At 43.1% G+C, this 57,671-nt stretch carries 42 protein-coding genes (2 of these 42 running past the window's edge); 22 read left to right on the top strand and 20 right to left on the bottom strand.

Translation table 11 applies throughout. The features are described from left to right. Positions 1-542: the final stretch of an RNA repair transcriptional activator RtcR gene (rtcR, locus tag J8Z28_RS17525; RefSeq protein WP_244269409.1), read on the top strand. Its footprint begins 1,051 nt before the window's first position; the window shows 542 of its 1,593 coding nt (coding positions 1,052-1,593); its start codon lies off the left edge, out of view; its stop codon occupies positions 540-542. A 96-nt stretch (positions 543-638) separates the two neighbouring features. Here rtcR and J8Z28_RS17520 read toward each other — a convergent pair whose 3' ends face one another. From J8Z28_RS17520 to J8Z28_RS17510, 3 genes are all read right to left on the bottom strand, one after another. Further along, complete coding sequence (locus tag J8Z28_RS17520; protein ID WP_082710965.1) at positions 639-3,854, bottom strand: S41 family peptidase; 3,216 nt, start codon at positions 3,852-3,854, stop codon at positions 639-641. A 157-nt stretch (positions 3,855-4,011) separates the two neighbouring features. Continuing rightward, positions 4,012-5,397, bottom strand: coding sequence for a hypothetical protein (locus tag J8Z28_RS17515; protein WP_062566367.1), 1,386 nt, complete (start codon positions 5,395-5,397; stop codon positions 4,012-4,014). A 28-nt stretch (positions 5,398-5,425) separates the two neighbouring features. Then, complete coding sequence (locus J8Z28_RS17510) at positions 5,426-7,840, bottom strand: TonB-dependent receptor (RefSeq protein ID WP_062566366.1); 2,415 nt, start codon at positions 7,838-7,840, stop codon at positions 5,426-5,428. Between the two features lie 138 nt (positions 7,841-7,978). Here J8Z28_RS17510 and J8Z28_RS17505 point away from each other — a divergent pair, with 138 nt between their 5' ends. From J8Z28_RS17505 to J8Z28_RS17495, 3 genes are read left to right on the top strand one after another with little or no spacing between them, the layout of a single operon-like run. Continuing rightward, a complete protein-coding gene (locus tag J8Z28_RS17505; RefSeq protein WP_062566365.1) occupies positions 7,979-8,482 on the top strand; it encodes a ZrgA family zinc uptake protein in 504 nt (167 codons plus the stop codon). Next, on the top strand, positions 8,479-8,946 hold the full coding sequence (locus tag J8Z28_RS17500; protein WP_055198507.1) for a Fur family transcriptional regulator: 468 nt from the start codon (positions 8,479-8,481) through the stop codon (positions 8,944-8,946). The genes J8Z28_RS17505 and J8Z28_RS17500 overlap by 4 nt, the downstream gene beginning before the upstream one ends. Positions 8,947-8,991: 45 nt before the next feature. Further along, complete coding sequence (locus J8Z28_RS17495; protein ID WP_054563008.1) at positions 8,992-9,393, top strand: MerC domain-containing protein; 402 nt, start codon at positions 8,992-8,994, stop codon at positions 9,391-9,393. Between the two features lie 60 nt (positions 9,394-9,453). On the opposite strand, the gene J8Z28_RS17490 is transcribed toward J8Z28_RS17495, so the two are convergent. Then, complete coding sequence (locus tag J8Z28_RS17490; RefSeq protein WP_171037140.1) at positions 9,454-9,699, bottom strand: DUF3297 family protein; 246 nt, start codon at positions 9,697-9,699, stop codon at positions 9,454-9,456. 85 nt (positions 9,700-9,784) lie between these two features. Beyond that, the gene (locus J8Z28_RS17485; RefSeq protein WP_054563006.1) at positions 9,785-10,249 is read right to left on the bottom strand and encodes an energy transducer TonB family protein; all 465 of its coding nucleotides are present in this window, start codon (positions 10,247-10,249) and stop codon (positions 9,785-9,787) included. A gap of 178 nt (positions 10,250-10,427) precedes the next feature. Between J8Z28_RS17485 and J8Z28_RS17480 the strand changes: the two genes are divergently transcribed. After that, on the top strand, positions 10,428-12,512 hold the full coding sequence (locus J8Z28_RS17480) for a TonB-dependent siderophore receptor (RefSeq protein ID WP_062566364.1): 2,085 nt from the start codon (positions 10,428-10,430) through the stop codon (positions 12,510-12,512). Continuing rightward, complete coding sequence (locus J8Z28_RS17475) at positions 12,502-13,647, top strand: acetyltransferase domain-containing protein (protein WP_062566363.1); 1,146 nt, start codon at positions 12,502-12,504, stop codon at positions 13,645-13,647. The genes J8Z28_RS17480 and J8Z28_RS17475 overlap by 11 nt, the downstream gene beginning before the upstream one ends. 63 nt (positions 13,648-13,710) lie before the next feature. On the opposite strand, the gene J8Z28_RS21875 is transcribed toward J8Z28_RS17475, so the two are convergent. From J8Z28_RS21875 to J8Z28_RS17440, 5 genes are all read right to left on the bottom strand, one after another. Next, entirely contained in the window at positions 13,711-18,657 is a 4,947-nt protein-coding gene (locus J8Z28_RS21875) for a S8 family serine peptidase (protein ID WP_062566362.1), read from the bottom strand. Positions 18,658-18,817: 160 nt separating this feature from the next. Next, positions 18,818-20,002 carry an ATP-binding protein gene (locus J8Z28_RS17455; protein ID WP_167542021.1) on the bottom strand — a complete coding sequence of 395 codons (1,185 nt, stop codon included), beginning with the start codon at positions 20,000-20,002 and terminating at the stop codon, positions 18,818-18,820. A 6-nt stretch (positions 20,003-20,008) separates the two neighbouring features. After that, positions 20,009-20,719, bottom strand: coding sequence for a response regulator transcription factor (locus J8Z28_RS17450; protein WP_062566360.1), 711 nt, complete (start codon positions 20,717-20,719; stop codon positions 20,009-20,011). Continuing rightward, positions 20,719-21,102, bottom strand: a complete 384-nt coding sequence (locus J8Z28_RS17445; RefSeq protein WP_062566359.1) for a DUF3019 domain-containing protein — start codon at positions 21,100-21,102, stop codon at positions 20,719-20,721. The genes J8Z28_RS17450 and J8Z28_RS17445 overlap by 1 nt, the downstream gene beginning before the upstream one ends. Continuing rightward, complete coding sequence (locus J8Z28_RS17440) at positions 21,102-21,989, bottom strand: MipA/OmpV family protein (RefSeq protein WP_156426497.1); 888 nt, start codon at positions 21,987-21,989, stop codon at positions 21,102-21,104. The genes J8Z28_RS17445 and J8Z28_RS17440 overlap by 1 nt, the downstream gene beginning before the upstream one ends. A gap of 354 nt (positions 21,990-22,343) precedes the next feature. Between J8Z28_RS17440 and tkt the strand changes: the two genes are divergently transcribed. Then, on the top strand, positions 22,344-24,344 hold the full coding sequence (gene tkt, locus J8Z28_RS17435; protein ID WP_062566357.1) for a transketolase: 2,001 nt from the start codon (positions 22,344-22,346) through the stop codon (positions 24,342-24,344). A 121-nt stretch (positions 24,345-24,465) separates the two neighbouring features. On the opposite strand, the gene tal is transcribed toward tkt, so the two are convergent. Next, positions 24,466-25,419, bottom strand: a complete 954-nt coding sequence (tal, locus tag J8Z28_RS17430; protein WP_062566356.1) for a transaldolase — start codon at positions 25,417-25,419, stop codon at positions 24,466-24,468. 231 nt (positions 25,420-25,650) lie between these two features. Here tal and J8Z28_RS17425 point away from each other — a divergent pair, with 231 nt between their 5' ends. From J8Z28_RS17425 to J8Z28_RS17400, 6 genes are all read left to right on the top strand, one after another. Beyond that, positions 25,651-27,303 (top strand): ribulokinase, encoded by a 1,653-nt coding sequence (locus J8Z28_RS17425; protein ID WP_054562996.1) that lies wholly within the window; start codon positions 25,651-25,653, stop codon positions 27,301-27,303. Continuing rightward, on the top strand, positions 27,300-27,995 hold the full coding sequence (locus tag J8Z28_RS17420; RefSeq protein WP_062566355.1) for an L-ribulose-5-phosphate 4-epimerase: 696 nt from the start codon (positions 27,300-27,302) through the stop codon (positions 27,993-27,995). Before J8Z28_RS17425 ends, J8Z28_RS17420 begins: the two co-directional genes overlap by 4 nt. Positions 27,996-28,018: 23 nt before the next feature. Further along, complete coding sequence (gene araA / locus J8Z28_RS17415; protein ID WP_062566354.1) at positions 28,019-29,518, top strand: L-arabinose isomerase; 1,500 nt, start codon at positions 28,019-28,021, stop codon at positions 29,516-29,518. Positions 29,519-29,654: 136 nt separating this feature from the next. Next, entirely contained in the window at positions 29,655-30,239 is a 585-nt protein-coding gene (locus tag J8Z28_RS17410; RefSeq protein WP_062566353.1) for an HAD family hydrolase, read from the top strand. Between the two features lie 215 nt (positions 30,240-30,454). Beyond that, positions 30,455-31,522, top strand: coding sequence for an aldose epimerase family protein (locus J8Z28_RS17405; protein WP_240701511.1), 1,068 nt, complete (start codon positions 30,455-30,457; stop codon positions 31,520-31,522). 12 nt (positions 31,523-31,534) lie between these two features. Then, positions 31,535-33,484, top strand: a complete 1,950-nt coding sequence (locus J8Z28_RS17400; RefSeq protein ID WP_240701512.1) for an RICIN domain-containing protein — start codon at positions 31,535-31,537, stop codon at positions 33,482-33,484. A 786-nt stretch (positions 33,485-34,270) separates the two neighbouring features. Here J8Z28_RS17400 and J8Z28_RS17395 read toward each other — a convergent pair. From J8Z28_RS17395 to J8Z28_RS17375, 5 genes are all read right to left on the bottom strand, one after another. After that, positions 34,271-34,666, bottom strand: coding sequence for a DUF4019 domain-containing protein (locus J8Z28_RS17395; RefSeq protein WP_062566351.1), 396 nt, complete (start codon positions 34,664-34,666; stop codon positions 34,271-34,273). Between the two features lie 173 nt (positions 34,667-34,839). Continuing rightward, a complete protein-coding gene (locus J8Z28_RS17390) occupies positions 34,840-35,274 on the bottom strand; it encodes a DUF4019 domain-containing protein (RefSeq protein ID WP_062566350.1) in 435 nt (144 codons plus the stop codon). A gap of 465 nt (positions 35,275-35,739) precedes the next feature. Beyond that, on the bottom strand, positions 35,740-36,159 hold the full coding sequence (locus tag J8Z28_RS17385) for a hypothetical protein (RefSeq protein ID WP_062566394.1): 420 nt from the start codon (positions 36,157-36,159) through the stop codon (positions 35,740-35,742). Positions 36,160-36,289: 130 nt separating this feature from the next. After that, the gene (locus J8Z28_RS17380) at positions 36,290-39,709 is read right to left on the bottom strand and encodes a LamG-like jellyroll fold domain-containing protein (protein ID WP_062566349.1); all 3,420 of its coding nucleotides are present in this window, start codon (positions 39,707-39,709) and stop codon (positions 36,290-36,292) included. A gap of 354 nt (positions 39,710-40,063) precedes the next feature. Further along, positions 40,064-41,026, bottom strand: a complete 963-nt coding sequence (locus J8Z28_RS17375; RefSeq protein WP_054562986.1) for a glycoside hydrolase family 43 protein — start codon at positions 41,024-41,026, stop codon at positions 40,064-40,066. Between the two features lie 598 nt (positions 41,027-41,624). Between J8Z28_RS17375 and J8Z28_RS17370 the strand changes: the two genes are divergently transcribed. The 4 genes from J8Z28_RS17370 to J8Z28_RS17355 all read left to right on the top strand — a co-directional run bounded on the left by J8Z28_RS17370 (position 41,625) and on the right by J8Z28_RS17355 (position 49,009). Beyond that, positions 41,625-44,441, top strand: coding sequence for a TonB-dependent receptor (locus J8Z28_RS17370; RefSeq protein WP_062566348.1), 2,817 nt, complete (start codon positions 41,625-41,627; stop codon positions 44,439-44,441). Between the two features lie 272 nt (positions 44,442-44,713). Then, complete coding sequence (locus J8Z28_RS17365; RefSeq protein WP_054552279.1) at positions 44,714-46,051, top strand: MFS transporter; 1,338 nt, start codon at positions 44,714-44,716, stop codon at positions 46,049-46,051. Positions 46,052-46,128: 77 nt separating this feature from the next. Further along, positions 46,129-48,573, top strand: coding sequence for a glycoside hydrolase family 127 protein (locus tag J8Z28_RS17360; RefSeq protein ID WP_062566347.1), 2,445 nt, complete (start codon positions 46,129-46,131; stop codon positions 48,571-48,573). Positions 48,574-48,583: 10 nt separating this feature from the next. Continuing rightward, complete coding sequence (locus J8Z28_RS17355; protein WP_062566346.1) at positions 48,584-49,009, top strand: FKBP-type peptidyl-prolyl cis-trans isomerase; 426 nt, start codon at positions 48,584-48,586, stop codon at positions 49,007-49,009. An 83-nt stretch (positions 49,010-49,092) separates the two neighbouring features. Here J8Z28_RS17355 and J8Z28_RS17350 read toward each other — a convergent pair whose 3' ends face one another. After that, entirely contained in the window at positions 49,093-50,067 is a 975-nt protein-coding gene (locus J8Z28_RS17350; RefSeq protein ID WP_058586036.1) for an arabinan endo-1,5-alpha-L-arabinosidase, read from the bottom strand. 133 nt (positions 50,068-50,200) lie between these two features. Between J8Z28_RS17350 and J8Z28_RS17345 the strand changes: the two genes are divergently transcribed. Then, positions 50,201-51,229 carry a glycoside hydrolase family 43 protein gene (locus J8Z28_RS17345; protein WP_062566344.1) on the top strand — a complete coding sequence of 343 codons (1,029 nt, stop codon included), beginning with the start codon at positions 50,201-50,203 and terminating at the stop codon, positions 51,227-51,229. 43 nt (positions 51,230-51,272) lie between these two features. On the opposite strand, the gene J8Z28_RS17340 is transcribed toward J8Z28_RS17345, so the two are convergent. Next, positions 51,273-52,901, bottom strand: a complete 1,629-nt coding sequence (locus J8Z28_RS17340) for a sodium:solute symporter (RefSeq protein ID WP_055020596.1) — start codon at positions 52,899-52,901, stop codon at positions 51,273-51,275. 261 nt (positions 52,902-53,162) lie between these two features. On the opposite strand from J8Z28_RS17340, the gene J8Z28_RS17335 reads away from it, so the two are divergent. From J8Z28_RS17335 to J8Z28_RS17320, 4 genes are all read left to right on the top strand, one after another. After that, positions 53,163-53,885, top strand: a complete 723-nt coding sequence (locus J8Z28_RS17335; protein ID WP_062566343.1) for a FadR/GntR family transcriptional regulator — start codon at positions 53,163-53,165, stop codon at positions 53,883-53,885. 45 nt (positions 53,886-53,930) lie between these two features. After that, on the top strand, positions 53,931-54,710 hold the full coding sequence (locus J8Z28_RS17330) for an SDR family NAD(P)-dependent oxidoreductase (protein WP_054562977.1): 780 nt from the start codon (positions 53,931-53,933) through the stop codon (positions 54,708-54,710). 128 nt (positions 54,711-54,838) lie between these two features. After that, entirely contained in the window at positions 54,839-55,546 is a 708-nt protein-coding gene (locus J8Z28_RS17325; protein ID WP_062566342.1) for a sulfite exporter TauE/SafE family protein, read from the top strand. A 27-nt stretch (positions 55,547-55,573) separates the two neighbouring features. Continuing rightward, positions 55,574-56,458 (top strand): SMP-30/gluconolactonase/LRE family protein, encoded by an 885-nt coding sequence (locus tag J8Z28_RS17320; RefSeq protein WP_240701514.1) that lies wholly within the window; start codon positions 55,574-55,576, stop codon positions 56,456-56,458. On the opposite strand, the gene J8Z28_RS17315 is transcribed toward J8Z28_RS17320, so the two are convergent. Together J8Z28_RS17315 and J8Z28_RS17310 are read right to left on the bottom strand one after the other, a co-directional pair. Next, complete coding sequence (locus J8Z28_RS17315; protein ID WP_054562975.1) at positions 56,453-57,340, bottom strand: LysR family transcriptional regulator; 888 nt, start codon at positions 57,338-57,340, stop codon at positions 56,453-56,455. The two genes, J8Z28_RS17320 and J8Z28_RS17315, sit on opposite strands and share 6 nt — an antisense overlap. A gap of 54 nt (positions 57,341-57,394) precedes the next feature. Continuing rightward, positions 57,395-57,671, bottom strand: partial view of a pirin family protein gene (locus J8Z28_RS17310; protein ID WP_062566341.1) — the 3' portion only. The gene runs 590 nt beyond the window's last position; only the last 277 of its 867 coding nucleotides appear in the window; the start codon falls outside the window, past its right edge — the gene reads right to left on this strand; the stop codon is at positions 57,395-57,397.

Genomic DNA, 57,671 nt, shown 5'->3' with positions numbered 1-57,671 from the left:
ATTTGTGGAGCTATCAGTTACCGGCATTAAAAGACAGAAAAGAAGATATACCTGCCAATATTGACTATGAAATGGGTTTATTTGAGCAAAAAACCGGGCAGCGAATTCAATTCAATAAAGAAGCAAAGCAGTTGTTTGAGCAGTTTGCTATGTCGAAGCGAGCGGTATGGCGGGGAAACTTTCGTGATTTAAGCTCTGCAATTACTCGTTTATGTACTTTAGCGAGCTCTTCGCGTATTACCGTGACTGATGTTAATGACGAAATCGCACGGTTACAAGACTCATGGCAATCTAATGTGCAACCTAAAGCGTCTAATCGCCTTGCTCACTATTTGTCAGAAGAGCAAATAGCGAATTTAGATCAGTTTGATATTGCTCAGTTAAATTATGTGCTTAGTATCTGTGAGCAGCATTCAAGCATGGCCTCAGCTGGTCGTGAATTATTTGATGTGAGTCGTACCAAAAAAGCACAAGCCAATGACTCAACTCGATTACAAAAATACTTACGTAAATTCAATTTAGCATGGTCTGACTTAGCTTAAATTATTTGTATATACAAGTTAAATGGTAGTTCTTTTAATTAAAAATAAACCCCGCATTGCTGCGGGGTTTTTTGTTTTTTAACAACCAGTTAAGAATTAAAAGTCAGTCGGTGCTGGTGGCACGGTGAGTGGCTTTTTCGGGTTGTCTTTTAGCTCTTTTAATAGCTCTTCTACGGCACGTTCAATCGATGGATCTTTACCTTGGTAGATTAGCTCTGGGCGATCAACCACCTTGATGTCTGGGGTGACACCTTCGTTTTCGATGATCCAGTTGCCATCGTTATCTAAAATGCGGAATGTTGCCGCGATAACTTGGCCGCCATCTACTAGGCTTGGGTTACCCGAAATACCAATTAATCCACCCCAAGTACGGGTACCAATAAGCTTACCTAACCCCGCTTGGCGGAAGTAGTAAGGAATAGCGTCACCGCCTGAACTTGAGTAACCATTGATCAGCATGGCTTTTGGACCATCATGAGCAAATTGTGGTGTTTTCGTAGGCTCAACACCGCGGCGCTTCCAGTAGTTAAGCGGTTTACGAGCAAGCCAAGTGATCATGTGCTCAGGAATAAAGCCGCCGCCATTGTATCGGTCATCAATAATCATGGCGTCTTTGGTGGTTTGCGGCATGTAGTTTTTGAACATGGCGCGGTTACCTTCGTAGGCTGTATTTGGTAAGTGAACATAACCAATACGGCCATTTGATAGCTTATCAACGTAGGCTGCACGAGAGTTAACCCAGTCTAAATAACGCAAACCTTGCTCGCTGGCTACAGGCTTAACGGTAACTTGCCATGCACCTTTGCTGCGCGGCTTACTGTTAAGGACTAGCTCAACTTGCTCACCTTGAGTGTTCTCTAGTAATTCGTAGAAGTTAGCGACGTCTTTTACTGAGCGGCCATTTACGGCAATGATGTAGTCGCCGTTATGTGCTTTTACCCCTGTTGTGCCAAGTGGTGAGCGGAAGTCTTCATGCCAGTTTTCACCTTGGAAGATTTGCTCAATTTTTACGTATCCAGATGGATCGCTGGCAAGTTTTGCACCCAATAAGCCGTGCTTTTTACGCTCTGCTTTAGGCATATCACCCGACTGTACATAAATGTGGCCTGAGTTAATTTCACCTGCGATTTCACTGAGAATGTAATCTAGGTCACTACGGTGTGAGATTGCATCAGCCATAGGTTGATACTTAGCTAAAATTGCGTCCCAATCTTGGCCGTGATGGTTTTCATCGTAGAACCAATCACGTAATGTACGCCAGCCTTCAACATACATTTGCTGCCATTCAATTTGTGGCTCAATTTTTAAGGTCATGTTACTAAGATCTAGCTTATTCGCTGCTAGGTCTTGTTTTGCTTTTGGCTCAATTAAGCTGTAATCGTTACCCGCATGTACTAACAGGTGTTCACCGTTGCTCGAAATAGTATAACTACGAACCCCTTTAGCCACGGTTTCAAGCTCGCTGTCGTGAGCTGTGCCTATCAATTGTAGGCCGCCATTAGCCAGTGTTAGCACGCCATCCTTTACAGCCGTTAAACCGCGATAATCTCCAGCCGGCGCATTTAAAGCGGTAACGCGCTGCATAAAGTCGCTGCTTTGCAGGGTATTTTTCGCTTTCTTGTCGTCATCTTTTTGTTTATCGCTTACGATTGCTGTTTCATCACTTTGTAGTGCGATAAGTGGTTTGATGCTGTCATTTACGGCTGCGGCATAAATACGCGTTGCACGATTAAACATGTAGTCAAACTCGTAGCTGCTAAAGGCTAAGTTAAAGTCGCGCTCAGAACTAAAATACAGGTATTGACCATCAGGAGAGAAAGTTGGGTTTTGCTCATTGGTCATTTCATCCGTTAAGCGAGTCACTTTCTTTTTATCAACATTGTAGTGCCACAGCGAGGCATAGCGGTTTTCATTGTTTTTTACATACACAATGTCTTCGCTATTTGGCGACCAAGTATATTGGCGAATGCCTTCTTCATCGTAGATGCTGGTATCAATTTTGTGTTGTTTACCTGATTTTGCATCTATCCACCAGAGTGTGTGGTTTTTATCTGCAAATAACAGTTTTGAGCTATCTGGTGACCAAATAGGTGTAAAACGCCAAATAGTTCCGTTGCTGGTTAGCTGCTTGGTGGCATTATTTTTACTGCGGTCTTTTAAGTAAATTTCGTATTCGCCACTTTCATCGCTCATATAAGCAATATAGCGGCCATTTGGCGACCAACTTGCGTCAATTTCGCGGCCTTTTGCTGTGTAAGATAAGTTACGTGTTGGGCCTTGTTTAACCGGTACGCTAAATAGCTCACCGCGGGCAGTAAAGAGTGCACGTTTACCATCATGAGAAATCGACATTGAGTCGATAAAGTCACTCACATTTTTTGTGTACGGCATTGCGTATTGACGCACACCAGCAATGTTAATACTTAGCTTGCTACTTTTTTGAGTTTTTGGGTCAAAGCGATAAAGGTAACCACCATTTTCATAAACAACAGCATTTGGGCCAGCTGATGGCCACAGTACGTCAAAGTCTTTATGGTTGGTTAGCTTTTTCGGCTCAGCGCCTTTTTGGTATTGATACAAGTTAAGGGTGTAATCTCGGTCAGATACAAAGTAAATGTTGTCGCCAACCCAGGTTGGTTGCTGATCGGTAGCGCGGTTAGTGGTTAGCTGCTCTGAGGTATTGTTTTTTAGATCGTAAACCCAGACATCTTGTGCACGACCGCCACGGGTGCGTTTCCAAGTACGAAATTCACGGTCAATTGGCGTGTAAACATATTTACTACCATCTGGCGAAAGCATACCGCCGCCGGTTTCTGGAATAGCCAGAGCCTGCTCAAGGCCTCCGTCAGCAGGAACCATGTATGGACGACCCATACGCTTACCCCACGGTGTGCGGTTAGCACGAAATACCACATTTTTACCATCTGGTGTCCAATCGAGAACACGATAATCAAAACCGCCGCGTGGTGGCATTGGGCCAACATCGTTGTAATAAGTCAGTTGCTTTAAGCCAGAACCATCGCTGTTAATTACATAAATTTGGCGGCTGCCATTGTACTCGGCTGCAAAGGCAATGCGTTTACCGTCAGGTGAAAACTTAGGGAAGGTTTCAAAGCCAATATGGTCAGTTAAGCGTTTGCTTTCGCCTGTTTGCGTATTAGCAATGTAAATATCGCCACCGTACACAAAGGTAACGTTTTGGTTATGAATATCTGGAAAACGCAGTAAGCGTGTGTCTTTTGTTTCGTAAGCTGATGCCCAAGGTGCCAGTGTCGCAGCCATGGCCAGTGCCAACGTTGTTAGTTTTTTCATGGGATTACATCCTATTTTGGGAACTGTTACATCATAACTATTCAGTTTCAAATAGCGATGCTGATGCGATGAAAGTCTGTTACAAAATATGAATAAAAAAAGGTTGGCAGTAAATGCCAACCTTTGCGAGCTATGTCATACCATAAAACATAACTTCTTAGTGGTCGTGATCGTCACTTTCTTCTGCGATACCTAACCAAGTGATGGCGCTTGGTGCAAAAGTCATTTCAAGATCACCTTCAATTTCAAGGTCTTCGATATGTACTTTAAGTACGTGCTGAGCGATAGGGTCAGCAACGTAAGCAAACTCACTATTTTGTGACACAGTCATGCTGAAGTTCATGCCCTCTGGCATCATTGTTACGTCTTCTTCAGTGATATCTACTTTACCGGCAAGTTCCCAGTGCATGTGGCCGTCGTGCTCATGGGCTTCAAGCACGTTTAAAAAGCCTAAGCTATCAAGTACTAAAAAGTGCTCACCGCTTGCTGAGAATGAGTAAGATACAGCACTTGCGCCTTCATCAAGTTGCCACTCAAGTACTTCCATTTCAGCTTCGCTTGGATTGATATTTACAAAAACTGCGGCTCCGCCACCATGGCCTGATGCAACGCCAATAAAGCTGTCGCTTGCTTCATGACCATATAAAGTACCGATCCTCAAATCGCCAACCGCTTCAATATTTGCGATTTTTTCTGCATGGTATTCATCGTCATGTTGGTGGGCTACCAGTACACCGTCACCACAACCAAATGCTACATAATTATGGTTTTGCGCTGCACCGTGTAAATCTGGGCAAGTAACTTCAAATGTTTGTTCAAGCTCATATTCACCGTCATGAAGGTGGAAAACACCCACCTGATCCGGCAGGATTTTAGCGTTTGAAGTGCTTTCGCTATCCGCACGACGCAATGTTGCAACTAGGTGCTCGCCACGTGGCTCTGCAACACCATGCATATTGATGTCGTACTGAATACCAGCAAGCGTCTCTGTTTCGTTAGCAATGTCGTTATCGGTTAACACTTCTACAGAGGCAACCGTACCTGCATCGGCATTACCATCGTAAAACACGGCCATTTGACCATCATGTTTAACTATGTGAGTAGGGCGGCTGCCCGTTGTTAGCTCGTAGTCACTAAATGCAGGGCCTTGTTTATAATCATGTAAATGCTCGCCATGATCTTCACGCCATAAACCGCCATCGATAAAGCCTAAGTAATCTTGGCTGCGGTTAGCAATAACTGCATAACGGTAGCTTGGTGAAACATTTAGTGAGCTTGAATCATGGATAAGCGAAAACGTTTCTAGTAATGAGTCGTCATCTAAATCAAAGATATTCGCTTCGTTGCTATCAGCTGCTAAAACCGCTAAACGGCCCATTGAGTCAATGGTATAACCGTCATCATGATCATGGTCATCACCACTGTCGTCAGGAACCTCGATAGGGTCTTTCTCAACAATATTTGTTTCTGCGTCACCACATGCGGTGATCAGGGTGCTACTAATTGCTAGTGCCAATAGTTTTAATCTAAATAAGTGTGTCATGTAGGTTTCCTTTATTTGTAATTTTGTTTTAGAAGTAGCCGCGAACACCAAGCGCAAAACTGCGCCCAGGACGTGGTGCAATATTTTTTAAGAATGAGCTATGAACGCGGGCTTCTGTGTCCGTTAAATTTGTGCCTTTTAAATAAAGCGATAGGTCTTGGTTCAGTACCGATAAATCATAAGAAATACTGGCATCAACAAGGGTATAGCCGTCTGTTGTGGTTTCCTCTTGTGCTATGCGGTCTTGTTCTTGGTAGCGCGTAACGTGAATATTTGCCGTTAGGTTTTCGGTTTGATAGCTAAACTCAGTACCAAAACGCAGTGGTGGAGTGCGTGGTAAATCTCCGCCGTCTTTTAGGCGCGCGCGTACATAATCAGAGAATAAGTCGACTTTAAATTCGTCGCTTAGCTGCCAAGCAACTTGCGCTTCAAAACCATGCAAAATCACATCGTCTGTTTTAAATAAATAAACCGGTAGTTCAGATGAATGATCGTGCTCTTCTTCGTGATTATGTTCGTCGCCATGGTCGTGATCATGACCGCTTTCAGCGTATAGGCCTGTGTTGATCTGGTAATAATAGTTATCTACTTGGTTGTAAAAGGCATTGAAGATAAAGCCAATATCACCTTCGGTTTTACGGAATGTCAGGTCGATATTATTTGCTGTTTCTAATTCGATAGCCTCTTCTGATAGCTCAAAATGACCATCATGAGTGTCGAATAGCGCACCAACTTCATAAGTTGCAGTACCAATGTGTGGGCCAAAAGATAACAGCTCAGAAGCAGACGGAGCACGCTCAGAACGCGATACCGATAAACCTAGGTTATAACCCGGTGTAAAATCCCATACCACACCTGTTGATAAACTGACCGGTGTAAACTCTTGGGCAACATCAAATACGCGTGTGTAACCGGGTTCTTCGTGGTCATGATCATGATCGTGCTCATCACCGTCTTCATCATGTGCATGGGCGTCGATCTCAGGTAACAGCACATTATTAGCATCAATAGTAACTCGCTCTACACGGCCACCTAATTGCACTAAAAAATCGCCAAAGTGCTTTTCTTCCATAATTGCAAAAGCAATACTTTCAGTAACAGAAGGAGGGGTGAATGCTTCAGAACCTTGTGCTTCTACATCACTTTTTTTGTAATGAAAGCTAACGCCACCATTCCACTCATCAAATTGGCTATGCAAAATGTCAACGCGCAGCTCATTGGTTTCATTTTTGAAAGTTGTGCCTACAGCACCGTGCTCGATTTCAGCGTGTTCGTAGTCAGTGTGGCCTGCACGTAAGTTAATTTTGCTTAGCCACTCACTGTCGATATTGTATTCACCAAGTAGCTGGACTTTGGTTTGTTCAAGATCAGCAAAAACAGCTTCTTCTTCGCTGTGCTCCTCTTCGTGATCATGCTCTTCTTCTTCACCATGAGTATGGCCAGGAATACCGTATTGGCGGTTAAATTGCTCAACCGCAACACCAAGGTAACCTTGCTCAAATAAGTAGCTAGTACCAACAGTAAAGCCATCTGAGTCTTCATTACTGTTTTCTACTACGTACTTTGAGCTGTGCTCTGTGTCGTCAATATCGGCGGCAACAGGTACTTCGTAATCGTCTGATTCACGCCAGAATGCATCAGCATAAAAGGCAAATGACTCTGTCCCTGTGGTGGCATTAAACGAAGCAACTTTTTGCTCATCTACAGAGTTATGTTCTAGGTTCCACTCACCGCGTGTTGTGCTGTCTGTTGGTACTCGGCTGTCAACTACGTTGACGACACCACCAATTGCACCGCTGCCATAAAAAAGAGTTGCTGGGCCACGTAATACTTCAATTTGCTGCGCTGTTGATGCTTCCGATGCCACTGAGTGATCAGGGCCAACACGTGACACATCACTTACATCTAAGCCATTTTGCGTAATTAAAACACGTGGGCCGCTCAAACCACGGATCACAGGCGTACTGGCAACCTTGGCATGAAAGTTTGTGTTAACGCCCGGCAGCTTTTCGAGGCTATCGCCAAGCGTTGATGCTTGTTGGCGTCTTAATTGTTCGCCAGATAACACACTAACAGGTGAGGCAGATTCCATTGCCGACATATGAATCGGCGTTGCTTCAACATCAATCACTTCAATCGGTGAGCGTTTTAGATTAAAGGTTGCGCTGTGGTCTTGGTCATTGGCAAGTGTGATATCTCGATGTAAGTGAGCATAACCTGGCGCTGAAATATGTAGCTCTTTTAAGCCGTTATTTAAGCCGCTGATTTCAAACTCACCTTTGTCGTTAGTTGTTACTTTTTGATCAGACCCTTCAAGGTCAACTGTGGCATTAGCCACCGCTTTACCTTGGTTATTTAAAACAACGCCTTTGATCGATTGTGCCAAAACACTGGCTGGTAATAACGCTGCTATGACGACAGCCACTCTTGAGATGTTATTCATTATTCACCATTATGGATATGTTATAATGTATCAATTGTGCTTTAATTGTTATAATGTATCAAGTGTGAATCAATGAATGAGTTTTATTCTTTTTTGTAACAGCATGTTTAAAGTGAGGTAAATGGAGTGATTGGGGTTATGAAAGCAGCAAAATTAGCAGTGATATGCTTTATGGTTGGATGTATCTTTTCAGCTCAAGGGCATCAACACCATCATCATTCACATGGTGAGGGAGTGCTTTTTGTGGTTCATGATCAAGACAAGTGGCAGGTTAAATTCATTTTACCGGCTGGAGATATTTTTGGCTTTGAGCATCAGCCCGAAACAGCTGAGCAAAAGCAAACTATTAAACAAACGTTAGCCCAATTAGCAAATTCACAGCAGTTAGTGACATTTAACGGCGAATGTAAGCTTACTCAAGCAAATTTTGAAAACCCATTTGAGCATCACACTCATCATGCACATCAAGACTTAGAAGTTGAATACTCGTTTAGCTGTGATAAGCCCGTCTCTAAAGTCACAGTTACTTTATTTGCATGGGCTGAAGCAATATCTGTTATCGAAGCACAGTGGATCACAGAGCAAGCGCAAGGGATAGCAGAGCTGACAGCAACAAAACCTTATATTGAGTGGCCGCTATGAATAAACAGCGATTAACCAGCACACTTAATAAAGCGAAGCAGGTTTGCCTTGAGCATGGCAGAAAGTTCACCATTCAGCGCAAGCAAATACTGCAAATATTACTAACCACAGACGTGCCGCTATCGGCCTACGAATTGGCCAGTTGCTACAAGCTGCGCACAAGTTCAAGTGTATCTGTTATGTCTGTTTATCGAATCTTGAGCTTTTTGGAGTCGGTAAACCTTGTTCGCAGGCTTAATAGTGCTAACAAATATATCGCTTACGGTACCGACAGTGAGGTTTTTAAGCGTGAGACTTCTTTGTTTTTAATTTGCCGTCATTGCCAAAAAGTTGAGACTTTAGCGGTTTCACACAGTGATGTTGCAAAGCTTTTCCCGCATTTTGATGATGCAGGTTTTACCTCACAAACAAAGCAATTTGAAATGTTGGGAGTATGCAATGAGTGCCAAGCAAAACTTGCTTGATGCACTTTTTATAATTCATGTGTTCAATTTTGTAGGAATTATTCAGTGAAATTACAAGAAATAATGGACAAGTTTGCCATCGGGTTATCAGCTATGTGTGCTATTCACTGTTTAGCTGTGCCTGTGTTATTGGTTTTATTACCAAGTGCTGCAGCACTGGGTTTAGGTAACGAGCAATTTCATTTTTGGATGTTAGTTGCGGTACTGCCAAGCAGCTTATTAGCACTATTTTTAGGGTGTAAAAAACATAAACGTTATCGATTATTGATGCTAGGTGGTGCAGGGCTGGTGTTGTTGTCTGCAGCGGTGCTGCTTGGCGAAAATGTTATTGGTGAGGCTGGCGAAAAAGTACTTACTTTATTGGGTTCGCTCTTTGTAGTCACCGGGCATTGGTTTAACTTTCGCTTGTGTGGGAAAAAACGAGGGGCTGAGTGTCTAAGCTCGTAAAGATATAAACTTGTTGACCAACCATTGTGTTGGCCAACAAGCTAATTCAGCAAAACTGAATTACTTGTAGAATACTTCTACAGTGCCTTTTACTTTTAATAGTAAAGGTTGGCCGCGGCGATCAAGTGCTTTTGGAGAAGCGACTTTGATCCAGCCTTCGCTGATATTATATTCTTCAACGTCAAAACGCTCTTTGCCGTTAAGTTTTACACCAATTTCATGCTCGAAAACTTCTTCCACATAAAATTTACTACGTGGATTGATAGAAAGTTGGTTTGGTAATTCTGGTTTTTGTGTATCAGTCATAGTTGCGATCTGCATTGAATAAATTGTGCGCCATTGTAGGCAATAGCTGGCATTGGCTCAAGTATCTACACGGCAAATTTATTGTTTACTCGCAGGCTTGTTCTGAATGCTCAACGCACATGGCAACGGCTTCACTCTTTTTATCGAAGTCGTGCGTTAAGCAGTAATCAAAACGCATGGTTAACTCAATTACTTGTTCATCCGTGCGCTCTGGCCATTGCCAGTCTCTCACTATTTGCCTTGCTGCCTTTCTAACGTCTTTACTAAAGCGCTTAGGTGCTGAATTTTCAATATTTAAGTTTTTCACATCGCCTTCTGGCGTTACCTGAAAGTTGACAATAGCGCAGCCACTGCCTTGTCGATTTAGCAGCCCTGTCGGGTATTGTACATGGTGCATTGGTGGCAGCCGTTGCCAGCTAGGCTTATCTGTAGTGGTATCGAGTACCTGCGCTTGAATATCAACAAATGGAAATTTACGTGATAAATCAGGGTTTGCGAATGAGCTGATTGATGCGCATACGAGCGTTAATGCTAAAAGTGATTTATACATAGTTTTCCTTAACTTGTTTGTTTTTTAATCTACCCCAAATTTAGCGTTAAAAATTATCTTTGTAAACTAGAGGCTTGGCTAAAATTTAAGGGATAAATGTATTGTTATACTATAACCTATTTTTTATTTGTGTTATTTTATAACAAATCATTTCCCTTAACTTTCACAATCAGACCTTATGAAGTACTCAACTCTTAGTTTAGCCTTAGCTGCGGCGTTTGCAGCGAATACACATGCAGCTGATAACAGCGATATCGAAACGATCACCATTGAACATAAACAGACGTTTCGTGGTGATATTCCAACAAAAGATTTACCGCAGTCGATCACCACATTAAGTAAAGACATGATGACTGATAACGGTATTACTAAGTTTCGTGATGCACTGGATTTTTCTGCCAGTATTACCCGTAAGAATAATGGTGGCGCGCTGTGGGATAGCTATTCAATTCGTGGTTTGTCAGGTAACGAAAATATGCCGTCTGGGTACTTAGTTAACGGTTTTAGTGGTGGTCGCGGCTTTGCAGGCCCACGTGATGTATCAAACATTGAATACATCGAAGTATTAAAAGGACCTGGCTCAGCACTCTATGGCCGTTCGGAGCCAGGTGGTACAGTAAACATTATTACTAAAAAGCCACAGTTTTATCAGCAAGGGCAACTTCAAGCTGAGTTCGGTAGCGATGATCACAAGCGTATTCAAGGTGATTACACTAATGGTTTAAGCGATGATTTAGCATTTCGTATCAATGGCGCATGGCAAGACAGTGACAGCTTCAGAGACTATGTACACCACGACAAATTCGTGATTACGCCTTCGCTTTATTATCAAATCAACGATAACTCATCACTGACTTATGAGTTTGAGTATGTTGATCAACAGCAAATGTATGACCGCGGTATTGTGGTGTTAAATGGTGATTTTGATACCGTACCTGAGTCACGCTTTTTAGGTAACCCAAATGATGCACCAACCAAAGTGCACTCACGCGGCCATCAATTAAATTACAGCAACGAGCTAAACCAAGATTGGAGCTTGTTATTAGGTGCTAGTTACCGTACTGCAACGTTAACGGGTTATTCGTCAGATGCTGAGCTTTCACCATCGCGTCAGTCATTATTTGATGATGGTAGAACTTTAACTCGCCAGCACAGATACCGTGACTATGAGTCTGATGATTTATCGCTGCGTTTTGAGTTAAGCGGTCACTTTGATGTTGCCGGTATCACCAACCATGTATTGATTGGTGTTGACGGTTACGACTATGAGCTGCGCACTGGGCTTTATCGCTACCGTGGTGGTAATGGCACTTACACCATTGATATTTATGAACCAGAGTACAGCACTACTGAAGGCCCTGAAGTGGGCATGCAGTACGAAAATAACGAACAGCAAAATGCGTACGGTATTTACCTGCAAGACCAACTAGATCTAACCGATAACTTAAAAGTGATGTTAGGTCTGCGTTTTGATGAAATTGAGCAAGATATCTTTGAAACTAAGTCTGGTGTGGCATCAAACAGCAAAGAAAACCGCATTAGTCCACGTTTTGGTGTGGTTTACGCACTTAATGACGACATTAACCTTTACTCAAGCTATTCAGAAGGCTTTTTACCACTGAGTGGCACCGATGCAGAAGGTAATCCATTCGGTTTTGAAGAAAGTGACTCGTTTGAAGTGGGTGTTAAATTTAGCTACGCCAATATCAGCGGTACGCTTGCTTATTTTGATGCAAGCAAGAGCAACATGCTGGTGGCAGATCCAGTAAATGTGGGTTATTCAACACCTGTAGGTAAAGCAAATAGCACAGGTTTTGAGTTAGATTTAACAGGTTCATTGGGTGACAATACCGAGTACAACCTATCTTATGCCTATGTTGATGCAGAGACTGCAACAGACAGTCTAAATGTTGATTGGTTAGTGCCAATTCCTAAAGGTAGCCCACTTGTGAACGTACCAAAGAATAACCTTTCGATTGGCTTAAACCATGACCTAAGTGTATTCGCACAAGACATAAAGATTGGTGGTCATTATCAATATGTGTCTGACCGTTTGGGCGACCCAGCTGATCTTACCTTCCGTTTACCGAGTTACCAAACTGTTGGTTTATTTGCTAAATGGCGAGCGGCTGAACGTACTACGGTATCATTAAATGTCGATAACGTGTTTGATGAGCAGTATATTGCTAGTTCTTACAATGCATTGTGGGCCTACCCAGGGGCGCCGACGCAATTTAAACTTGGCGTAAGTTATGACTTCTGAGCAAGTTAAAAGCCGTATTCACAGTATCGACATCATGCGTGGTGTCGTTATTCTGCTGATGCTACTTGATCATGTGCGAGAGCGATTTTTCTTGCACATGCAGGTGGCCGATCCCATGGTGGTTGATACAACTTCGCCGGGGCTGTTTTGGAGCCGCTTTGCCGCGCACTTTTGTGCACCAACCTTTATCTTTTTAACCGGTTTGTCGGCGTGGCTTTATAGTCACCCAGCAAGTGGCGTGGCGCGCTCAGCACGAAGCTTTTTAATCAAGCGAGGGCTTTTTTTAATCGCCCTCGAAGTGACACTGATTTGTTTTTCGTGGATGGGTTACTATCACACCATTTGGCTACAAGTGATGTGGGCGATTGGCCTTTGTATGCTGGTGTTAGCAGCATTGATTAAGCTGCCACGCAACCTATTGCTGGTGCTTGGTTTAGTTATTGTATTTGGTCACAACTTACTGACTCCAATCAGCTTTACGCCCGATGAGTTTGGTTACTCGCTGTGGACGATTTTGCATGACCGAGGCTATCTATCACAAGGCGGTTTAATCGACGTCAAAATTAGCTACCCAGTGCTGCCTTGGGTTGGCGTTATCTTATTGGGTTACTGTGCAGGTCCTTTATATGCGCACACCCAATCGGCAGATTCGCGTAAACGAGCATTACTACTGTTAGCCCTGTTATGTGTGGGATTATTTTCGCTGCTGCGTGGTTTTAATATCTATGGTGAAACCTTGCCGTGGCAAACGTTTAGCACTACAACCGAAACCATGATGTCGGTGTTTAACGTGACTAAGTACCCACCATCACTGAGCTTTTTGCTGATCACGTTAGCAGGCATGTTTGTAGGCTTGTGGTTATTTGAAAGACCACTCAACCGCTTTACTAATGGGCTACGTGTATATGGCTCTGTGCCTATGTTCTTTTATATTTTCCACCTCTATGTACTGCTATTTATGTATCAAATAGGCATGCTGATCTGGGGGGCAAATCAAGGGCAATATTTAGGAGTCAGTGATATATCAGGTATATGGTTTATTACTTTGTTGTTGGCTGTAGGGCTTTATTGGCCAACCAAGAAGTTTAGTGAATACAAGCGTAAGGCTAACAAGCCTTGGTTAAAGTATTTATAACGAAAAATGCCGATATGCTAAGCATATCGGCATTACCTACTTACTATCCTAATTAACTAATCCTTAGTTAATTCGAGGTTTTTTACGACGAAGTGCCATCAGTGGTGCAACTGCTAGTAGTAACCAGCCGAATGAACCGCTTGATGATTTCTTGTCTTTTTCAATCTCTGCTTCTGGAATCACCGCCTCAGGGAAAGTACAGCTACCATCGTCAGTATTGGCGCTTTCATCATAGTTAGTTGCTGAGCTATCAGTACAGCCAAGCTCTTCACCATCAGACATCACCGATAATACAAATGAACTCATTGCTGCATCAGTTGGGTTAACGCTGTCGCTAACTTTTACTGTTACATCAATATCACCATGGAAGTGCGCCGCTGGCGTGATAGTCACAGTGCTACCTGATGTGTGACCAGATACTTCATAAGTGAAGTTTTCGCCTAACACTTCGATTTGGTTGCTCACTTGGTTTTCGTCAGCATAAAGCACGTCAAAACTAATCGTTTCGTTCTCTGCCACCGACATATCAGTTAAGGCTGCCATTTCTAGGTTACCGATAACTTCTAGGTCAAGGGTGATGGTTTCATCATCTGCGCCAACTAAACCATTTGTAAGTGATAGTTGATGCGTTTGATTCGCCGCTTGCTCACCAATGTACGCTTGGAATTTCACGTCAAACTTAGAAATCTCAGGACCTGTGTAGTCAAGACACACAACCAGTTTGTCGTGTAGTACTTCGTCCATATTGTCGAAGCCGTACTTGTTACCGATGTTTAAATCGATTGGAATATCACCACTGATAAAGCCACGACCATCAGCAGCTTTCAAGCCGATAGAACCTTGTGCATCAACTAAGCTTAGGTTGTCGTAAGCAAAAAGTAGCTCGTATTCACCTGGCTCATAGTCAATGCCCATGCGCATGAACATTTCAACGTCAACAGATTGGCCTTCAGTTCTTGAACGCTGGATATTATCCCACTCAAGTACTAACCACTCACGCGATACTGTGTAAGTTGGTGTGATACCTGCGTTGGCGTCATAGTTACCGTAACCACCGTCAACACGCTCTGGGATCATGTTGTCACCAACCCAGAAAGGTGCGATTAGGTAAGGCGGCGGTGGCGGCTGAGTGTAACCCTCAGGCAGTTCAACGTGGAATGGCGTTGTACGGCCTTGCGAACCAAATGTGACTAAGCCAGCTGGGTTAAGTTTAATTGAGTCAAAGTGGTACTTATTAAAGAATGGGAATGACACATCAAGGTTAGTGTTCATGATTTCTTTAAATGTGTACTCAAACTCGTTGTAGTAACGACCTTCAACACCTTCTAGTGTACGCCAGCCAAGCTCACGTAGTTCTAGGTAGTGAGGATCTGGTGAATGCGCCGATGTTAATGAACACATTTCGTCTGTGATGTTGGTGGTAATGTTATAATTACGCTCAACATTTTTAGTCGTCTCTTGAACACCAACTAGTGCTAGAGCGTTGCTATCTAACATTGGTGTTACTGGCGTTGAGTTAGATGCGACAATGCTGTCAGGAACAATGTCTACGCCCGCAGGGAACTCAGTGTTTAGTGCAAATTGACGCGCTTCATCTTCGTTATTAGCAATAACGCTGATTTCGAAGTCAACTAAATCACCCACAAATGCTTTGTCTTTGTTAGCTGTAAAGGTCACGTCTTTATCAACTTGCTCGATGATCACAGGCACAAAACCAAGATTACCCGCATCTTCTGGGTTGCTACCAATATCAAAGCCACCAAAGTAGATATCGCCCACTTCCATATCAGGTAGGTTATAAGCAAGGTCAAGCTCAAGCTGGTCATAACCCGGTACGCTGCTTGGGCCTGTTACGGTTAATGAACCATTGTCTTCAGTGGTCACCGCTGTCGCAAATGATACTTCGATACCTTCATCAACTTCACCATACGATAGAGTCTGTAGGCTCATGTATAGCGTAAAGTATTCACCCGCTTCAGGGTCAACAATATTACAGAAGTTAGTTAGGGTGTAGCTCGTTGACATACATAGCGTTTCTTCATAAGACGCAATGCCATCACCGTTACTATCTTTACCCATGAACACAAGTACACGTGACGTGTCGTTCATCACGCTTGCGCTTAGCATTTTTGCGCCTTCTGGCACTGTCGTCCACTGTATGTGGTTGTTGTTCACAGCTTCGCCTTCACCTTCAACCTCTACGCTATCGAATGGGTCGCCTGGTGTGGTGTCGTTGAATAGGTGTACTGTTTCAACTTGGCCTTTTACTAAGCCGTACGATTGTGTGGTTAGGTTGCTAATTTCATCAGTATTGAATGGACCCACTTTCATCGTCGCAGAGCGGCGGTGAGCATCAATTTGAATATACTCTGGTAAACCGGTATCACCAGCGAAAGTCCATACAGGCATTTCTAAAACTGGTGATTCAGGATTGCTTGAGGTCATTACGATTTGACCTTGGTTACCTGTGTAATCAACAATTTCTTGTGGTGTTGCTTGTTGGCTTGCTTCAACCGTAACAACAATGCTTTGTGTCTCACCTGCTTTAATATCAAAGTTGCTTGGCTCAACACTAATTTTGCTATTACCAATCCAGTTTTCTGTATGAAGTGTCCAGCTTGCGTCTTCTGTCGCTGTAAAGGTTCTGATAAACGTACACTTAAAGCCACAGTCATTATCAACCATGTAAGCTGTGTTTAGTGCTTTTTCACGGCCACCAAGGCTTGGGTTAGCAGCATTCATGTTAGCAATGGTTTCATCAAGCAATAGGCCTGCTTTATCAGCACGCTCAACTTGCATTTTACCCGAACCCATTTCAGCAAGGGCAGCATCAAAGCCATCATCGGTGTAGTTGTTTAGGTACTGTGCTAAAGCAACTTGATTGTTTGCAGTTAACATCAATGCTGATTGAATTTGCATTGGTGTCCAATCAGGATGAGATTGTTTTAACAATGCTGCCGCACCCGCAACGTGTGGGCTTGCCATTGATGTACCAGACATAGATTGCCAGTCTGAAGTTGCAGGGTTGCTAGTAAATGGTTGATCGTCTGATGATGGCGCATAGATATCAACACCCGGAGCCGCAACGTCTACAAGTAAGGTGTCAAAACCAAAGTATGATGGGCCACGGCCAGAGAAGTAAGCAATGCGGTCTTTATCTACAGCATCTACAGTACCTTCGGTTGCTTCAATGGTACCCATGTGGCTGTCGCCTGTGCTTAGCCAGTCAAGTAAGCTCGTACCATCGACGTTTTTAATGTGAATGGTAGGAATAGGGTAAGTCACTGAAGGAATCGTGTAGCGATCGTAGAATGATACATGGTTATAAATAATTAAACCTTCAGCACCACCTGCTTCTACGTTTAGCGATTTAGAGTACAGCGGGTAAGAGCTACGCTTACATACGACAATTACATCTTGCGCACTTTCGTCGATAGCGGTTGCTGGGTCATCAACTAAATCAAATGTCCCTTCAGGGAATGGCTTGTCACAGTTGGCAAGCGCATAGCTTGAGCTTTCATTTGGATTTTCAAAGTCAGTTGCGGCAACGATTAAACCTGTTAGCTCGTTAAAGTTTACACCTGCACCAGCAAATGGTCCTGGCGCTGCAGTATCGCCACCAGTTAGGTTTTTAAGTTGTTTGTTACCAAAATTGACTTTAGTTGAAGGCGTATGAGCTGCAACTGTGGTTACCCAAGGTGAAGAGTGGTCAGCCGTTGAATATTCTGGGCCGCTGTTACCTGCCGCTACCGCCACAAATACACCGGTTTCAGCTGCATTCATGAACGCTTGCTCAATTGGGTCGCTCCATGGGTCTTCTTCAAGGCCACCTAATGAAGCATTCAGTACGTCAACATTATCAATCGCTGCTTGTTCTACAGCAGCTAAGATTGCGCTTGTTGGACAGCCTGCATAAGGGTCACCAGAACCACCCGGCCAACATACTTGGTATGAAATGATATTAGCGTGTGGCGCCATACCTGATACTTGCGGGAAAGTTACATTGGTTTCTAAACCAGATGATTGGCTTTCATACTCAGTCAGTTTGTAAGGAATATCGTAAAGGATATTACCTGCCGCTGTACCTGCAACGTGTGAACCATGGCTATGATAGTCTTCACCATTTTCTGGGCGAGTCTCTTCAAATACAGTATCAACGTAGGCTGCGGTGATCTCAGGGTATGAGTACACACCAATTAGCTTGTCGTTACACAGATCAGCAAATTCAGCGGTTGCACAGTCACCTAGGTACTTGTCGCCTAGAGGGTTGGTGTGAGTGTAGCCATCGCCACCTACAGCTGCAAATGATGGGTGATCGGTATTGATACCCGTATCGATGATACCGACAACCGTGCCTTCACCTTTGTTGCTGCTCGGGTTGCTAGCACTTGTGCTCCACAGTGCAGAAGCACCGGTTTGCTCAATGGTATTAAAAGTATTTAGGCTGTAGATTTTTGAGCGAGTGATCTTCTTAACACCAGCCACTTTAGCAAGGCGCTTCGCTTCATCTTGTGTCATTTGGGTGGTGAAACCGTTTAATGTCACATTGAATGTGCGCTCAACATTTAGCTGTAAGCCTTGTTGACTCATCGCAGTACTCAGTACTGATTGGCGCTTACTTGCTAGGTGGTTAGCGTAAGTTGCGATAGCAGGCTGCGCCATATTAAGCGTTGAGCGTGTTGTTGCTTGTTGCGTCTGCATTACCACATCTTTAGTGCTCGCAAGCCCTTTAACACCACCTTGGTAAGTCGAAATTGGTGCATCGTCCAGTTGCACGATATAAGTTTGAATACCACTAATATCTTTCTCTGGTGTGAAAACGCGGCTTTGTTTTTTAACTGTGTTATTAACCTTGTCTTCCCACACAAATTCATTGGTAACGGTTTGCTTTGGCGCATAGCCTGCTGGCTGTTCTGGCCATGCCTGGTCATTTAGCGCAGCAGCAGACGTACCTACACCTAAGTAAAGTGCAGATGCGACCATCACTGATACTTTTTTCATATTGAACATGTGATCTAACTTCCCTCGAAGGATTATAATTATGAGCTCGCGCTAACGGCGAACGGTTGTAATCAGTAGGGATAGTGTTGAGTTGTGACTATAACATCAATGAAATGTAAACAATTGGCACACACTGTTACAGCTTGGTACATTTTTACCGAAAAACTGTTTATCGAAACAAGATGCTTGCTCTTGCTCCGCTTAAGGTTTGTGCGTTATCTAGGCTAAACTTTGCGTTATTCCATAGGCATAGTTGCTTAACGATTGATAAGCCAAGGCCAACACCTTGGTAGCCTGTTTGGTGCACCGAAGCGGTTTTAGAAAATGGTTGCATGAGGCTGGCGCGCATATGTTCTGGGATCCCTGGGCCATCATCTTCAATCACTAACAAAGTGCCGTTTTCGCATTGTGAAAGCCTGATATGAATTTGCGTTTTAGCAAAGCGAACCGCGTTGCCGAGTAAGTTTTGCAATAAGCGTTGAAAGCTTTGTTTATCAACGCAAATGGCTGTTAATTCGCAGTCAAGACGAATAGCCAAAGGGCTATAGCTTTGAAACTTAGTAATGCAGGGCTGTAATAGCTCGTCTGGGCAGTAGTCTTTCACTAACAAGGTGGGTTCGCATTGTTCAAGCTCGGCATAGGTTAAAAACTCTTCGACTAAAAGCTCAAGTTCAATAATGTCTTGCAACACACTGTGCCGATAAGCGTTGTTATCAACGACTGCTTCGAGGGCGAATTTAGCCCGTGAAATAGGCGTTAAAAAGTCATGAGAAACAGCATTGATCAATTCGCGTTGGCTTTGATTACGGTTATGAAGCGCTAATGCCATGTTATCGAAGGTATCGCCAATGCTCTTTAGCAAGCTAAAACGTGTGAAGTGGACTTGTGCTGTAAAGTCGGCATTAGACATTTTACTACTGGCTTTGCGTAGCTTATTTAAGTCAAACAGCAGTGGGCCTGTAAAAATCACCACAGCTAAGGCAAGGCTAGAGTAAAACAGAAGGCTTACTAAAGACTGATAGCCCTGATCAGCAGGCTGGCTGTAGGGGCCAATGCTTAATAAGGTCTGTCTATCATCGGCAAGTTTATGAAAGTAAAGGTTGTTATTAGCATCGTTAACGCTAATTACCTGACCTGCTAAAAGTGATGCCTGTAATTGTTCACCAAGGTAAAAGTTCGCCAGAGGTGTTTGTTTAATATCAGGGTTATTGGGCGCAAGACTCAATATACTCTCTGCTAATTGCTGCTCTGTACTGTAACTCGGTGGGCTTGGAAAATAGGTTTCTAGTAACCAAGCGGCGCTCCCCAGACAAACTGCTAGGGTTAAATACAAATAGCAAAAAAGGCGTAGCAAACTGCATTAACCCCACGCTTGTGGAGAAAAAATATATCCTTTACCCCAAACCGTGACGATTTTTTGTGCCGGCACCGCTTCGTCACCGAGTTTTTTGCGTAAGCGACTAATGCGGCCATCGATTGTGCGGCTTTGACCATCATATTTACGGCCAATAGTGCCATCAAATAACTGATCTCGACTGACCAACTGACCCGCTGATTGAGCTAGTTGGATCAGTATTTCGAACTCTGCACTGGTCAATTCTAGTGGCTGGCTATGCAAATAAGCCTCGCGCTGAATAGTATTAATACTTAAAGAACCAAAGCGAATATTATGGGCGTTATGGGTGGTACTTGTTGGCTTAACAGCATGGCTGCGGCGAATGGTATTGTTAATTCGCGCTAATAAAATGGACGGGGAAACAGGTTTGGTTAGGTAATCATCGGCGCCTAGCTCAAGGCCAGTGATATGATCAACTTGGCTCTGCCTTGCGGTCATAAAAATAATTGGCGTATCTTGATATTGTTTTAGTTCTTTAAATACCTCAAAACCATCTTCTGATCCTAATCCGATATCAAGCAAAATTAGGTCGTACTTTTTGCAGCTTGCTTGGTAACAGGCATGGCAACCACTTTCAAAGTGTTCAATGGTATAGCCATGATCAGTTAAATAATTAGAGACTAGTTGGGCAAGTTTTAAATCATCTTCAATATATAAAATAGTATGCTGGCTCATCAAAAAATACTCCATGCGATATCACGTCGGCGTTTCTTAACATGCTGGTGGAATAAACTAATTTCAGTGCTTTCTAATGGCTCTAGCTGTTCGCTAAGTAGCTCTAATACAATGTTGCGATTGTTTTGCACTGTGATTGCAAAGTTCTGCCCTTGATTTGGCTTTTGGCAGAACAGCCTAATTTGTTGATCAGTAACACGAATGCACACCGTTTTGCTGACTTCGGTATACCAATTAATCGATACATCCATCACGCAGTCTTGCTCTATCGTTACACAGTTTTCTGGTGTTGCCTCGATATAACCGGCTTGTGCGAATGTACTGCCAACAAACGCGAGGCTACAAATGAATAAGAGTGAAAAAAGCTTCGTACGCAACATCATCAGTAATTCCATGCAAAGCCAGCATAAAAAGACAGTAAGTTGCTGTCATCGATAAGGGGGCTATCGGCAATACCCGATGATAAGCGTTGGTATTTTATATCGCTGATAAATTGCCATTGTTGATTAAACTGATATTGGTAACTGGCTTTTAGACTGTACTTTTGACTAGAGTGACCTAAAAAAGGGCTAAATCCGGCTCGTATCTCTTGTTGTGCGCTGCCATAGTAGTAATCCACTAAACCAGCACTTAAATGTTGTATTTCTGCGCCGAGCAAAACTAGATGCTGATCAAACAAAAACAAGCGCTGTGCTGATAATGCGCCTTGTAACCCTTTGTGATAGTTGGTGAGCTCCATTGACCAATGCGCGCTAAAACGCCAGCTTTGCCAGTCAACGATAGCTTCAATACCGCTCATGGCAGACAGTTTACGTTTTGATATTTTAGTAATATCACCGCGGCGCTTTGTCACCGCTGGTGTTTCGATACCTGAACCGGGTGGTGGCGGTGTCATTGAGGGGCGGCCGCCGGTTGTTCTAATCGCGGTCAGTGCTGCTGAGTGTTTAGCAAAATACAGCCCATCTTCATTAAGTTGGGTGAATAACGACACTTGATAGTTATCGCCCCACACGGGTGTCCAAGCAAACTGAGTATTTGCAAATGAAAAGTCACCGGCAAATACCTCAATGCGCGGTAGGGCATAAAGAGGAATGTCGTCTTTTTTATAAACCGGGTTGTCGAGTTGACCATAACCTAAGCTTAAACCAAGGCTTACTCCTTCATCTGCTAAATACGCAGAGTCAGTGCTGCTTGCCATTGGTGAAAGGCAAAATGCACTAATTAGAAATAAAACTCGTAGCCCAAGTGAGCAACTACCTAGAACAGTCACAAATAAACAACCTTAATGAAAAATCCTGTTAACATTAAGTTGTTATTAATGGCTTGAACAATGAAATAATGTACCAAATTGTAGCAAGGTCTGGTTTTTGTAACCTAAATTAGTTAAGGAAATTGCTTGATAAATAAGTATATTTCACTAATTTGGTTTGGTTATTTTGAGCGGTGTCGTCATTTCTTTAGTTAGAAAAAATTATTAACAATAAAATGGTGTTAAAACCTGCGCTTAGCGGTACAAAATGGCCCTAAATACACGTCATTACTGGCATGGCGGTTTATTAAGTTGCTATTTGAGTGAGTTTTTGCGATATTATTTATATTATAATATTAACAGGAAGCTAATAAGATGACTCTGCCTAGTTCTCAATCTGCAAATGCTATTCGCATACTTGCTGTCGATGCCGTTCAACAAGCTAACTCTGGCCACCCAGGTGCGCCTATGGGTATGGCTGATATTGCAGCGGTATTGTGGCAAAACTTTCACCGCCATAACCCATTAAATCCAGACTGGTCTAACCGTGACCGCTTTGTGTTATCAAATGGCCATGGTTCAATGCTTCAATATGCATTGTTACACCTAAGCGGTTACGACGTAAGCATCGAAGATATTAAGCAATTCCGTCAGCTTCACTCAAAAACACCGGGTCACCCAGAATATGGTTATACTCCGGGTGTTGAAACAACTACGGGCCCATTAGGTTCTGGTATTGCTAACGCAGTTGGTATGGCAATCGCTGAAAAAACTTTAGCAGCACAATTCAATAAGCCAAAGTTTGATATTGTTGATCACTTCACTTACTGCTTTATGGGTGACGGCTGTTTAATGGAAGGTATCTCGCACGAAGCATGTTCGCTGGCAGGTACATTAGGCCTAGGCAAGCTAATCGCATTTTGGGATGACAATGGCATCTCTATCGATGGTGAAGTAGAAGGTTGGTTCACCGACGATACACCTGCACGTTTTGAATCTTACGGTTGGCAAGTTATCCGTGATGTTGATGGTCACGATATGAATGCAATTGCGGGTGCAATCGAAGCGGCACAAAGCAACACTACGCAACCAACACTAATCTGTTGTAAAACAGTGATTGGTTTTGGCTCGCCAAATAAATCAGGTAGCCACGACTGTCACGGTGCACCACTGGGTCACGACGAAATCGCCGCTGTACGTGAGCAGCTAAACTGGCCGCACCCTGCATTTGAAGTTCCACAAGAAGTTTATAACGAGTGGAATAATCAAGCGAAAGGCCAAGAGCTTGAAGGTGCATGGCAGCAAAAGTTTGCAGCTTATAGCAAAGCACATCCTGAACTTGCAAAAGAATATACACGTCGTGTTCTTGAAAAAGCATTACCAGCTAACTTCGCTGAATTAGCTGATGAGTACATTGCTAAATGCCAAGCCGACATGCAAAACATTGCGACACGTAAAGCATCACAAAACGCGATCACCTTCTTTGCTAACCAACTTCCAGAATTAATGGGTGGCTCTGCTGACCTTGCCGGTTCTAACTTAACGTTATGGCCAGAAGCAAAAGGTTTACAAGATGCAGCTGATGGTAACTACGTATTCTATGGCGTACGTGAGTTTGGTATGAGCGCAATCATGAATGGTATTGCATTACATGGTGGCTTCATTCCATTTGGCGCAACTTTCTTAATGTTTATGGAATACGCACGTAATGCAGTACGTATGGCAGCATTAATGAAAGCGCAAAGCATTTTTGTGTATACCCATGACTCAATCGGTCAAGGTGAAGATGGTCCTACTCACCAACCAATCGAGCAAATCGCTAACCTTCGTATGACACCAAATATGACTGCATGGCGTCCGTGTGATGAAACTGAAACAGCAGTAGCTTGGCGTCAATCGTTATTAAAAGAAACAGGCCCAAGTTCACTTATCTTCAGCCGTCAGGGTACCAAAGCAATGGCACGTGATGCACAGCAAGTTGCTGACATTGCAAAAGGGGGTTATGTACTTGTTGATAGCGAACAAGCTGCAGAGCTTATCCTTATTGCAACGGGTTCTGAGGTAGAGTTAGCTGTGAATGCTGCTGCTGAGCTAAAAGCACAAGGCAAGCAAGTTCGCGTGGTATCTATGCCATCAACTAATCAGTTTGACAGCCAAGATAAAGCATACCGTCAAAGCGTGTTACCTGCGGGTACACCTAAGATTGCTGTTGAAGCTGCACACCGTGACTTCTGGTTCAAGTATGTTGGCCAAGATGGTGATGTACTAGGCATGGACACATTTGGTGAGTCAGCGCCTGGTGCCGTATTGCTTGAGCACTTTGGTTTCACAGTGGCAAACCTAGTTGCAAAAGCAAACGCATTACTTGCTGAATAATGTGACTGGCGAAAAATTATCGTAATCGCAACACGATAAACCTACATTTGTGATGATGTGTAGGTAATAAAAAAGCCCGCAAACTTTGGTTTGCGGGCTTTTTGCTGCTTAAACAATCGGTTTAAACTAATTCGCTTAAGATTGACTCTAGTTTTTCTTGGTCAATTGCGAACTGACGAATACCTTGGCTTAGTTTTTCAGTAGCCATGGCATCTTCATTCATTTCCCAGCGGAAAGCTTGCTCAGTCATTGCCGCTGGCGCTTCTGCTTTTTCTGTTGCTGGTAATAGTTTTTGAGTTAATGGTGCGTCAGTTGCAGCTAGTTCAGCAAGTAACTTAGGGCTGATAGTTAAACGGTCACAACCTGCTAATTCTTGGATTTCACCGATGTTACGGAAGCTTGCGCCCATTACAATCGTTTCGTAGCCGTGCTTTTTGAAGTAGTTGTAGATATGCGTTACTGACTTAACGCCCGGATCGTTAGCACCGTCGAAATCAGCGCTTGCATCTTGTGCTTTGTACCAGTCAAGAATACGACCAACGAATGGTGAAATTAGGTAAGCACCCACTTCGGCACAAGCACGTGCTTGAGCAAATGCAAATACCAGCGTTAGGTTACAACGGATACCTTGTGCTTCAAGTACCTTAGCTGCTTGAATACCTTCCCATGTTGAAGCAATTTTGATTAACACGCGTGATGTGTCGATACCTTGCTCTTTATATAAAGCAACAAGCTCAAGTGCTTTATCAACAGTTGCTTGAGTATCAAATGATAAACGCGCATCCACTTCTGTTGAAACTAAACCTGGCACTTGCTCCATTAATTTAGAGCCAATTAATACCGCTAGCTTATCAGCTGCTTTTGTTACAACTTCAGCTGCGTCACTGCTTTGTGCTTTTGCCCATGATACGGCTTCTGCAGCAAGTGGGCGATATTTCTCAATTTGAATCGCGTTTAAGATTAGTGATGGGTTTGTTGTTGCATCTTGCGGTTTATATTCGTTGATTGCTTCAAAATCACCCGTGTCAGCAACAACGGTTGTCACTGCTTTAAGTTGTTCTAATTGACTAGACATAGTTATCCCATTCTTATCATATAAAAGTTAATGTAGTGGCTTTAACCTATTATCTGTGCTGAAAAAACAATCTAATCTACCAGAGAAACTGCGCAATAAATCGCCCGCCAGCAGCAAATAATCCTGTTAATAATATTTTTATAATACCTTTACAATCTGGTATTGTTGATATTATCATACAAATAAAGATAATGACTAACAATGTTAGTAAGCAATTAGTGAAAGGTAATTATGTCTCGTTATACGTTGGGATTAGACTACGGGTCGGACTCGGTAAGAGCATTACTCGTTGATGTTGCGACTGGTGAAGAACTTGCCAGCCATTTAGTAAACTACCCGCGCTGGGCACAAGGTTTATATTGTGACCCAAGTAAAGATCAGTTTCGTCAGCATCCACAAGACTATATTGATAGCCTTGTAGAAGTAGTTAATGGTCTTTGGTCACAAGTTCCAGCAGGTACTGCAGACAAAGTAGTGGGTATGAGCTTTGATACGACAGGCTCAACACCTGTAGCAATTAATAGCCAAGGTACACCACTGGCATTAACTGAAGAATTTGCAGAAAACCCAAATGCAATGTTCATTTTGTGGAAAGACCATACGTCTATTAAAGAAGCAAATGAAATCACTGAAGCTGCAACTAACAATGATGTGAACTACCTTTCACACATGGGCGGTATCTACTCTTCTGAGTGGTACTGGGCCAAAGCATTACATATTTTCCGCGTTGATAGCAGTGTTAAAGCAGCCACATATTCATGGGTTGAGCACTGCGATTGGATGACCGCGCTAATGTGCGGCACAACACACCCTGAAGCATTAAAGCTAGGTCGTTGTGCAACGGGCCACAAACAAATGTGGAACGAGCAGTGGGGCGGTTTCCCACCAAACAGTTTCTTCAGCAATATCGATCCACTATTAGATGGTGTTGTTGATACGTTAAATGCAACTACAGAGCCAAGCGATCAAGTTGCTGGCAACTTAACTGCTGAGTGGGCCGAGAAGCTAGGTTTACCACAAGGTATCGTGATTGGTTACGGTGCATTTGACTGTCACATGGGCGCAGTAGCAGCCAATGTTCGTCCTGGCGTTCTAACTAAAGTAATGGGTACTTCAACTTGTGACATCACAGTAACGTCTAAAGAACAACTAGGTGATACTTGCGTTAAAGGTATTTGTGGTCAAGTTGATGGCTCAGTGATCCCAGGGTTAATTGGCTTAGAAGCCGGTCAATCTGCATTCGGTGACTTATACGCATGGTTCAAAAACCTAGTACTTTGGCCAACTCGCCAACTTACAAATCTATCTGACGCTGAACAAGCGTTAGTTAACAAGCTAGAAGATTCAATCTTAGTTGATCTATCAAAAGCAGCGGCAGCACTGCCTGTAACAAGCAACGATGTAACTGCGCTTGATTGGGTAAATGGTCGTCGTACGCCAGATGCTGACCAAAGCGTTGCCATGGCATTAACAGGCTTAAAAATGGGCACTGATGCACCTAAGTTCTTCAAAGCACTTGTTGAAGCAACTGCCTTTGGCGCACGTGCTATCACTGAGCGTTTCCGTAGCGAAGGCGTACCAATCGAGTCAGTGGTTGTTATCGGCGGTATCTCTAAAAAATCAGATTACGTAATGCAAACTTGTGCTGATGTTTGGAACTGCCCAATCGACGTTTTAGAAAGTGAGCAAAGCTGTGCATTGGGTGCAGCAATTATGGCTGCGGTTGCTGCGGGTGAGCACGCAACAGTGGCAGATGCTCAAAAAGTGATGGCGTCGTCTGTATGTCATCAGTATTTACCAAACCCTGAGCGCGTTGCTGTGTATGACGAGCTTTATGCCAACTACCAAGCACTTGCAAGCTATGTAAACGGAGACAAAGCATGAGTTTTAATGAACTAAAACGTGAAGTCTATGAAGCGAACATGGAGCTGCAACGTCGTGGCTTAGTAATTTATACCTTTGGTAACGTATCGCAAATCGACCGCGACAAAGGCGTGATTGCGATTAAACCAAGTGGTGTTTCGTACGACCAAATGAAAGCCGACGACATGGTGATCGTTGACCTTGAAAACAACATTGTTGAAGGTTCTATGCGTCCGTCTTCTGACACCAAAACACATGTTCATTTATATCGCCACTTTGATTCAATTGGCGGTGTAACACACACGCATTCGACCTATGCAACTGCATGGGCGCAAGCAAAACAAAGCATTCCTTGTCTTGGCACAACTCACGCTGACTATGTACACGGTGACATCACCTGTACTCGTGAGCTAACCGATGAGCAAGTGAATGGCGATTATGAATTAGAAACCGGTATTCAAATTACTGATGCGTATCAAGACCGCGATCCGAAAGCTGCACCTATGGTGATTGTTGCGGGTCATGCGCCTTTCACGTGGGGTAAAGATGCCGCTCAGTCTGTATACCATGCCGCGCTACTCGAAGAGATTGCACGCATGGCGTATTTAACACGCACTTTAGATCCACACGCAGCTGAACTTAAAAAAGCAGTGATGGATAAACATTATCTACGTAAGCACGGTAAAAACGCGTATTACGGTCAGAGCAAATAGCAAGAATTTAGAGGATTATTAACATGACGACGATGACGAAAGAAGTCTGGTTTGTTACCGGCTCACAACATCTTTATGGTCCTAAGGTGTTAGAAACGGTTGCCAAAGACAGCGAAGCAATTGTAGCGGGCTTAAACAGCGAAGCTAATCTACCAGTAAACTTGGTATGTAAGCCTACCGTTAAGTCACCTGAAGAAATTCACGCTGTTTGCCAAGCGGCAAATACGGATCCTAACTGTGTTGGTTTAGTTTTATGGATGCACACTTTCTCACCTGCGAAAATGTGGATTGCTGGCCTAAGCGAATTACGTAAGCCTTGGTTACACCTTCATACTCAGTTCAATGCAGCCCTTCCTTGGTCTGACATCAACATGAACTACATGAATACGCACCAAAGTGCACACGGTGACCGTGAGTTCGGTTTCATCGGTACTGTAATGCGTAAAGAGCGTAAAGTTGTTGCAGGTCACTGGCAACGTGCTGACGTACAACAGCAGTTAGATGACTGGTGTCGTGCGGCAAAAGGTTGGGCAGAAAGCCAAACACTTAAAGTTGCGCGTTTTGGCGACAACATGCGTCAAGTTGCAGTTACTGAAGGTAACAAAGTTTCAGCGCAAATTACTTTTGGTTATGAAGTACACGCCTTTGGTGTCGCTGAGCTTGTAAAAGTGGTTGATACTATCACTGAAGAAGAAGTTGATGCACAGTTAGAGCTTTATAAGCAAGACTACGTAATTGCTGACGAAACTCTACAAGACGATTACGCAGTGAAAATGCTACGCAACGAAGCACGTTTAGAGCTTGGTATGGAGCGTTTCTTAGAGAAAGGCGGCTTTAAAGCATTCACTAACTGTTTTGAAGACTTATCAGGTCTTTCTGGTCTTCCTGGTCTTGCTACACAGCGACTAATGTCGAAAGGCTATGGTTACGGTGGTGAGGGTGACTGGAAAACAGCTGCTATGGTTCGCATCATGAAAGTAATGGGTGAAGGCCGTGAGGGCGGTTGTTCATTCATGGAAGATTACACTTACAACATGGGTGAAACTGACCAAGTACTTGGCGCGCACATGTTAGAAGTGTGTCCTTCAATTGCAGCACAAAAACCACGTCTTGAAGTTCACCAGCACACTATCGGTGTGAAATGTGATGTAGGTCGTTTATTGTTTACTGCAAAACCGGGTGCTGCAATCAACGTATCACCAATTGATATGGGTAACCGTTTCCGTATTCTTATTAACGAAGTAGATACAGTGGCTCCGCCAGCTGATTTACCTCACTTACCGGTTGCTTCAGCGCTTTGGGAACCAAAACCAAATCTATCTGTAGCATCAGCTGCATGGATCCACGCCGGTGGTGCACACCACACTGCATATAGCCAAGCAGTAACAACCGATATGATTATCGATTTTGCTGAAATGGCTGGCGTTGAAACGATGATCATCGATAACGATACGACGATCCGTGGTTTCAAAACAGAGCTTCGTCATAACGCAGCTTACTACATGCTAAAACGTGGCCTGTAAGAATTAGTACTTTATGTACTAGAACGTGCTGTGTGTGAGCACGTTCACCCCAAATTTTGTTGTCGATTAAGCCAGTGATGAGCCTCGCTCTTCGCTGGCTTATGCTATTGTGAAGCGAAACATTTTAGGAGTAGATATGATCGATTTAAGCGCCTACCAAGGCATTATTTTTGATATGGATGGCACCTTAATTGACTCAATGGGCAGTCACTTAAAGGCATGGCAAAAAGCTTGCGAAGCCTATGGCTACCCATTCGATTACGACTACATGTACAGCTTAGGTGGCATTCCGACCGTTAAAACAATTGAAATGCTTAACGAAAAATTTGGTTTAGAACACGACCCTCTAGTTGTGGCAAAAGATAAACACCAGTTTTGGGTTGATTTACAGCACCAACCGCTAGTAATTGACGAAACCGTCGCAGTACTTGAAAAGTACCATGGTGTATTGCCTATGGGCGTTGGCACAGGCGCTGACCGCGAGCATGCAATTGATCATCTAACTGATACCAATTTAATAAATAAAATTGGTGCGTTAGTGACTGCCAGTGATGTAAGTAAAGGCAAGCCAAACCCAGAAACATTCTTAAAAGTAGCAGAGCAATTAGGTGTTGAGCCAAGCCAATGTGTGGTATTTGAAGACACGCAAATTGGTTATCAAGCTGCCAAAAGTGCGGGAATGGATTGCATCATGGTGAAAGACGGAAAAATCCAACTTTAGCGATTAAAGTTGCAATGACACCCTTATTTGTATTATAAAACTATAAATACAATTACAAAAAGGTTATTCGTATGTCATTGCAATGTGTTTTCCAAGGTTTAAAAACAACTCATCAAACAGCCAGTTCGAACACGAAAAAGTCGCGCGGGCTTTATGCATTGTTGGTGACATGTGGGATTGCCCTTACACCAGCTTGTGCTCATCAAGGAGACAATATGACTACTTCCCCTTCAGCATCAATGACGGCCTATGGCGTACTTGCTGATCAAACGCCAGTTAATCAAGTAACGCTGACTAACAGCAATGGTATTAGCGTTGATGTAATCAACTACGGCGGCATAATCACGCGTATTGAAACACCTGATGCAAAAGGCGAAATGGGTAATATTGTACTGGGTTTAGATAACCTAGAAGCATACACAAAAGCGACAACTTACTACGGTGCAATCATCGGTCGTTTTGGTAACCGTATCGCAAACGGTAAATTCACGTTAAATGGCACTGAATACCAATTAGCAACTAACGATGGTGACAACCACTTACATGGTGGTGTGCAAGGTTTCGATAAGAAAGTATGGAACATGACACCGTTCACGACGCAAAACAGTGCCGGTGTTACCTTAAGCTTAGTGAGCCCTGATGGCGACCAAGGCTACCCGGGTGAAGTGACGACTGAAGTAACTTACACGCTAACGAACAACAACACGTTAGATATGCAGTTTATTGCTACAACAAGCAAGCCTACCATCATCAATATGACGCAACACAGCTACTTTAACCTAGCGGGTAAAGGCGACATTCTTGATCACCAAATGCAAATTAACTCAAAAGCAATTACCCCTGTGGATGGCGGCTTGATCCCAACGGGTGAGTTGATGGATGTTGCAGGCACACCGTTTGACTTCCGCACAGCGAAAGCAATTGGTCAAGACATCAAAGCTAGCAACGAACAACTGAAACTTGGTAAAGGTTATGACCATAACTTTGTGCTTAAAGACACGCCAAGCAATGAACTTATGGAAGCGGCGACGGTTTACGAAGCAAATTCTGGCCGTACGTTGACAGTTTACACAGAAGAGCCTGCTGTACAGTTTTATTCAGGTAACTTCTTAGACGGTAGTACTCAGCAAGCGTCTGGCTTAGTGCATAATTTCAGAAGTGGTTTTTGTTTAGAGCCACAGCATTTCCCTGATGCACCAAATCAGCCAACGTTCCCAAGCACAACATTATTACCGGGTGACGTGTATTCAACACGCATCGTGTACGAATTTGGTACAAAATAAAGGAACACAATCGTGAAAACAACAAAGCTTAAAAGCGCAATGCAAAAGGCTGGCTTAGCCAGCGTATTTGCCTTGTCGTTTGGTGCACTGACTGGTTGTCAGACTACAGCTGAAGACAACACAGCTAAGAAAGCTGACGTGGCAGCCACAGAAAAAGCGCCAATCCAAGATAATGGTATTTTTACCAACCCACTTTTTCCTAATGGCGCCGATCCATGGCTTAAGTACTGGGATGGTAACTATTACCTAACCACAACAACATGGACATCTGAGTTAGTGATGCGTAAATCACCAACACTAGCTGGCCTTGCTGATGCAACACCAGTCAATGTTTGGTCTGATTCAAATCCTGAGCGCTGTTGTAACTTCTGGGCGTTTGAGTTCCACCGCCTAAAAGGACCAAACGGCTACCGTTGGTACATGATGTATACAGCTGGTACTGATGGCACTTTAGATAACCAACACTTAAACGTACTAGAAAGTGCTGGTGACGATCCTATGGGTCCATACGAATACAAGGGCGCATTAATGCCTAACGTATGGAACATCGACGGTAACTACCTAACATACAAAGACAAGCTATATGTGATCTACTCACAATGGCAAGGCGATCAGCAATTAAACATTATTGCAGAAATGGAAGATCCGTGGACACTGAAAGAGAACTCACCGCATACGGTGATCACGCGTCCTGAGCTAGATTGGGAAATCAGTGGTCGTAAAGTAACTGAAGGTGCTGAAATTTTACAGCACAATGGTCGTACGTTTATGACGTACTCAGCAAGCTTCTGTAATACCCCAGATTACAAACTAGGTATGCTTGAACTTGTTGGTGACGATCCGCTTAAAGCGAGCAGCTGGAAAAAATACGACAAGCCAGTATTTGAGCGTACAGAAGAAGTGTTTGGCCCAGGTCACAACGGCTTTTTCACATCGCCAGACGGCACAGAAGATTGGTTAGTTTATCACGGTAATGATTCGGTAGAGCACGGTTGTAGTGCGACTCGTTCATTACGTGCGCAAAAATTCACTTGGAACGACGATGGCACACCAAGCTTTGGTAAACCATTAACACCAGGCGTTGAAGTAGCTCCACCATCAGGTGAATACGGTCCACTGGTAACGCGAGTACAAGGTCAGCGCTATCAATTAGTGAATGCAACAAGTGGCTTATGTTTAGACATCGCAGCTGATCCACAAGATGCACGTGCAGTTCAACGTCAGTGTGCAAGCACCAATGGTCAATGGGTTATTGATGCAACAACAGATGGTTTTGTTCGTTTAGCTAACCGTGAAGACAGCAAGTTCTTAGAGCTCGAAAGCTGTAATGACGCAGATAACGCTAAAGTACAATCTGCAGCATGGCGTAATAACTTCTGTCAGCAATGGAAAGTAGCACCAAGCACAGATGGTAATGTATCTATTACTAACCGTTACACAGGCAAGCCGTTAGCGGTTGCTGGTTGTTCTGCGGCACAAAACCAAGCGGTTTTACAGCAAAGCGACGCAACAGCGTGTGGCGACTGGCAATTACGCCCTATGGGCAGTGTTGTCGTATTAAGCCAACAAAGTGGTAAAGCACTTAGCGTGGCAGATACAGTTAAAGCAGGCACCAATGTTGAGCAACAAGCTTACACGCATAAAGATGCACAGCAATGGTTCTTCACACCAACAGATACAGGCTATGTAAGTCTTAAACAAAGCGCTGACAGCGAGTTCTGTGCTGCGGTAGCTGATAACGCCTTAGTACCAGGTGCAAACGTAGAGATGGCTTCTTGTGCGGCGAAAACAGCACAGTGGCGCATTGCTCCAGTAGAAGGTGGTGGTGTGATGCTTATCAACCGCTACACAAAACAAGCGCTTGGCTTAAGTAACTGTGGTTTAGCTGAAAACACTAACTTCGCACAACAACCTGATTTAGGTAACAAGTGCCAAGTATTCCATCTGCGTGAACCAAATTAAGTTATAAGTAAAAAATCGACTCAACCAAAGCCACTTCATTTATGAGTGGCTTTTTTTATAGCCTTCAGCCTTCAGCTGTCAGTTTTTAGCTGAGCGGTGGGGTATGTTGGTGATGTGTATGTCTGCTCTTTGGGTGTTGATTTCATGACGCGCAAAGCAAGCGTGACACCTACCGCATTACTTACCTGTTCATTCTTCGGGTAGGTTGGTTTGAGCGAAGCGAAACCCAACATAATCCATCAAAACCTTCTCATGCCTCTGCATTGCATATAAAACCCCACGTGTTGTTGTAGGCGTGAAATTTATTTCGCGCGTTGTTTAGGAGCTGTCAGCCTTCAGCTGTCAGTTTTTAGCTGAGCGGTGGGGGATGTTGGTGATATGTCTGTCTGATCGTAGGGTGTTGATTTCATGACGCGCCAAGCAAGCGTGACGCCTACGACATTACTTGCCCTACTCAGTCTTCGGGTAGGTTGGTTTGAGCGAAGCGAAACCCAACATAATCCATCTACACCTTTTCATGCCCTACATTGCATATAAAACCCACGTGTTGTTGTAGGCGTGAAATTTATTTTGCGCGTTGTTTAGGAGCTGTCAGCCTTCAGCTGTCAGTTTTTAGCTGAGCGGTGGGGTATGTTGGTGATGTGTATGTCTGCTCTTTGGGTGTTGATTTCATGACGCGCCAAGCAAGCGTGACACCTACCGCATTACTTACCTGTTCATTCTTCGGGTAGGTTGGTTTGAGCGAAGCGAAACCCAACATAATCCATCTAAGCCTCTGCAAATCCCCTAATTAATAAAATAACCGATAGGTTGCCACTGGCCACTACTTTTACTGAGGCTAATTGTTTCAATGGCCTGCTCTTTATTCATAAATTGGCTTTGAAACTGAATGATCACGTATTCACCATCAGGTGTTCCGGGTAAAGAGTCATAATTCATCAGGCTTAAATTCTTACGTAAAATCACCTTGCCAAGTGGTACTCGAACTTGTTTTAACGATTTGCTCCAGTGGCTTTGAGGCATTTTTTGTTTAAATAATGAGTCTGCTTGCTGCCAACTTTGCTGATACTGACCGTTGTCGATTAACGTAAGCCAGCTTTTAGCGCGATGAATAACTTCGAGCTCTTCAGCATGTGCACAAAAGCAGCTTAAAAAAATGATTAGTAAAAGCGTTTTTCTCATAGCAATTCCATTTACTAGTTGTTTATTGAATTCGTCTTGAAGTGTTTTTATGTTACGGCGACGAACAATAAATACTATTCATCAATTGTGCGGTTTATTTTCCCGCAGATAAGCATTTTGACTGCCGATAAGTTTTACAGCACATAGCTCAAGGCGCTTTGTGCTGCTCTAAATTAATCGATAAGATAACCTAATGGGTGCCAGCCATCGGCGGCTTTGCTAAGGCTGAGCGTTTCAACTACAGCCTCTTTATTCATAAACTCGGTTTGAAACTTGACCACTAAATACTCACCATTTGGCAGGCCGGGTAATGAGTTATATTCTGCTGTGCCAAAATAGGTGCGAGACATAACTCGGCCTAAAGGAACGCGTATTTGATCTAAGGCTGTTTGCCAGCGAGCTTTTGGCGTGGTGTTTTGAAAGACCTGATCAGCTTGCTGCCAGCTCTCGTGGTACTCTCCTGAATCGACCAAGGTTAACCATGCTCTCGCTGTTGAAATAGGGCTTGTTTCTTCAGCTGAGGTGAAAAAGCACACCAATAATGATGCCAGTAAAAACAGTTTTTGTAGCGTAAATCCATTTACAGAAAGTAATAAAATTTGACGCATAAGACGCCCTCACTTCGTTCATAGGGTGAATTCATAATACGAATGAGCTGGTTAATTTCTATACTGAAAAAGTGCTAGGGAAGGCTTTTTAGCGGGATTTAAGTGCTGTCTTTTATTTGAGCGATCTTTGCAACTGAGTTCGTAAAGTGGCGATGTAGATTAAATTGTTAAGTTTATACTGTTGATTTATTGAGCAAATTAATTCGTTTTAACAGCTGCTAAATGTAACGACAATGACCCTAAATAGCACTTATTTTTACTGCTAAGGAAGTTTCGTATTTGCGTGCTCGATATTTCAGAGCCCGCATAGTTACTAGGTTTTTGACCCTTTTTTGGGTTTTTGAGAGAAGTTAGCGAGGGTAAAGTTGCAAGAGTAAAGTGAGCATGAAAGGGAGTTAGCGAGATGAAAGAGACAAGAGTAAAGCCTGAGACTTAAAGCTTACAGCTCAAAACTTACAGCTTCCATCACACCAATACACTCATTAGCACTCCAGGGTCGCTAATACCTGCTTCTTTTAACGCATCGCTAATTGATTGGCTAAGAGTCATTACTTGCGTTTGGATTTCCATAACCATCTTGGTCTGTGTTTCAACTTGCACTTTTACAGCTTCATCTTCTTGGTTTTTGAGTGCTTGCAGTTTGGCTAATTGCTCTTTGGCAAGTTCGAGTTGTTCTTTGAGCTTTTCGAGTTGCTCAACCATTTTGCGAATATGTGCGGGGAGTTCGCTAGATACTTCTTCTTTTTGGGCGGGCTCTACTTCACGACCAGAGAGTTTGTTCATCTCTTGGCTGCTGAGTTTGTAGCCTACTTTTGAGTTGGTATTACTGACTGCTGTATCTGCGTTTGAGATAGTTAACGCACTTGCTAATGAGTTAATAGCCATAATGAGAGCGATGAAAGTGAATGATATGTATGTATCGGCAAGGGGTACTAAAGCTTTAGAAAAAAGCCGGGTTTTCACCCGGCCTTTCCAGACAACAAATAGTTGAGGTGAGGCAGCTCACCTCACTTTGTTACTCTTGTGCAGCAGCTGCATCAAAGAGTGCTTTTATTTCTTCAGCGCTAATCGCACCGTTGAAAATTTTCAGTTCATCGATAGCACCGTTATAAGGTGTATCCCAGTAGTTAACACCGAGTGCAAACTCATTTGTTTCACCAGGAACCGTAAATACACGCGGGAAGCCATCGGTTTCTAGCTGTAATTCGCCGTTAACATACATCTTCAACACATCACCATTCGTACCATCAACAGTGAATGCAACATGTGTCCATTCTTTTGCTGGAATACGGCTATCTAGTTCTGCATTATCGAAGAAGGCACCGTTATTTGCCCATAAACGAGTTAGGCCTGTACCTGCCATAGATGGCACATAACTTAACCAAGAGCCTGCACTTGCACCTGCGAAGAACGCTGTAGTGTAATCAGTGAAGGTTTCAGGTTTTAACCACATAGATACTGAGTAATCATTGGTCGTGATTAAGTTATCCGGTAGACGAACACCTGAACCTTCAAGGAATACTGCTTGACCCATGATACCGTCAACAAAAGTTACGTTACCACCAGTATTGTTGATGAAACCACCCGTTGGTTTACCCGCTGCATACGCACCGTTTAATGCACTTAGGTCACCTTCGAAGCTGTATTCAGCAGGTGCAAGTGATTTTAAGGTTACATCGAATGACTTAGTATCAGTAAAGTCTTTGTACTTAATAGTTGCAGTTAATGTCACTACTTGGTCGCCAGCAGAGGCGCTAGGTTGAGTAACAACAGCTGTGCCATTAACCGGTTTTAAGTACTCTTCGTTGTTTGACGTCCAGCTAATACCTGATACAAATGGACCTACACGCGGTAACTCAAAGCTTTCACGTACTGCCGATACATCACCTAAATCAAGCGCATCAGTAATGAAGCTCTCAAATTTAGTCGGATCTGTCAGGTTATTGATAGCCGCACCATTAATATCTAGGCCGTTTAGCGCGTAGTCATAAACGATGAATTCATCAATTTGACCTTGGAAAGGTAAGTCCCAACCGTAGTTCACACCAAGGGCAAAGTTACCTGTTTGTTCGCTAAAGAAGTCAGGGCGAGGCATCGAACCTGCACGTACACCATCACGATAAAGTGTTGCAGTGCCATTAGCATAAGTGATTGCAATATGATTCCAATCCATTACCGCTGGAGAGTCAGAAATGATTTGGTTCCACATATCAGTGCCATCATCAGCTAAATAACGGCTCCATAGCATTGGTGTTGACGTAAAGTGTGTACTACCTGGGATCAAGCTCATCCAACGTGCATCAGACGTTGATGCGAAGAATGTAGGCGTAAAGTTAGTTAGTACTGTTGGCTTAAACCAATACGAAATAGTGTACTCATCGCCTGTTACTAACTCATCAGGTAAACGTACGCCCGTTGCACCGTCAAAGTTAAATGCTTTACCTGTTTGACCTTCTGCGTATGCAGCTGTACCAGCACCCACATTTAACATGTTGTTATCTGTTACACCCGCATCATCTAGGTTACCTAAACCATCACTGAGTGAATCTTCAAATGCATAGTGTGCAATCGCATTTTTAAACTCTGGGCGCGCTTCTAGATTTACATTAAATGTCTTGGTTGTGCTCTCGCCGTTTAAAGAGATATTAGCCGTTAAAGTAACCGCTTTATCACCGCGATCTGGCGTTGGAATGAATACTGAGCCTTCACTGGTGATGTAGTATTCATCACTGCTTTCCCAGTTAATTGCAGCACCATCTTTACCTTTGGTTGGTAATGAGTAGCCTTCGTCAGCGATTGATAATTCAGTTTTAATATCTAGCGCTTCTTGAACAGTGCCTAGCACGTTAGCCGTGTCTGTGATTTCATCACGTTTACTTGCCCAAATGGTAGCGCCTTCGCTTGATGTAGCTGATACAGTTACAGCCATTGCTTTAGTTGCATCATCCCATTGCCATTTAGCCACGCCAAAGTAAGTACCTGAATCTAACTCAAGTTTAATATTTGAGTCATCAATCATGTACCAGATACCTGGATCATCACCGGTTACTGAGTGATCTTCGTTTAAAGCAATATGCATTGAGCGAATAGCATCTGTATTTACATCATTGCCATGGTTGATAAATTTGTAATAACCATAAAGTTCATCTGCCACAACCATGTTGTCGCCTTCAAGCGGCACATAACGTTGCGGTGAAGCCATAGGCCAGCCTAATGAGTTTATAAACATTTCATGTACGCGAACTTGGTGCGCTTCTGAAATGGTTGGGAACTCAGTCGATGTTTGCGGGAAACGCGTGTGCGTAACTAAGATATGACGACCTGTTGCTTCATCGTAGTAAGCAGAGTTATGGCCCGGTGATTGGTAGCCCCATGCTGGTGCTGTTTCGCCAAGTTCTTGCGTGTACTCAAAGCCGCCCATTAGTTTTTCGCCGACCTCCAGGCCGCCGATAGCTGCAATGTCATTACCTGCGTTATCTAGATAAGGGCCATCCGGTGTTTTTGAGCGAGCAACACGAATGTTGTAGCCACCATTAAGATCAAAACCAGCAACAGAGAAGAATAGGTAGTAGTATTCACTTTCTGGGCTGTACATTACAAATGCACCTTCCATTGCACGGAAGTCACCGCCTACTAGCTTTTTACCATAGCCTTGACCTGCTTCTGGCATACCTGTTTCTTCGTCCATTGCTAGCACGAAAATACCGCCAGAGTATGAGCCGTAAACCATCCAAAGTTTGCCATCAGCATCATAGAAGGCTGCAGGGTCAATGGCGTTAGGATCAACGGCACCATTCCATGTTGTTTGGCCATTATCAAGTGGGTAAGCTGCAAACTCAGCTTCTGTGCGATAACCGCTGCGTAAGAAAATACCTTTGTTTGTATAAGGACCTTCAATATTGTCAGCTTCAGCTAAACCAAGATAAGAGCGGTTCCAGCATACTTCATCAACAACATCTGGTGTATCTGGGTTATCTTGTGCACAGTGGTTATAGTAGAACCAAAATTTACCATTTGGCGCTTTGATTACATCGGCAGCCCAGTTTCCTGTAAAACCGTCTGTCCATTCAATACCTTCGGCAATTTCACCTGTGTAGTTGTAATCAAATAATGGGCTTTCATTAACGGCTGCGTTAGCTGAAAGGCTAGAAATCATTTCCCAGTTCAAGAGATCAGTTGATTTAGCGGCAGCAAGGTGTGAACCAAAAATATAATAAGTGTCGTCAACTTTAACGACAGAAGGATCGTGCACGCTTACATTGGTAACCATTACGCTACCTGATTCAGTGTATTCAACACTGCTGCTTACTGTCGGTTTCGCACTTTGCGGGTCGGCAACCGCTGGTGCTGTGTCAAGCTTAGTACCATCTTCTTTGCCACAACCTGTAACAGCCAAAGAGCAGGCTATGACCATGGCTAATTTATTTAATTTCATTTTATGTGTCCTCTTGAAACTGGGATTCATTTTTTTATTCGATTGTTGTCAATAAAATTGCCGCGCGCCTATATCAAACTAATAAGAACGTAGTATTGTAATTTTATAGTACGATTTAAAATGTGCAAATACTTTTGCAAAGGTAATTGATATGTAAACACGAAGTGTCAGTGTTTACAATATGTACAGCGTGATTTTAATTTTTTCAAGTTGCCAGTTTTAGCGTTTTTTTCGCTATTTTTGCTCTATTAGGGAAGTTTTTTGCTGATCTGCAAGTGAGGATTTTCCGGTAAATTTGTTTATTTGTATTACATTTGAGCACTAAAAAGGGCTCTTAAAGAGCCCTTTTTAATATTACTTGTCTTGTTTACTTAGACCTTCAGTGGTCATGATAATACGTTTAAGTGTGCCATCTTCGTTGTAATAAAGCGGCTCAATCGCCACTGAACGGCGAAAACGCCCGCCACTTGGTTTGCCATCAATTGGTGGTACGGCACCAGTATGGTAAATAAAGTAGTCTTTACCTTTGTATTCGATAATTGATTGGTGGTTGGTTTCGCTGTTACCTGCGATCTCATTCAAGATACCTTTATATTCCCACGGGCCATGAATGCTTTTGCTCATGGCATAACAGATCTTCTCAGGGAACTCACATGCGTACGATACATAGTAGTTGTCGTTTTTCTTATGAACCCATAACGCTTCGGTAAAGTTAGGTAAGTCTAGCGTTTTAATTTCACCATCAAGAGACAGCAAGTCGTCGCTTAGCTTTACGTATTTTGGCATTAAGTTACCAAAGAACATGTAAGTATCGCCGTTTTCTTCTGTATAAATAGCAGGGTCGATGTCGTCCCAATCATTTGGCGTATGCTTGGTCATGTCATCGGTAACCAGTGCGTGACCAATTGCATCTTTGAATGGACCTGTTGGTGACTTAGAAGTTGCAACACCAATTGCAAAACCTGGTTTTGTGTCGTTGTGACGAACGGTTGTAAAGAAGTAGAAAGTGCCATCACGCTCAATCATGTGTGAAGCCCATGCTTCACCTTTAGCCCATTTAAAGTCTGTTGCTTTCATGATTGGGCCGTGTTTTTTCCAGTTCACCATATCTGTTGATGAAAAGGCTAACCAGTCATGCATTTCAAAAAACACGTCATTATTAGGTGCTTCATCATGGCCTGTATAAAGGTATACGGTGTCATTGTGAACAAGTGCAGCAGGGTCTGCAGTAAATACATCGGTAAATAATGGGTTTTGTGCAACAGCTAAGCTGCTAGAAAAAAGTAATGGTAGCGCTAACGCTTTCAATTTCTTCATGAGTGTCCTTAGTAACTAATAATTGTTGTTTGAACTGCAGCTTTTTCGACCCAGAGCTCTCTCTAAGTGACCAGATAATACACTGTGTACGCCTGATTATACTGAGTAACTGATTGTTTACATCGAAACAAACTAGTAAAAGTGCAGCAAAAAATAACTCTATATTGTATTATTGTATTTTAATCATAGTAGCATCAAAATACGCTGGGTAAATAACTTGTTAGCCCTTTTTTGTTGCTCTGGATGAGTGAAAGACAAATTAAATAAGCAAACGAACAATCGCTAAGTGGCTGATAATAATGGGTCTTAATAAATTCCCAAAACAAAAACGCAGCATGCTTTGAGTTTGTAACATGCTATAATTGCAACGTTTTTTGTAAACATAATGGCAGTTATTTTAATTTGGCTTTTTGAGTTGACTGTTAAATAATCATACAATATGATTAAAGTTCAGGCAGCAATGTATTAACATAAAAATATAGACACACTCGCGCACCGTTTTGACAACACACGATGCACAATGCAGTGGTCACTCTTCGGTAACTGAATGGGGAAAGTTCAGCGGACCGATATAACTATAATTTGGAGAACACCGCTTATGTTTAAAAGAACACACATAGCCAGTGCTGTAGTTATGGCATTTACCTGTCAATTTGCTTTTGCACAGGAGGAAGCACCAAACACTCCTGAGAATAACGTCGATGAGATGGAAGTTATTCAAGTATCAGGTATTCGCGGCAGTTTAAACAAAGCGTTAGATGAAAAACGTGCAAGCGTTCAAATCGTGGATGCAATTGTTGCTGAAGATATTGGTAAATTCCCTGATAATAACGTAGTTGAAGCATTACAACGTGTAACGGGTGTACAAACAACTGGCCGTGGTGCTGGTGAAGTAAGCGCGGTTTCAATCCGTGGTCTTACTGATGTTAATACCACAGTTAATGGTCGCGCTATCTTTACAGGTGCGGGTCGTGATGTGGCGCTGCAAGACATTCCTGCAAGTTTACTTTCAGGCGTAACAGTTTATAAAACCCGTTCGGCGGACCAAATCGAACGCGGTATCGCAGGTGCGATTGATATTAAAACTCACCGCCCTTTCAACTTCGAAGGTGAAAAAGTTGTTTTAGCGGCACGTGCGATTTACTCAGATCAACCAGATGAAGTTGATCCAAATATCAGTGCATTACTCTCTAACCGCTGGGAAATCGACGGCGCAGGTGAGTTTGGTGCATTAGTTAATCTTTCATACGCTGAAACACATTACCGCGATGACACCATCACAGCGGGTGCTGCATTCCCATTCTTTACTGATAAGCCACAATACAACTACTCACCGTATTCACGTGTTCCAAATGAATTCTGGACTCAAGGTACTGAGTTAGGTCTACCTACTGCGGCTGGTTCTACTTTAGACGTAAATGGCGAGCCAACAGAATACCTACTTGCACGTGATGCTATTTTTGGTACTTCATATACAGGTCTTCGTAAGCGCCCGGCTGCGTCTGTATCTTTACAGTGGGCACCAGATGAAACCCTAGAAATCACAGCTGAAGGTTTCTACACAGGTTACGAAAACGAATCGCAAAACGCTATGTGGTTCTCAAATACGTTTGAAAATGGTAACGGCTTTATTGAAACACCAACTGTGTTTGATGGCACTAATGTAATTAAAGAAAAGCAAGCGATTGGCGCTGGCGGTTTCCAAAGTGGTGACTTTTCATATGGTAAAACAGATAGCTACTTATATGCGCTAGGTGCAGAGTGGCTAGCAAGCGATTACCTAACTATCAACACTGAAGTTGTTTACCAAGACAGTGAGTTCGAAACAGATTTCTTCGCAATGCGTTTTGATCGTGTAGCGACGGGTCTTGACGTTGATTTTAATGATAAAGACGGCGTACCAGGCATCGCGTTTTGGGATGATCCAAACACAGCGGTAAACGAAGCTGATATGGCTGCTATCGAAAACTGGAATGCTGGCACTATTTATGACAATGGCGGCGGTAACGCGGGTGATGCATTAACTTTCACATTTGATGCTGAATACCTAATTGGTGGTACTTATTTTGATAAAGTGAAATTCGGTGGTCGCTACGAAAAACGAACTGCGCAAGAGTACACACGTGGTCAAGATACTGGTATTGCCAACACATCTGTAGCTAGCTTAATTGAGCAATTAGCTGCAGCTGGGGCATCTGGTGATGGTTCTGGTATTGTGTTCCAAGTTGATGATTATTTCGATGGCCGTGCTGACGTCTTTGACAGCTTTGTAACTGCTGACGGTGGTTACATGCTAGATAACGGTGATGCTGTTCGTAGCGTATACGGCCTTGAAGCTGAAGACGTATACAAAACATTTGATATCGAAGAAAACTCATACGCGCTGTATGCAACAACTAACTTCTTCTTAACGGAAGATATTAGCGGTGAGTTTGGTTTACGTTATGTAAGCTACGAGCAAGACATGGACTTTGTTGCTGAGTCTGGTGGCATGAACTCAAATGTATTTGAAGAAAGCTCAGCAAGTGCAGATAGCAGCGCATTACTACCAAGCTTAGTACTTAACTGGAACATCACTGATGATGTAGTGGGTCGTGTTGCGTACACAGAAACATTACGTATGCCTAACTTTGCTGACTTGAACGCGCTGCAATACTGGTACGATCCATTAACAGAAGGTGCTACATACGGTACAGGTAATGGTGGTAACCCAGAGCTTAAACCAACAGAGTCAAAGAACTATGACGTATCACTTGAATGGTACTTCGCAGATACAAGCTCACTTTACGCGGCTTACTTTTACCGTGAAATCGAAGGCTTAGTTGTTGCAGGTCGTAAGCAAGTTGTGCGCGAGGGCGATGATGGCGTAACACGTCCATACGTATTGAGTGCACCAGTGAATGCTTCAAACGGTGAACTGTCTGGTTTAGAAGTTGGTTTAGTTTACTTCCCTGAAAACCTACCAGAGTACTTAAACGGCTTTGGTGTGCAAGCAAGCTACACGATGCTTGATTCAGAACAAGATACACCAGAATTCAATGAGCTAGGTGAAATTTCTGGTTATGTAGATTCGCAAATGACAGGTGTTTCTGATGAATCTTACAGCATCGTAGGTATCTACGAGCGTGATTCATTCGACATGCGCTTATCTTATGTATGGCGTTCTGAGTTCTACACAGGGAACGAAGCAGCAATCTTTGCTAACCCAATTCAGTTCTGGAATCGTCCTGAGCAAAGCTTAGATTTCCAATTTAGCTACAATGTGAATGATGACTTTGTTGTAACCTTTGATGCAACGAACATCCTAGATGACGTATATCAGAGCTACTACGGTGAAGGTAACGACAACCTATTTAACTTTGGTAACGGTATCTACTCACGTACATTCGCACTAGGCGCACGTTATTCTTTCTAAATTTCTTTTATAGACCTAAAAACCCCGGCTTTGCTGGGGTTTTTTATTGGTTTTTATAAACCAAACCATCGGTCGAAAAGAGTTGCGATTTAATAAGTATGATAATACTATTAATTAGATTAGCATTAAATTTACAAAAATAACGAACGCAATGGCCAAGCTGTGTAATATCTAGGGCTATAAATTTATTTGATACGCAATGTTGAAAGCTTTTTAGCATTGCTTGAAATAGTGAGCGGCGGCTCATTATTGACCAATTAGGGTGTTGTTGTATGGAATCTCAAAAGTTATCCGTTGTAGAAAAGGTCGGCTTTGGCGCCGGCGACATGGCAGTAAATGTCATGGTTGCAGCGTTATTCTATTTTATGTCTTTCTTTTACACCGATATCTACGGACTTGATCCGGTTGATATGGGTGTGTTGTTCTTAGTGGCGCGTTTTGTTGATGCCTTTACCGATCCATTAATGGGGGTGATCACCGACAAAGTGAAAACCCGTTGGGGTCAGTTCCGTCACTGGTTCTTATTTTTATCTGTGCCTTATGGTTTATCGGTCGTACTGTTATTTACCACGCCTGATTTCGACTACAACATGAAGTTAGCGTGGGCTTATGCCACGTACTTGTTTGCGACCTTGATGTTTACCGGTGTTGCTATTCCTTATATCTCTTACATTGGTGTATTAACTGCCGATCCAAAAGAGCGTTTGTCAGCTAATGGTTACCGTATGTTCTTCGCTAAGATTGCTAATGTAGTGATCGTATTTTCAGTGCCGCTACTTGCCTCATATTGGGGAGATGGCAGCTTGTCGTATGGTTATAAACTGGCAATGGCATTGGTATCGGCATGTGCCGTAGCACTATTTTTGTTTTGCTTCTTTACTACTCGCGAACGTATTACCCATGAGCCACAAACCGAAGGTGTACTTACGCAATTAAAAGTACTTATTAAAAACGACCAATGGTTACTACTGTGTGCAGCATGTGTACTTGGTACGCTTGGTTATGCGATTCGTGGCAGTGTTGCTATGTATTACGCAACCTATTACTTAGGTGTACCAGATTTAGCAGGTGCCTTTACCAGTGCGGGTATTGCAGCATCTATTGTCTCAATGGTGGCAAGTACGTGGATCACCCAGCGTTACTGTAAAATGAAGCTATTCCGTCAATCACAAATCGCCGTGCTATTTATTTCATTGCTAATGTATTTTGTAGTGCAACCGGGCGATGTAATGATGGCGTTTGTGCTTTATATCATCTTGTCATTTGTGGTTGATTTACATGCGCCAGTGTTCTGGTCTGCAATTGCTGAAGCCGTTGATTACGGTGAAATTAAAGACGGCGTTCGTGCATCGGGTCTATCGTTTGGTGGTATTTCATTCTGCCAAAAAGCCGGGGGCGGTTTAGCGGGCTTAGCGGGTGGTTTATTACTGGCATTTTTTGAGTACAAGCCTAACGTTGAGCAAACTGAATTTACCCTTATGGGCTTAGCACTGATGCTAACTATCATTCCGGGTGTTTTCCACGCCTTACTAGGTCTGATTTTGAAAAAATACAAAATTACCGATGAGTACTATACGGATATGGTTATTCATAAGCGTCTACCAAAATAACCACTCTTTAAACGCACACACTAAATAAGTGTGTGCGCTTTGCTCTTTAAAATAACAATTTGCTGGGAGACAACAGTATGAACACATTCAAGGTTAGCTATTTAGCAAGCGTTTGCGCTGCAATTTTAACTGTGTCCGGTTGCAGTGAAATGCCAACAGACAGTAAACAAGCCGCTTCAGTGGAGCATGCTGAACTTACCAGCGAACAACATTTATTTGCCCTAAATCAAGTAAGTTTAAGCGCCAGCCCGTTTTTACATGCGCAGCAAACGAATGTGCGTTATTTATTAGCTCTTCGTCCTGATCAGCTGCTTGCTCCTTATCTGCGTGAAGCCGGCCTTGAACCAAAAGCGCCTAACTATGGCAACTGGGAAAGTACTGGCCTTGATGGCCATATTGGCGGTCATTATCTTTCAGCCTTAAGCCTTGCGTGGGCAGCCACAGGTGACGAAGAATTAAAGCAGCGTTTAGATTATATGCTAAGCGAGCTAGATCGCGCCCAGCAAGCCACTGGTGGTTACTTAGGCGGTATCCCAAATGGCGATGAAATGTGGCAGCAGATTGAAAAAGGTGAAATCAAAGCCGATTTATTCAGCTTAAATGACCGCTGGGTACCGCTTTATAACATAGATAAAATTTTCCATGGCTTGCGTGATGCATACGACGTAGCAGGCAGTGATAAAGCCAAACAAATGCTATTTAAGTTAGGCGAATGGTTCTTAGCGACCACTGCCAAGCTAACTGATGAACAAGTTCAACAAATGTTGTATTCAGAGCATGGTGGCTTAAATGATGTGTTTGCTGATATGTACTTTATCAGTGATGATGAGCGCTACTTAAAGCTAGCCCGTCAGTTCTCTCATAACATCATCATTGAACCCTTATTACACAAAGAAGATAAGTTAACTGGCCTACATGCCAATACGCAAATTCCAAAAATTATTGGTATGTTGAAAGTAGCAAATGCCAGCGATGACAAAGCATGGCAGCAAGGTGCTGACTTTTTCTGGAAAACAGTCAGCCAAGAGCGCTCAGTATCAATTGGCGGTAACTCAGTACGTGAGCATTTTCATGATAAAAGTGACTTCACGCCGATGGTTGAAGATGTTGAAGGTCCAGAAACCTGCAACACTTACAACATGATGAAACTGAGTAAGTTATTATTCTTAAAAACCGGTGATACGCGTTATTTAGACTATTATGAGCGCGCCACATATAACCATATTTTATCGTCACAACACCCAGAGCATGGCGGTCTTGTTTACTTTACCTCAATGCGCCCTGGGCATTACCGCATGTATTCGTCAGTGCAAGATTCAATGTGGTGCTGCGTAGGCTCAGGTATTGAGAATCACAGCAAATATGGTGAGCTGATTTATAGCAATACCGGTAAAGAGCTATGGGTGAACTTGTTTATTCCAAGCACGTTAAATTGGCAACAGCAGGGTTTGCAGATCACGCAAGACAGCCAATTTCCAGATGGTAACAAGGTTTCACTGACCGTGAATCGTTTGTCTGAGGGGCAAAGCACTGAGTCGGTAATTCATATTCGTAAACCGTCTTGGCAGCAAGGTGAGCTGAGCTTTACTTTAAATGGACAAGCTGTAAGCGCAACCGAAAAAGATGGTTATTACAGTATCAGCCATGCATGGCAAAGCGGTGATAAGCTTGCCTTTGAGCTTAGTCCTAAGCTTTATACTGAGCAGCTACCTGATGGCCAGCATTATTACTCTGTGATGTATGGGCCTGTTGTAATGGCTACCAAAGTACAAGCATTTGCAAATGAGCAGCTTAACTTTGTTGCCGATAATAGCCGCATGGGCCACATTGCCGCGGGGCCGACTTGTCCGCCAGAAGCTCTGCCAATCATGCTGAGTGAACCAGAAAAATTTATTGCCGATCTTACTCGTAAACCGGGCCAAGAGCTTGCATTTATCGCCGATAAAAATGTGGCGATTGCCAAGCAAGGTATCGATAACACTAAAAGCACAGAGCTAATTCCGTTCTTCCGCTTACACGATAGTCGCTATCAAGTGTATTGGCCGCAGCAAAGCGAAGCAGAGTTCACGCAATTTGTTGCCGATGCAAAAGCGGCTGAGCAAGCGAAAGAACAGCTTCGTTTATTAACCGTTGACCAAATTACACCGGGTGAACAACAACCTGAAGTCGAACACGACTTTAAAGGTGAGGGAACCCGCGCAGGTGTTAATAATGGTCATCACTGGCGCGATGCGACAGGTTGGTTTGAGTATCAGCTTAGTAACCCAGAACAAAAAGCGGTTGCTTTGCGTGTTCGCTATTTTATTGGCGATGTAGATCGTCATTTCTCTATTAAATTAAATGGCGAGCAATTAGCTGCGGTTAGTTTGCCTGTAGGTAAACCAACGGATGAGTTCTACACCATTGATTACCCATTAACAGAAGCAATGAAAAAGTCGAAAACCCTTACCTTACGTTTTGCTGCCGACAAAGATTCTGTTGCCGGTGGTATCTATGGTATTCGTTTAATCAATGCACAATAAAGAGTTGGCTATGTTAAGCAACAATGTGTTTGCGACGGCTAAAGAGCATGTTTTACCGTCGCTTTTAGATAACAGCGCTGAGCAACACAGTTTTTACCAAACACCGACAGGGCTTGGTTATCGAGTAATTGAGCAAGGTCAGGGGGATAAACCTTGTTGGGATGCCACAGTGACTGTGCATCAACGGGTTACCCTTACAAATGGTCGGGTGTTATTTGATACTCGCAAGCAAGGCGCCGCTGTAGAGTACGAAATTGCAGAGGCGATAGTGGGTTTGCAAGAAGCGTTGCAATTAATGAATAAAGGCAGTCGCTTTGAAGTTTTAATTCCTGCGCATCTGGCACGCGATGTGTACAGCGCATTTATTGAAGAAAAGCATCAGCAGGGCTGCCAAAGCCCCATGCTCGTTGATATTACCTTGATTGATTTTAGTTAATAACGCCTACTTTCAACCTCAAACGAGGTCATTAAAGCAAATAAAAAACCTGCAATTTTGCAGGTTTTTTGTATGTTGAATAATTACTTTTTAAGCTTGGTTTTAAGCTTATTTAGGTCGGCTGGGTTAACAACCGGCCAATCGTTTTTCCAGCTCATAGGTAAAATACGTAGCTTTTGCACGCCGTTATCGGCTGTTTCGTAGGCGTGTAATACTAAATAGTCTTTGCCATCAAAGGTGTACGCAGCATTATGACCAAGAGCAGCCCAGTCTTTATTACCTTCAATAACTAAACTGCCACCGCCATCAACCATAGAGCGACCTTGTTGATCTAAATATGGGCCTTCGATGTTTTTGCTGCGACCTACGCGTACGTTGTAAGTACTCTCTACGCCACGGCAGCATTTATCAAACGAAACAAATAGGTAGTAATAGCCGTTCTTTTTAAAGATATAAGGTGCTTCAATCGGGCCATGTTCCGTGTTTGGACGACTCGCAATGTGATGCCACTTTTCAGGTTTTGCTAAGCGCACCATGTCATCATCAAGTTTTACTAGTTTAAGGCCGCCCCAGAACGAACCAAAGCTCATCCACGGTGTACCATTCTCATCTTCGATTATTGCAGGGTCGATAGCATTCCAATCGTCTCGCTCAGGCACTGATTCAACCACTATGCCGTAGTCAATCCACTTGTAATCAGGTGATGATGGGTCAAGGGTTTCGTTAACCGTTACACCAATTGCCGAAGTGTTTTTGCCAAATGCAGAGACTGAGTAATAAAGGTAAAACTTACCATTTTTCTCATACACATCAGGTGCCCATAAGTGGCCATCAAAGCTTGGTGAAATACGCTTTGCCCAACTTGGCTCGTCTTTAAAAACGCGGCCTGTGAGTTTCCAGTTGGTTAAATCTTTCGATTCATAATAGGTAATACCAGGGCCTGTGCTAAATACATAGTACGTGTCGCCCTCTTTGGTCATCACCGGATCGTGTACTTCAACTTGCTTTGCAGAAACGGCTGCGGCAGAAAAAAGTAGCCCTGTTGAAAGCCACTTCATTGCGTGTGTCACCTTACTTACGGGTCTCATGCTTGAATACCTTTTGTTGTTTTAACTCTTGTGTTCATTCAGCTACTATATAATATGTAATACAATATTAACAATAAAATCGAGACGAAATACAGGACACATTATGCTCAAAAAATTATCTCGGCTAACGCTTCTTAGTGCGTTAAGTGCCTCGCCATTGTCAGCCCTTGCTGATGCTAATAGTAGCAAGACTTTAGCGCCAATTGATAACCCCATTGTACTCAAACGTGCTGATCCTTGGTTAGTTCGCGATGATAAAAGTGGCTGTTACACGTTTATAGGTAGTTCGCCGAAATTTGATGAAATTGAGCTGCGCCAAGCTTGTCGTTTAAACGATTTAAAATTAGCTGAGCCGAAGGTTATTTGGCAAAAGCGCGATAAAGGCCCAATGAGTGTCAATATTTGGGCCCCTGAGCTACATCAGATTGATGGCAGTTGGTATATCTACTTCGCTGCAGGTGATATCGAAAAACCGTTCAGTATTCGCATGTATGCACTTAAAAACGACAGTGCTAATCCGATGCAAGGTGAGTGGCAAGAAATGGGGCAAGTAACTAGCCACCTTGATAGTTTTTCGCTTGATGCCACAAGTTTTACGCACAAGGGTAAGCGTTACATGATTTGGGCGCAGCAAAACCAGCCTGCAACCTATAACTCAGCTTTATGGTTAGCTGAAATGGACTCTCCAACATCAATTAAAGAGCCTATTATTGCGATTACAGAGCCAACCCTCGAGTGGGAAGTGCAAGGTTATAAGGTCAACGAAGGTGCTGCTGTTATCATCCATGGCGATAAAATATTTGTCACTTACTCAGCCAGTGCCACCGATCATCGATATGCGATGGGCTTGCTATGGGCAGATGTGAATGCTGATTTGCTTGATCCTGCTAGTTGGCATAAAAAGGCTGAGCCGGTGTTCACCACCAATGCTGAGCTAGGTCGTTTTGGCCCTGGGCACAACAGTTTTGTAAAAGCTGAAGATGGTGTAACCGATTTAATGATTTATCACAGTCGTGACTATAAAGAGCTGAAAGGCACACCGCTTACAGACCCAAATCGCCATGCGCGAGCACGCATTATTACGTGGGATAAAAACGGTTTTCCTGTGTTCTCACCAGAACTCGCTGATTAAAAAAGGGCGCCAATTGGCGCCCTACAACTTTGGGAACGAACGATTACCAGAAGCGGTAGTAAATAAAGGCAGTAATACCAATAATACCCGCGGTATGAATGTAATCCCACTTATCTAAGCCGGCAGCTACTTCTTTCATAGTTGCTTTATCTAGGCTTGAGAAAGTAAGACCTTTCAATTGTTCTTCGTCTGCTTGTTTGGTGAAAATACTCACCACAATCATAATCGCAACGACCACGACAAATAGCAGAATACAGTAATATAACCAGTTCATTGTGGTGATCCACGCAAATGATGAACCTGTTAAATCATCTTTAAATGGCAGTAACACTAAGCGGATCATACCAAGCACAAAACCTGATACTAAGCCCACAAAACCCGCTGTTGGAGTGATGCGTTTACTACATAAACCTAGTAAAAATACCGCAGCAATACCTGGTGCAATAAGAGACTGCACACTTTGCAGATATTCATAAAGCACATCGGCAATTAAGCTCATGACGGGTATCCACAGAAGACCTAATACAACAATCACGATAGTGGCAATACGGCCTACTTTCAGAAGGTGCTTCTCAGATGATTCTGGTTTGAATTTCTTATAGAAGTCAATGGTAAATAAGGTTGCTGATGAGTTAAATAATGATGCTAAAGAGCTCATAAGAGCTGCTACTAAACCACCAATTACAATCCCCTTAACGCCGGCTGGTAATAGCTCAGCAACTAAAGTTGGGAAAGCTTGGTCAGCACTTTCATAGCTAATAATACCTTTAACATTCAATGCGTATGCAATCATGCCTGGTACTAAGAAGATAAATACAGGAAGTAATTTTAGGTAACCAGCAAACATGGTACCGCGACGCGCTTCTTTAATGCCTTTTGCAGATAAAACACGTTGTACGATGTATTGGTCGGTACACCAATACCAAAAACCAATAATGAATGAACCAAATACAATGCCAGGCCATGGGAACTCAGCATCTGAAGCACTGCGAATAAGGTGCATATTAGCATCGTTGATACGCTCAACTTCTGCCCAGCCACCTACTTTATCTAGACCAACAACTAATATGACTAAGGAGCCAATAATGAGTACAGGGGTCTGCAACACCGAGGTCCACATAATGGCTTTCATACCGCCAAGTACCGTATAAATACCGGTGATAACCACTAGGCCAATAGCTGAAATCCAGAAGAAGTCGATGCCCCAAATGCTCTCAATACCTAATATTGTTTTAAATGCGATACCGCCGGCATAAACCGTTACCGCAACCTTGGTTAGTACATAACTAATCAATGAGATAACAGATAAGAAGGTACGTGATTTAGAGTTAAAGCGGCGCTCTAAGAATTCAGGCATGGTGTAGACTTTACTACTCCAATAGAAAGGCACGAAAATCCAACCGAGCAGTAGAATGATCCACGATTGCATCTCCCAGTGAGCCAGTGCCATACCCGATTGTGCACCTGAACCTGAAAGGCCCACTAAATGTTCCGAGCCAATGTTCGATGCGAAAATAGAGGCACCAATCACTAACCAACTTGCATTACGACCCGCTAAAAAGTAATCAGCGGTGTCTTCTTCTTTTTGTCGCATAGACATCACGACAACGCCTAGTAACAGGACAAAAAATCCTGCTAGCACTGCCCAGTCTAAGGTACTTAGTTCGACCATCGTGTGTTCCACCTAATTTAGAAAGAGAATTTTGCTTTTTTAGTTGTTGAATAAAAATATTATATTATAAATAGGTTAAGTGAAAGAGATTTGTTAAAATAAGGTGACAGTCTGTAGGTGAAATGATGACTATGTTGTTCGAAATATAGACACTTGTATTAGGTTGTTTTTTGCTTGTTATTGATTTTAATCAATTATTTCCAGGATGACGGAATAGCTTTATAGATGTATCATATTACTCAGATCTTTTGAGGAACACACATGGCGCGTTTAGAAAATTTAAACCTATCACAACAAGTTACCAATGAGCTTGGTAAAGCAATTATTGTTGGTGATTATAACACTGAAACGGGGCTACCAACCGAAGCACAACTTTGTGAAGTGTATGGTATTAGCCGCACAGCTGTTCGTGAAGCAGTGAAAATGCTTGCTGCAAAAGGACTGATTTCTTCTCGTCCACGACAAGGTATTCGTGTTGAGTCGGCGGAGAACTGGAACTTATACGACACAAGCGTATTAAAATGGTTGTTAGAAAGCAGCCCATCACTTTACGTACTTAAAGAATTTCTACAAGTGCGCTTGGCGATTGAGCCACAAGCAGCAGCACTTGCAGCAAGAAAAGGCGACCAAGCAGCCATTGCAGAAATTAAAATGGCACTAGATAAAATGCAAGCGGCAGCAGAAGAGCCAGAAGGCGTAATGCATGAGCCAGATCTTGCCTTCCACACAGCAATTTTACATGCCAGTGGTAACCGTTTTTTCTATCAATTACGTGATTTTATTCGCACCGCATTACATGTGAGTATTCAACATACTACACCTGCTAAGGGCAATAAAAAGGCTATCGCTGAAGAGCACTTTAAAGTGTATAACGCGATTGCGAGCGGCGACCCTGAGCGTGCTAAAAACATGATGACGTACATGATTGATGAAGCAATGGCGTTTATTGAAAAAGAAATCGCCGAAAAAGAAGCGGCTCAATAAGTATCACTTTTTGACGTTGTAATTACTTTAAAACAAAAGGTTATCATGCCAAATTCGAACGAGCTAAAAACAGTTTACCCAAGCCTTGCTGGTAAGAGTGTGTTTATTACTGGTGGTGCATCGGGAATTGGTGAAGTAATGGTAACGCGGTTCTGCGAGCAGGGCGCGAAAGTCACCTTTGTTGATATTGCAACTGAGCAAAGCGATGCGTTATGCGCAAAATTAGCTGGCAAATATGAGTTTGACCCGCAGTTTATCCATTGCGATATTCGTGATGTTGAAGCCTTAAAAGCGGCCATTGAGCAAACTCGTCAGCAACAGGGTGACATAGGTGTGTTAATTAATAACGCAGCCGATGACACCCGTCATGCCGCTGAAAATATGGATGTGAAATATTGGGAAGATAAGTTTGCCGTTAACTTGCGCCCGTGTTTCTTTTCATCGCAAGCTGTGGTTGAACAGATGCAGCGTTTAGGTGGTGGTAGCATTATTAATATGGGGTCGGTTAGTTGGCGTATTAAGCAAACAGGTATGCCTGCCTACACAACTGCCAAAGCGGGGATTGAAGGTTTAACCCGTTCATTAGCTGCTTCATATGGTAAAGACAATATTCGTGTGAATTCACTGGTTCCGGGTTGGGTGATGACAGAGCGCCAAATCACTCATTGGCTAACCCCAGAAATGATTGAAGATGTTCGTTTAAGTCAGTGTATTAACGAAACAATTCAACCAGACCATGTGGTAAATGCGGCATTGTTTTTGGCCGCTGATGACAGCCGAATGATGACAGCACAATCATTGATAGTGGATGCAGGTTGGACATAATTTTGCGAAACAATCGCAAAACAACTAGCTTGCAATAAAAATTTTTACATAATTCAAATTATACTATAATAATAAAATATGGGTTATAGAATCAACAGAGCTCATACTTAGGAAGGTGGTAAGAAAGTTTGACCGACTTTGTACTTGTTTATTTAATTCTGATTATTGGCGCTTGCCTGCAAAGTGTTATTGGCTTTGGTCTAGGCATGCTATGTGTGCCTGTGCTTTACTGGCTTATGCCAGAGCTGGTGCCTGGGCCAATGATTCTGAATGCGCTGTTTTTAACGTCGGTGTTAATGATTAAACACCGCGGCGCGATAGACATGAAACAAACAGGCATTTCCATTATTGGTGGTGCAGTGGGAGTTATCTTTGCTGCTGTGGTGATGTGGTATGTCAATGCGAAGCAGTATCAACTCTTGCTAGGAGTGAGTATTTTGGTAGTGGTGGCATTGTCTATCATAGGTATGAAACCAAAAATTTCCACCATTACAAGCTTACTCGCGTCAATGTCGTCGGGCTTTTTAGGTACCACAACGTCAGCCGGTGGTGCGCCAATGGGGCTACTCTATCAAGCTGAAGATAAAGACAAAATTAAAGCAAACCTGAGTGCCTTTTTTGTATTTATAAACTTGTTTGGCATTATTGTATTGATGCTGACAGGCTCTGCCGATATGGCTGATGTAAAGCTGTTCTTTTTCTGCTTACCCGCTATTTTAATTGGCTGGGGCTTGTCGTTTGTGATCAACAATAACCTCAATGAAAAGGCCATTCGCGGCATCATCTTGCTGGTTGCTGGCTTATCTGGTCTAGCACTTATTTTCATACACAGATAGAATGAGAATAGTTCAGCAGTTTGTGTAATGAAGCCTATGCTCGATGACACCATTAAAGTAATCATTTCTAGCCAATGCCAATTAGGTGAAGGTGCCTATTTTGCAAAGGCGCATAACTGTTTATTTTGGGTCGATATTTTAGGGCAGCGTTTGTTTCGTTTGCATTGCCAATCAATGCGCGTCAGCCAGTTTACCATGCCAGAACCAATTTGTTGGGTGATGGAAACCGAGCAAGCAGAGTTAGTTGCAGGCTTTGCTAAAGGCGTTTATAAGCTTAATAGTGAAGACTTTAGCCGCGAACTTCTTTACTCAATCGATCACGAACCCTCACAAAACCGCTTAAACGATGGTAAAACGTCTCGCCAAGGCTTTGGTTTTTTTGGCTCAATGGACTCTCAAGAGCAAACCAATAGTGGCAAGTTATACCGTTTTGGTCATGGTCAGGCTCCGACAGCAGTTGATCATGACTACACCATTAGCAATGGGCCTGCGGTAAGTAAAAATGGCCAGTTTCTATATTCTACAGACTCAGATAAACAAACAATCTACCGCTTCACTCTGAATGAGCATGGCGAGCTTGCTGATAAACAAGAGTTTATTCGCTTTACTGACAATATGGGTTTTCCTGATGGCATGACCGTTGATAGCGAAGATCATCTGTGGGTTGCTGCATGGAATGGTTATGGCGTGTATCGTTTTGCCCCAAACGGTGAGCAAGTACAGTTTATTCGCTTACCCGCACCGCGTGTTACGAGTGTCGCATTTGTAGGTGAAGAGCTCACGCATCTGGCAGTGACAACTGCGGCAGTAGGGCTAGAAGACTCAGTGCTCGCTGATTACCCTCACAGTGGTGGCGTGTTTATTCTCGAGCCGGGCGTTAAAGGTATTGCTGAAACGCCCTTGAAGCTATAGGTTTTCCATTACTTGATAACGCAACTCGCCAATAAACGAGCGTGCTGCAGGACCCAGTTTGTCACCGTCTTTAAAGAGTAAATGTAACTTAGCGCTGCGACTGCTGTTATGGGTTAAATTAAGTGCTTTCATTTGCCCTGCCGCAAGTTGTTTTTCTATCGCGACTTTTGGTAACCACGCAAAGCCCAGTCCATTACTGATCATATCAATTGAAGTGCGTAAATGAGTAACAGTCCAGCGTTGATCGGCACCTAACCAGCCACCATCTTGTTTGTGTTTATTCGCTGAATCGCGAACTACAATTTGGCGGTGTGATTTTAAATCTTCGAGTGTGATTTCACGCTCTATCTCATGCAAGGGGTGATCTGGATGTGCTACAGCAATAAACTCGATATCACATAACTCTTCGTGAAAGTTTGCTGCAATTGGAAAGCCGGTAATGGCAATATCAACCTGATCGTTTTCGAGCAGCTCATTGCCCCCCATTAGCACAGATTCATGCAGCTCAATACGCAGTTGCGGGTATTGCGATGACGTGTCGTTAAGTACTTTATAAAGCAGTTGTTGTGGGAAAATAGCATCAACAGCAATGCGTAACTTACTTTCGATACCTTCACCCAAGGTTTGCCCAATGGCCTCAACTTTAGCTGCCTCATCAAGTAAGTAATTAGCACGGCGCAGCATCATTTCGCCGGCTTCAGTGAGCACGGTTTTACGGCCTTGAATGCTGAATAACTTTACATCGAGTGCAGATTCAATTTTGCCAACTGCATTATGAATACTCGACTGGCTTTTATGAATACCTTGTGAGGCTTGGTTAAAGCCTCCAAATTCAACAACAGCACGAAACATGCGCCACTGTTCTAGCGTAATTCTTAGCATGATGTTCCTTTGCTTACTTAACTACCTAATAGTACCTGTAAATGCTGAAAAAGTTTACTTTTTAGGTGAGGGCAACTCAATATACTCAAGCTCATCACCGGGAATTTTAGCAAAACGCTGTGCTTGCCAATCTTGTTTTGCTTGCTCGATGCGCTCTTTGCTGTAAGCAACAAAATTCCAGTGTAAATACGGGACTTTATTGAATTTACTGCCACCGAGTAAAATAAAGCGGCTGTGCACCAGTGTCGTTATTTCGTGTTCGCTGTCATCAAGTAGCACAAAGTCGCCTTGGGTATAGCGAGTATCACCCACACTAATTTCACCATAAATA

This window comes from Pseudoalteromonas sp. SCSIO 43088, assembly GCF_023650795.1.
Taxonomy (GTDB): domain Bacteria; phylum Pseudomonadota; class Gammaproteobacteria; order Enterobacterales; family Alteromonadaceae; genus Pseudoalteromonas; species Pseudoalteromonas shioyasakiensis.
The sequence above is the reverse complement of the archived record's forward strand: the minus strand, read 5'-3'. Positions and strand labels throughout refer to the sequence as shown.

Bases quoted from the DNA above. Each gene is read 5' to 3' on its own strand.
- tkt (WP_062566357.1), top strand. From the start codon at position 22,344: ATGACTCTGCCTAGTTCTCAATCTGCAAATGCTATTCGCATACTTGCT.
- J8Z28_RS17425 (WP_054562996.1), top strand. From the start codon at position 25,651: ATGTCTCGTTATACGTTGGGATTAGACTACGGGTCGGACTCGGTAAGA.
- J8Z28_RS17390 (WP_062566350.1), bottom strand. From the start codon at position 35,274: ATGCGTCAAATTTTATTACTTTCTGTAAATGGATTTACGCTACAAAAA.
- J8Z28_RS17360 (WP_062566347.1), top strand. From the start codon at position 46,129: ATGAACACATTCAAGGTTAGCTATTTAGCAAGCGTTTGCGCTGCAATT.
- J8Z28_RS17330 (WP_054562977.1), top strand. From the start codon at position 53,931: ATGCCAAATTCGAACGAGCTAAAAACAGTTTACCCAAGCCTTGCTGGT.
- J8Z28_RS17510 (WP_062566366.1), bottom strand. From the start codon at position 7,840: ATGAATAACATCTCAAGAGTGGCTGTCGTCATAGCAGCGTTATTACCA.
- J8Z28_RS17405 (WP_240701511.1), top strand. From the start codon at position 30,455: ATGACTACTTCCCCTTCAGCATCAATGACGGCCTATGGCGTACTTGCT.
- J8Z28_RS17345 (WP_062566344.1), top strand. From the start codon at position 50,201: ATGCTCAAAAAATTATCTCGGCTAACGCTTCTTAGTGCGTTAAGTGCC.
- J8Z28_RS17395 (WP_062566351.1), bottom strand. From the start codon at position 34,666: ATGAGAAAAACGCTTTTACTAATCATTTTTTTAAGCTGCTTTTGTGCA.
- J8Z28_RS17490 (WP_171037140.1), bottom strand. From the start codon at position 9,699: ATGACTGATACACAAAAACCAGAATTACCAAACCAACTTTCTATCAAT.
- J8Z28_RS17420 (WP_062566355.1), top strand. From the start codon at position 27,300: ATGAGTTTTAATGAACTAAAACGTGAAGTCTATGAAGCGAACATGGAG.
- J8Z28_RS17370 (WP_062566348.1), top strand. From the start codon at position 41,625: ATGTTTAAAAGAACACACATAGCCAGTGCTGTAGTTATGGCATTTACC.
- J8Z28_RS17505 (WP_062566365.1), top strand. From the start codon at position 7,979: ATGAAAGCAGCAAAATTAGCAGTGATATGCTTTATGGTTGGATGTATC.
- J8Z28_RS17500 (WP_055198507.1), top strand. From the start codon at position 8,479: ATGAATAAACAGCGATTAACCAGCACACTTAATAAAGCGAAGCAGGTT.
- J8Z28_RS17320 (WP_240701514.1), top strand. From the start codon at position 55,574: ATGAAGCCTATGCTCGATGACACCATTAAAGTAATCATTTCTAGCCAA.
- J8Z28_RS17340 (WP_055020596.1), bottom strand. From the start codon at position 52,901: ATGGTCGAACTAAGTACCTTAGACTGGGCAGTGCTAGCAGGATTTTTT.
- J8Z28_RS17350 (WP_058586036.1), bottom strand. From the start codon at position 50,067: ATGAAGTGGCTTTCAACAGGGCTACTTTTTTCTGCCGCAGCCGTTTCT.
- J8Z28_RS17315 (WP_054562975.1), bottom strand. From the start codon at position 57,340: ATGCTAAGAATTACGCTAGAACAGTGGCGCATGTTTCGTGCTGTTGTT.
- J8Z28_RS17410 (WP_062566353.1), top strand. From the start codon at position 29,655: ATGATCGATTTAAGCGCCTACCAAGGCATTATTTTTGATATGGATGGC.
- J8Z28_RS17515 (WP_062566367.1), bottom strand. From the start codon at position 5,397: ATGACACACTTATTTAGATTAAAACTATTGGCACTAGCAATTAGTAGC.
- J8Z28_RS17380 (WP_062566349.1), bottom strand. From the start codon at position 39,709: ATGAAATTAAATAAATTAGCCATGGTCATAGCCTGCTCTTTGGCTGTT.
- J8Z28_RS17520 (WP_082710965.1), bottom strand. From the start codon at position 3,854: ATGAAAAAACTAACAACGTTGGCACTGGCCATGGCTGCGACACTGGCA.
- J8Z28_RS17355 (WP_062566346.1), top strand. From the start codon at position 48,584: ATGTTAAGCAACAATGTGTTTGCGACGGCTAAAGAGCATGTTTTACCG.
- J8Z28_RS21875 (WP_062566362.1), bottom strand. From the start codon at position 18,657: ATGTTCAATATGAAAAAAGTATCAGTGATGGTCGCATCTGCACTTTAC.
- J8Z28_RS17385 (WP_062566394.1), bottom strand. From the start codon at position 36,159: ATGGCTATTAACTCATTAGCAAGTGCGTTAACTATCTCAAACGCAGAT.
- J8Z28_RS17480 (WP_062566364.1), top strand. From the start codon at position 10,428: ATGAAGTACTCAACTCTTAGTTTAGCCTTAGCTGCGGCGTTTGCAGCG.
- J8Z28_RS17375 (WP_054562986.1), bottom strand. From the start codon at position 41,026: ATGAAGAAATTGAAAGCGTTAGCGCTACCATTACTTTTTTCTAGCAGC.
- J8Z28_RS17475 (WP_062566363.1), top strand. From the start codon at position 12,502: ATGACTTCTGAGCAAGTTAAAAGCCGTATTCACAGTATCGACATCATG.
- araA (WP_062566354.1), top strand. From the start codon at position 28,019: ATGACGACGATGACGAAAGAAGTCTGGTTTGTTACCGGCTCACAACAT.
- J8Z28_RS17485 (WP_054563006.1), bottom strand. From the start codon at position 10,249: ATGTATAAATCACTTTTAGCATTAACGCTCGTATGCGCATCAATCAGC.
- J8Z28_RS17445 (WP_062566359.1), bottom strand. From the start codon at position 21,102: ATGATGTTGCGTACGAAGCTTTTTTCACTCTTATTCATTTGTAGCCTC.
- J8Z28_RS17365 (WP_054552279.1), top strand. From the start codon at position 44,714: ATGGAATCTCAAAAGTTATCCGTTGTAGAAAAGGTCGGCTTTGGCGCC.
- J8Z28_RS17335 (WP_062566343.1), top strand. From the start codon at position 53,163: ATGGCGCGTTTAGAAAATTTAAACCTATCACAACAAGTTACCAATGAG.
- J8Z28_RS17450 (WP_062566360.1), bottom strand. From the start codon at position 20,719: ATGAGCCAGCATACTATTTTATATATTGAAGATGATTTAAAACTTGCC.
- tal (WP_062566356.1), bottom strand. From the start codon at position 25,419: ATGTCTAGTCAATTAGAACAACTTAAAGCAGTGACAACCGTTGTTGCT.